Genomic DNA, 56,812 nt, shown 5'->3' with positions numbered 1-56,812 from the left:
GGACCCCGGAGACCGGGCACTCAGGCCGCCCACCAGGTCGGCGAGCACGGCCCCCGCCTCGACGCTGGCCAGCTGATCGGGGTCACCCACCAGCACCAGCCTGGCGTCGGGGCGCACCGCTTCGAGCAGGCGGGCCATCATCGTCAGCGAGACCATCGAGGTCTCGTCGACGACGATCACGTCGTGCGGAAGCTTGTTGGCGCGGTGGTGCCGGAACCGGGTGCGCGCCCCGGGGACCCAGCCCAGCAGCCGGTGCAGGGTCGAGGCGCCCAGCCCGGCGAGCCGGGACCGGTCGTCGACGGTGAACCGTGCCCCGTCGCTCGGCTCCCGGAGTGCCTCTTCGACGGCCTGCTGCATCCGGGCGGCGGCCTTGCCGGTCGGCGCGGTCAGCGCGATCCGCAGGCGCTGGCCCGTCCCGGCCGCCTGCTCGGCGAGGAGCGCGAGCAGTCCGGCCACCGTGGTGGTCTTGCCCGTGCCCGGCCCGCCGGTGAGAACGGTGGTGCCCTGTCTGGCCGCGGCCAGTGCGGCCCCACGCTGCTCGGCGTACCCGTCCCCGGGGAAGAGCCGCTCCGCAGCGGCGACCAGCCGTTCCTCGTCGAGGGCGGGCGCCGGCCGGGAGAGCCGGTCGAGCAGGTCATCACGCATCTGCCCCTCCTCGCGCCAGTAGCGATCGAGATAGAGCAGCGGGCCCTCCACCCGCAACAGCCCCGAGCGTACGGCGGTGCTCGCCCGGACCCGGTCGAGCCAGCCGTCCTCCGGACAGGGAAGGTCATCGGCGCCCTCGAGACCGGCGACCGCGTCGAGATCGATGCAGACCGAACCGTGCCGCAGAGCACGCACCGCCATGGCGACGGCCAATCTCACCTCGTCGGAATCCTCCCCGGCGACCGCACACACCCGGCTCGCAACCTGGATGTCGGCCGCGGTCAGCACCTTGGCGTCGTTGAAATCACGCAGCAGCCCGGTCGCTTCGCGGGCGAAGCGGACATCGTCCGGATCCTCGGTCTCCCACCGCTCCAACACTCCGCCGACGGGCTCGGTGCGGGCGTGCGAGCGGGTCGCGTCTTCGGTCATCGGGCCATCTCCTCGGCCGGCTCGGGCTGGTCCGGGTGCAGGCCGTCCAGCAGGTCTGAGAGATCGACGACGAACCCGGCCGGCGGCCGCCACGAGAACACCCCGGTCGGTTGCCCGTCGACGCGTGGGGTCTCCGGTCCGCACATCCCCCGGAGGTAGAGGTAGAGCACGCCGCCGAGGTGGCGTGCCGGCTCGTAGCCGGGCAGGCGCCAGCGGAGGTATCGGTGTGCCACCACCGAGTAGAGCATCGCCTGCAGCGGGTAGTGCGAGTGCAGCATCGCCTCCGCCAGCGCGTCCGGTCGGTAGTCGAGCGCGTGCTCGCCGAGGTTGTTGGTCTTGTAGTCGACGACCACGAAGCGCTCGCCCTCGGCGCCGGGCACTCGGAGCACCACGTCCACGGAGCCGGAGAGGTAGCCACGCAGGGGCTGATCGCCCAGGACGGGCGTCTCCAACCGATCGGCGTAATCAGCCAGTGGGTCGTCGGCGGGGAGATGGCGGCGGAGCAGCGGGCCCAGATCGCGCAGCCTCACCTCGTCGCCCGGCCACCGACGCGGCTCTCCGCGAGCGGCGTCTCCACCGGCCAGCGGGATCTCGAAGTCGAGCTCGCGCAGGCGGTCGGTGAGCGGGATCTGCGCCAGGGTGAGCTCGTCTGCGAGTGGTCCCAACGGCGTGTGGTGCAGGGGGTCCAGAGCCTCGGCGAGGTCGGCGGCCTCGGCCGGGACGGGCCACCAGCGCAACTGCTCCGCCACGTGCCGCCGCAGCTGTGCCTCCAGATCCGAGGGGTCGGTGTGCTCGAGGACGGCGTGCACCAGCGAGCCGAAGGTCGCCCCAGCGGGCAGATCGGCCATCGGCGAGCGCACGCCGGGGTCCTCGGGCTGCTCGATCACCGCCGCCGCGGCGTCCTCCTCGAACGGCTCGTCGTCCTTGCCGGTGCTCTCCGGCTCGCTGATCACGACGGTCTGCTCCTCGACCCGGACCAGTCCCGAGTAGGAGGTACGCCGCCAGCCGGTGTCGACCGACCGGTCGAACCGGCGCACCGAGAGCTCCGGCCCCGCGGACGGCGGGGGCACCACCGTCGCCTGCACGGGTGCGGCCAGCTCGGCCGCCGGACCGGAATAGTCGCGCTCCAGGCGGGTCAGGATCGAGGCGGTCGCATCGTCATCACGCACCAGGATGTCGTCGGGCACGTCGCGGTCACCGGGCAGTCGCCCGAAGACCAGCCGGTTGAGCGGTCCGGTCGGCGTGTTGGTGGTGGGGGCCCACCAGACCACCACCTGCGATTGGGCACGGGTGAGCGCGACGTAGAGCTTGCGGAGATCCTCGCCGGCCTCCTCGTGCCGGTAGGCCGCGACGCTGGCGCTCCAACTCCGCCCACTGCCGCTGACATCGAGCAGGCGGCGAAGCCGGCCGTGGGAGCGGTCGTGGAAGCGGGCCACCGAGATCGGTCGTTGGTACTCCTCGTAGAGGAACGGGGCGTAGACGACGGGGAACTGGAGCCCCTTGCTGCCGTGGATCGTCATGATCTGCACCGCGGCGGCGTCGCTGTCGAGCCGCAGCGGCCGCTCACCCGCGGCCGTACGTCGCCGCTCGTCGCGGAACCACTCCAGCAGTGCGGTGAGCCCGAGACCGCCGCGGGACGCGTGCCCGTGCAGGATCTGGCCGAGGTGGCGGATGTCGGTGAGCAACCGCTCGCCCTCCTCGCGGCGGAGCAGGCGCTCGGTGAGCTGACGGGTCTCGAAGGCCTCGACCAGGGCGGCGACGCCGGTACGACGGACCTGGAGCGCCCAGTCGCGAAGCAGGTCGGCCACCTCGGATTCGACCTCGTCGCCGCGGGCCGCGAGGTCGGCGACGGGGTGGCCGACGAAGCAGCCGACGGCCACCGCCCGCACGAGCGGGCTGCGGTGCGGCGCCTCGAGCGCCTTGAGCAACGCGAGCCACTCGTCGGCCGCGGGGGTGGCGAACACGTCGCCCCCGCCGTTGAGCACGGCCGGCACGCCCAGGGCCCGCAGCTGCCGCTCGACGTCCTCACCCTGGTAACGGCTGGAGATGAGCACCGCAACGTGCTCGGGCCGGATCTCCTCACCGCTCCAGGTCGCCCCGGAACCGAGCAGCTCGGCGATGTCGGCCGCGACATCACGAGCGATCCAGGATCGGGTGGGCGAGGCCCGGAGCAGGCCGTCCCGGCCGGTCGCTCCCACCCCCGGAGCGTCACGCCGGACCGCTCGGACACGGAACGGCGCCGTGTGCGGTGCCCCGTGAAGCCGGGTGCCCTCGTGGAAGGCGCTCGCGGGATGCGCGATGATCTCGCTGGATCCGAGCCCGGCACCGCCGAGGACGACGTTGAGCCGGGCGACCAGATCGGCGTCGGCACGGCGGTTGACCACCAGGGTCGCTCGCTGACCGGCCACACCGGCCGCGTCGAGGTAGGTGTCGACGTCGCCGCCGCGGAACCCGTAGATCGCCTGCTTCGGATCGCCGATCAGCACCAGGGTGGAGGCGCCGTGGAAGGCCCGCTCGAAGACGCTCCACTGGACCGGATCGGTGTCTTGGAACTCATCGACCAGCACGATCCGCCAGCGCTGCCGCATCCGGGCGCGCGCCGGGGCATCCGGTGCCTCCAGCGCCCGCGCCAACCTCGCCAGCAGGTCGTCGTAGGACTGGATGCCGAGCCGCTGCTTGCGACGTTCGACCTCGGCCCGGACGTCGCGGGCGAACCCGACCCGGGCGCGGGCCAGAGCGTCGTCGGGATCGGGGTCGGCCAGCGCGACGTTCTGGTGCTCGATGCTCTCCTTGCCGAGGGTGAGAGCCGCCTCGCGGTCGAAGGGCGGTCGCTCCTCCTCCCGCCCGAACCGGGCGAGGTAGAGGTCGTCGACCACCTCGGTCACCAGTTCGTCGAGCGACTCGACCAGGGTCGCCGAGGTGTCGCTCTCGCTCGCCACCCCGAGCGAGCGGAGCACGACCTGGCAGAACTGGTGGATGGTCGCGATGGTGGCGCCGTCGAAGGCCGCCAGGGCGTCGCGCAGCCGCCGCCGCCGCTGTGAGAGCTCGTCGGGGGATGCGGCGAGCAGATGCCGGAGCAGGTTGTTGTCGGTGGACTCGCCGGAGGAAGCGCCCCCGGCGACGGCGTCTGCGAGCACCCGCTCGGCCTGGACCAACTGGGCGCGCACCCGGGAACGGAGCTCCTGGGTGGCGGCCCGGCTGAAGGTGATGACCAGCAGTTCGTCGAGGGTGGCGACGCCCTCGGCGACGTAGCGGGTCACCAGGGCCGCGACGGTGAAGGTCTTGCCGGTGCCTGCGCCGGCCTCCAGCAGGGTGGTGCCGGTGGGCAGGTCACCGGTCAGGTCGAACGGAGCGGGATCGGTCATCGACTGCCCACCTCGGCCCTCAGCAGCGGACTCCACACCTGCATCGCCACCTCACCGAACCAACTCGTCTCATGGGTGCCCGGACGGTCGCGACCTGGAAGCGGGGCCCGCTCGCCCCACACCCGCACATGCTCGGCGTCCTCCCGCTCGCCGCCGCTCCGGCGCCACTCCCACATCGCCTTGTCCAACGCCGCCTCCGCATCGGCGCGGGTGCGCCGCTGCCGGGCGTATTGGAGGCTGCTCTTCAGCGGCAGCGGGACGGGCTCGCACAGCCCCTGATCGCGCAGCACGACCAGGTCCCGCAGCAGGACCGGTGCGGTCTCGTCCAGCGGGCCCAGCTGGGAGGCGTCGAACGACTTGTTCGCGCGGAAGTTCTCCGGCCGGCCGATGGTGTAGCTGCGCCAGGACCGGTCCTCGTCGGAGGCGGCGAGGGCGAGCAGACGCACCCAGGAGGCCAGCCGGTGCTTGGGCCCGAGCCGGCTGTAGCTGACCGGCACCAGGCGGTCGCCGTAGACCTCGCTCACGGTGCCGCGCAGCACCCTGCCGTCGCCGAGATCGACATCGACGTCGACCGAGCGGGCCGGGGTGCGGCGGTGCTGCAGTGCCTCCACCCCGAGGGGGTGCACCTGGCGCATGATGCGCTCCAGGACGCGGAGCCCGAGCTGCCCGGGCGGGAGCAGGCCGCGGTCGACCTCGCGCCGGATGCAGGCGTCGCGATCCAGGCCGCGCAGCATGTCGCCGAGCACCCGCTCCCCCACTCCCCACTGCTCCAGGCCGTCCAGCTCGACCGGGATCCGGTCCTCCAGCGGCTCATCCTCCCGGGCCGAGGTGAGCCCGAGGCGCTGACGCAGGAACGCCCGGACCGGCGAGGCGTAGAAGGAGACCAGATCGTCGAGCTCGACCACGTCGGTGTGCAAGGCCGGCAGCGGGCGCGGCAGGAAGACCGGGGCGGGCGAGCGATCCCGGCCCTGGGTGCGAGCGCCGGTCAGAGCGGCGGCGTCGAAGGAGAACGGGACGCCGGGCACCAGCGCGTCGGGCTCGTGGTTGCGTGGGTCGAAGGGCTGGAGGGGGTGTCGCACGGTCACCAGCTCGGCCACGCGCGTGCCCGGCCTCTCGGGAGTCGCGGTGAGGTCGAGCGTGTCGAGCAGCTCCCCGAGGGGAACGGCGGGCGGCTTCGGCTGGCCGGTCAACTCCCCGGCACCGGAGTAGGTGACCACCAGCGTCTCGGTCGCGGCCAGGATCGCGTCGAGGAGGAGCTGGCGGTCCTCGCTGCGGACGTCGCGCTCACCGGTCAGCGGCGTACGCACGAGGACGTCGTCGCCGTCGGTGCTGCCCGTGCGGGGGAACACTCCGTCGTCCAGGCCCAGCAGCGCGACGACCCGGTGCGGCACCGAGCGCATCGGCACCAGGGTGGCGACCGTGAGGGTGCCGGTACGGAAGTTGGCCCGCGTCGGCCGGCCGACGAGCTGGCCGGCGAGCATCTCGCGGACGTCGGGCAACCGGAGGTCGGGCCCCTCGCCCGCCTCGGCGGCCAGCTCGCGCAGAACCCGCTGCAGCTGGCCGAGCTGCCAGCCGTCGGCGGCGCTCACCGAGCAGAGCGAACCGACGCCCTCCTCGATCGCGGTGAGCCACTGCCCCAGCGGCCGGACCCCGGTGAGGCGGTCGGTGGCGATCCGGAGACGGTCGACCAGCTCGGCGAGCCGGCCGAGCAGATCGACGTCGCCACTGCCGACGTCGTCGACCGGCAGCACGCCCGGCAGCCCGGCCTCGCTGTCGTCGGAGAGGGCGACCCCGGTGAGTAGCCGGTCGAGGCCGAAGCGCCAGGTGTTGGCGGCGTAGTCAGCCAGCCCGAACGGCTCCCGGTGGGAGGCATCGAACCCCCAGCGCACCCCGGCCCGCTCGACCCAGGTGACCAGCTGCTCGAGGTCGTCCTCGCGGAACCGGAACCGGCGTCGCACCGGCGCCTCGTGAGCCAGGTCCAGCACCTCACCGGCACCGCCTCGGCCACCCGCGAGGTCGAGCAGCCGCAGCGCGAGGGCAAGGAGCGGATTGGTCTGGTCGAGGGCGCGGTCGGCCAGCCGCACCCGGAGCCGGTGACCGGGGTGCCCGTCCTCCTCGACCGCCTCACCCAGCCCGAAGCTCGCCTGGATCAGGGGCGCGTAGGTCTCGATGTCGGGGCACATCACCAAGACGTCGCGGGGCTCGAGGTCGGGGCGGTCGCTGAGCAGGCCGAGCAGGACCTCCCGCAACACCTCGACCTGGCGGGCCGGGCCGTGGCAGGCGTGCACCTGCACCGAGCGGTCGGCCCGGCGCAGCGGTCGCTCCGACGCCGGTCCCACCCGGTTGGCGCGCAGGTCGGCCTGGAGCCAACCGAGCAGGTGATCCGCGAGTGGCGGTGGTTCGCCGACGTGCTCATCGCTCCCCGGAAGTCCGGAGAGACCGCGCTGGAGCTCACGGGTGTCGCGACCGAGGGCGGCGAGAAGGGGGTGCTGGACCGACTCGTGGGTGCGGTCGGCCCGCCGCGCCACCACACCGGTCACACCGCGCAGCCGCTCCCACTGGTCCGCGGAAGGGTGCGGCAGCCACAGGTGCACGTCGCGATGCTCGGCCAGGCCGGCCAGCAGGCTGGTCTCGCCCTCGGCCAGCCGGGTGTGGCCGAACACCGACACCCGGGCCGGCAGGTCGAGCAGGTCGGGCTGCTCTGCGAGGCGGGTGAGCGTCCGGGCATGTCGCTCGGTCGGCGTCGGCCCGGCCACGAGCTCGGCCGCGCGGCGCCACAGCGGTGGCTGCCAGGCGAGGTCGGCCGGCACGTCGGAGCCCTGGCCGTCGGTGTCGCGACCAGCGGCCCAGTCGGCGATCAGCGCCGGCCGCTGGACGGCGTACGCCGCGAACAACCGGGCCAGCCGGCGGGCCACGGCGTAGCGCCGCCCCCGGCGCAGCTCGGCCTCGTCCTCGGCCACCCCGCCGGAGAGACCGTGGCCGAGGTGCCTTGCCAGGGTGCGCGCCCACGGCTGGTCGAGGGAGGAATCGAGTGCCGCGAGCACCGGCCACACCAGTGCCTGTGCCGACCAGGGATCGTGCTCATCGGTGCGCTCGAGACCTGCGAACAGGGCGCGGGGGGATCGGAAGGAGACCCCCGCGCAGATCCCGTCGCCCCCGCGCCCACCGACCCCGAGTCGATGGGAGAGCCGCTGCGAGAGCCACCTCTCGACCCCCCGCGCGGGCACCACCACGACCTCCTCGGCGAACGGGTCGTCCAGCGGCGAAGCAAGCAGCTCGCCGAGGGCGTCGGCGAGCAGATCGGTGCGCGAGGAGCGGTGGAGATGAAGCACGCCCCGAACCTATCGACCACCACCGACAGTCAGCAGGTGCGGCACCGACAACCGGCCCGGCCCGTCGCTGCTGCGACGGGCCGGGCGGCCAGAGGCCGGATCGACCTCCTCAGCTCACGCGTCCCGCCGCCGGACGAGCACCCAGGCGAGCAGCAGCACGACCAGCGTCTCGGCGGCGAAGACCGCGAGACCGGGCCAGGGGTCGAGCAACATCGGGTTGAAGGGCACCGGCGCCGCGATCGCCGAGCCGGCATTGCCCGGCATCAGCTTGGTGAGCCATTCGCCCACCTCACCGGGGATGATCATCACCAGATTGCCGAGGATCAGCATCAGCGCCAACGAGATGGAGATGGTGCCCGCGGTGTGGCGCAGCACGAATCCCAGCCCCAGGGTGAACAGCGCGATCCCGGCCAGGAAGAGCCCACTGCCGTACATGGCCCGCAGGACATCACCTTCGAGCGCCAGGCCGATGCCCTCGCGATCGAGGAAGTAGTTGCCGCCGTAGTAGCCGACCAGGGCGGTCGCCGTACCGAGCACGAGCATGACTCCCCCGACGAGCACGGCCTTGGCGAGCAGCACCTTCCCCCGGGCGGGTACGGCGGCGAAGCTGGTCCGGACCATGCCGGTGCCGTACTCGGTGGTGACCACCAGCGCACCGAGGATCACCGCGCAGATCTGGGCGATCATCATGCCCCAGGTGATGAAGGAGCCGGGCGACTCGTCGGCCTCGGGCGAGGCGAGCCACTCCGCGTTGCCCCAGCACATCAGGATGGTCAGTCCCGCGCCGAGGACGAAGGTGAGCAGCAGGGTCCACCACGTCGAGCGGACGCTGATCAGTTTGATCCACTCGGCCCGCAGGACCGCCCCGAACCCAGGGCTGCGGTCCACCGCGGGGAGAGTCGCGGTGGCTGCGATAGCGGTGCTCATCGGACCGCTCCTTCCAGGACGGCGTCGCGGGGACGCCCAGCGTGGGCGTGGTATTCGACGGCGTCGGCGGTCAGGGCCATGAACGCCTCCTCCAGGGAGGCGCTGACCAGGGTGAGCTCGTGCAGCACCAGGCCGCGGCCGCAGAGCAGGTCGCCGACCCGGCTGGCGTCCAGCCCGACGACGCGAAGCTCGTCGTCCACGGCGTTCACCTCGACCCCCTGACCGGTCAGCAGCCCCTTCGCCTCAGCGACGGTGGGCGTCTTGACCCGCACGTACGACGAGGCGTGCTCCCGCATGAACTCGCCCATCGAGGAGTCGGCCAGGATCCGACCCCGGCCGATCACGATCAGGTGGTCGGCCATCAGCGCCATCTCCGACATCAGGTGGCTGGAGATGAACACGGTCCGGCCCTCTGCGGCCAACTGCTTGGCGAACTCCCGCACCCAGCGGATGCCCTCGGGGTCGAGCCCGTTGACCGGCTCGTCGAGGATCACCACCGGCGGGTCGCCCAGCATCGCGGCCGCGATCCCGAGCCGCTGGCCCATCCCGAGGGAGAACTTGCCCGCCCGACGGGTGGCGACGCTGTCGAGCCCCACCATGTCGAGCACCTCGTCGACCCTGCCGACCGGGATGCCGTTGCTGGCCGCCAGCCAGCGTAGGTGGTTGCGAGCCGAGCGGCCGGGGTGGATGGCGTGGGCTTCGAGCAGCGCGCCGATCTCCCGCAGCGGCGCCGGTCCGGCGCCGTACGGATGGCCGTTGACGGTGACCCGTCCGGACGTGGGTGCGTCCAGACCGAGGATCATCCGCATCGTGGTGGACTTGCCGGCGCCGTTGGGTCCGAGGAAGCCGGTCACGCGTCCGGGTTCGACGGTGAAGTCGATCCCGTCGACGGCGATCTGATCGGCGCCGAAGCGCTTGGTGAGTGCCTGGGCGCGAATCATCGGGCCGCGCCTTCCCGGGTGGTCTTCATCATGCTGACCAGCCTTCCCGGCGGCGGTCCGCGGCGGCATCGGGAGCGACCCTGGACTCTCCCTGAGACAGCCCCCGACGGCGTGCCCGGAGGGTCAGGGTGCAGCCCCGAGTACGACGTGTCCGGGCCCTTGCGATCCGGACGCGGTGAGGGTGGCGGCCCGGGGCGCGCTCACTCAGAGCGTGACGCGCAGGATCCGGTCGTCGCCGTCGCGAGGGTCGCCGCGGCCGTCGCGGTTGGAGGTGCCGACCCAGAGACTTCCGTCGGGGGCGGTGGCGACCAGGCGGATCCGACCGTGGTCGGTCAGGTGTCGGCGCGATTCCCCGGTCGAGAGGTCGACCGACATCAGGCACTCCCCCTGGAGGGCGCCGAGCCAGGCGTGCCCGGCAGCGATCGCGATACCGGCGGGTGAGCACTCGTCGGTGGGCCACTGGGCGAGCGGGTCGCGGCCACCACCCTGGCCGTCGGATCCCTCGGACGCCGGCCAGCCGTAGTCGCCTCCGCGCACGATCCGGTTGACCTCGTCGAAAGCCTTGTCACCGAACTCGCTGGCCCACAGTTCACCATCGGGTGCGAAGGCCAGGCCCTCGACGTTGCGGTGCCCGAGGCTCCACACCTCGTTGCCGAACGGGTTGTCGGCGGGTACGCCGCCGGCCGGGCTGATCCGCAGGATCTTGCCGTTGAGCGAATCCCGGTCGGTTGCCAGCGAGCTGTCCCCGGCGTCCCCGGTCGAGACGTAGAGCATCCCGTCCGGGCCGAAGGCCAGCGCGCCACCGTTGTGGTAGGTGTTCTTGGCGATGCCCTCGAGTACCACCTCGTGGCCCGAATCGGGGTCGCGGGCCGGCCACGGCATCCGGATGACCCGGTTGTCCTCGGACGTCGTGAGGTAGGCGTAGAGCCAGCCGCCATCAGGATGCAGGGCGATCCCGAGCAGTCCGCCCTCACCGCCGAAGGTGCCGTTGAACTCGATCCCCGGCACCTGGCGCACGGTCTCGCTCCGGCCGCCGCCGGCGCGCACGAGCACGATCTCGCCCGTGTCGCGCATCGACACCAGGGCGTCCCCGCCGGGCAGGAACGCGATCCCCCACGGCACCTGCGCATCGGTGAGCAGCGTGCCCGCCACCTGCGGCCGCGGGCTGGGCGAACCGGACGGAGTGGCGGACGCGGACGGACTCGCCGCACTGGGAGACGGGGACCCGCCGGTCGGCGAGCTCGTCGGTGCGGGGGCGGGCTCGCCCTCCCCCGCGCAGGCGGCCAGAGCCGCGAGAGGAGCCGCCAGCCCCGCACGCAGCAGGCTGCGTCGTACGACCTGTGTCATCGAGGTTCCTCGTCCGGGCGCCGGTCGCGGGAAGCGCGCCGGCGCTCCCGCCACTCGGCGCCCTGACGCTCGCGCTCGTCGTGGAACTCGTGGTACTCCTCATCGGCCTCGTCGATCTCCTCCTCCAGCTCGGCCAGTTCCTCGGGGTGCCCGCGGAAGCGGCGGATGGCGTAGACGATCAGCGCGAGGGCGATCGCACCGGAGATGAGCAGGGTGACCCCGGTCCACGGCCCCCCCAGCAGCCAGTACGACGCGGCCAGCGGCCACCAGTGCGGTGCCGGCGGACTGAAGGTCCACAGCAGCCCGAAGCCGATGATGATGAGCGCACCGGAGACGGAGAAGGCGATGGTCCACCAGTTGGCGACGCTCTGCGCGGTGGTCCGCAGCGCCCGCAGGCGGATCGGCTCGAGGCGGCGTTCGGCCCACTCGTACTGCTGCGAGAGCAGCGCCAGCCCGCCGAAGACCATCAGCAGACCGGGCCCCGGTAGCACCAGCGCCCCGATGCCGGCCACGACCAGCACCCAGCCGAGGATCTCGAGCAGCAACCGCTTCATGGGGCGCCCCCGCGATCGTTCATGCCTTCGAGGTTCCCAGATGGGGGCAAACCTTCACACCGTACGCGGCTCCACGATCACCGGATCCGGCGCCGAGTCGAGCGGGTAGAAGCTCTGGAACAGCGCCACCCCCTGCGCACTCAGCCTCGCGGGGTACGACGCCCCGCCCCACCCGGCCGACCTGCATCGCCATCGAGTCCGCCGTGCGCCGGTGCCGAGAGGCCGGTTGCGGTCTACCGCAGCCGGAGGACGCCGAGATGCCGTCCCCGCCGGCCTCATTACGTGATCGGCGTGCTCCTGGCCCCCCGGGGCCAGGGCCGTCCGTCGCGACGCTCGATGGCGGCGTTGAACCGGTGCAGCATCTCGGCGAGCAACTCCACGTCCGCCGACGACCAGTCCGAGAGCACCTCGGCCAGGCCCGCCAGCTTGAGCTGTCGGTCTCCGTCGAGGTGCGCGTGCCCTTGCTCGGTCACCTCGAACTTGCGGGCCATCCCGCCCTCGGGGTCGGCGATCCGGCGCGCCAGGCCGTCCTTGACCAGCCTCGCCGTCTGCCGGTTGAGCGTGGAGGCGTCCAGGCCGAACGCATCGCTGAGCTGCCCGATCGTCATCGGGCCCGCGATCACCAGCCGGGTGAGCAGGGTGTACGCACTGCGGTCCAGCCGAAGCCCGCCTTCGCCCTGACCGAGGGGCGTGAGGTGGCGGCCCAACACGAGTCCCTCGAACTCGATACCGCTCAGGGCGGACTCGCTTGCCGTTGTCGTCCGGCTGTTCATGCCGCGGAGTGTAGCAACCATAGTTAGTGCATTCTGCAAGCGATATGTACGATGCACTTCCATGACCCAACTCGCCTCTCCGGCGCCGGATACCTCGCGGGCTCCGAACGTGCGCCCCGGCCAGATCGTGTTCGTGCTGGCCTTCGCCGGCATCACCGCGGCCATCACCCAGACCATGGTGGTGCCGCTCGTCGCCGAACTCCCTCAACTCCTCCACACCACCGCCTCGAACGCCTCCTGGGTCGTGACCGCGACCCTCCTGGCCGCCGCCGTGGCGACCCCGGTGAGCGGACGGCTGGGCGACCTGTACGGCAAGCGGAAGATCATGCTGATCTGCGCGCTGATCCTGACCGCCGGCTCCGCGGTGTGCGCTCTGTCCGACTCGGTCGTCCCGATGATCGTCGGTCGCGCGATGCAGGGTGTCGGCATGGGAATCATCCCCTTGGGCATCAGCGCGATGCGCGACCTCATCCCTGCCGAGAAGCTCGGCTCCTCGATCGCCCTGATGAGCGCCTCGATGGGCGTCGGCGGCGCCCTCGGCCTCCCGCTCTCCGCCGCGATCGCGCAGAGCGCCGACTGGACGGTCCTGTTCTGGGTCGCCACGGCGCTCTCGGTGGCCATCTTCGCCCTGATCCTCCTCCTGATCCCCGCCACCCCGGTCGCCAAGGCCGGCAGGTTCGACCTGGTCGGCGCGATCGGACTCGGCATCGGCCTGATCTGCCTGCTGCTCGGGGTCTCCAAGGGCGCAGACTGGGGCTGGACCAGCGGCACCACCCTCGGCTGCCTGATCGTGGCGGTCGTCGTGCTGGTGGCCTGGGGCGCCTATGAACTGCGCATCTCCGACCCGCTCGTCGATCTGCGAGTCACTGCTCGCCCGGTCGTCCTGCTGACCAACGTCGCCGCGATCGTGGTCGGCATGTCGATGTACGCCCAGTCGCTGATCATCCCGCAGCTGCTCCAGCTCCCCGAGGTCACCGGCTTCGGCCTGGGCCAGAGCATGCTCGAGATGGGCCTGTGGATGCTGCCCGGCGGCCTGATGATGATGCTGGCCTCCCCGGTCGGCGCGAAGATCTCGCACGCCCGCGGCCCCAGGATCACGCTCGCCATCGGCGCCGGCGTCATGGCCCTCGGCTACCTGGCCACCCTGTTCCTGATGGGGTCCACCTGGGGTCTGATGATCGCGGTGTGCATCATCACTGCCGGTGTCGGGCTCGCGTACGGCGCCATGCCCGCGCTGATCATGGGCAGCGTGCCCCGTTCGGAGACCGGGTCTGCGAACAGCTTCAACACCCTGATGCGCTCGATCGGCACCACCGTCTCGGCCGCGATCGTCGGCGTCGTCCTCTCCCAGATGACCCAGGACCTCGGCGGCTACACCCTCCCCACCGAATCGGGCTTCCAGATCGGCCTCGCCATCGGCGGCGGCGCGGCGGTGGTCGCCGCGCTGGTCGCGTTGGCGATCCCGGCCAAGGCCAGCGCCGAGGCCGAGGGCAACATCGAGCACGACCTCGATCACCAGTCGGCGGCGGCCACGGAGCGCTGAGCCCGTACGCAGACGAGCGGCCCGCGCCCACCTGGGCGCGGGCCGCTCGGTCTTGTGCGGACGAAGTCAGACCTGGGCCTGCGAGCGTTCCTCCGGCGCCTCGTCGCCATCACGCTCCTCATCGGCGATCCCGACCTCGGAACCCTCATGGACCCCCGACGGGACCGCGTCGCCCTCTCCGATTGACGGGTGTCAACTGCGGTCGTAGTGTGACGTGCGCCACGCTCGGCGACGACTCCCCCGCGAAGGAGATCCCACCGCATGACCATCCAGCGTCCTCGCACAGCCATCATCGGTGCCGGCATCAGCGGCCTCACCAGCTCCAAGATGCTGACCGACTACGGCATCCCGTTCACCTGCTTCGAGAGCTCGGACCGGGTCGGGGGCAATTGGGCCTTCGGCAATCCCAACGGACATTCCAGCGCCTACCGCTCCCTGCACATCGACACCTCCAAGGCCCGGCTCTCCTTCCGCGACTTCCCGATGCCGGAGAGCTACCCCGACTTCCCGCACCACACCCAGATCAAGTCCTACCTCGACGACTACGCCGACACCTTCGGGCTGCGCGCCAACATCGAGTTCGGCAACGGGGTGGAGCACGCCGAGCGCCTTCCGGACGGCGGGTGGGAGCTGACCACACAGCGCGGCGAGCGTCGCCGCTTCGACGCCCTGGTGGTGGCCAACGGGCATCACTGGGACCCGCGCACGCCGGAATTCCCGGGCGAGTTCGCCGGGGAGTCGATCCACTCCCATCGCTACATCGATCCGCGCACGCCGCTGGACCTGCAGGGCAAGCGGATCGTGGTGGTCGGCATCGGCAACAGCGCGGTCGACATCGCCAGCGAGCTGTCCCAGAAGAGCCAGCGCAACACCACCTTCCTCTCGACCCGGTCGGGCGCCTGGATCGTGCCCAAGTACGCCTTCGGCAAGCCCGTCGACCAGCTGACCAAGGGCAATCCGCGGATCCCGCTGAAGTGGCAGCGACGGATGGCGCGCAACCTCCCGATCCTGCTCTCCGGATCCCCGGAGAAGTACGGCCTTCCCCGCCCCGACCACCACTTCGGCGAGGCCCACCCGACCGTGTCCAGCGAACTCCTGCTGCGGTTGGGCTCCGGCGACCTCACCGCGAAGCCCAACATCGACCACTTCGACGGGTACGACGTCCACTTCGTCGACGGCAGCGTCGAGACCGTGGACGCCGTCATCTACGCAACGGGCTACAACATCACCTTCCCGTTCTTCGACCCCGGCTTCCTCTCCGCGCCGGAGAACCGACTCTCCCTCTACAAGCGGATGATGCGACCGGGGCTCGACGACCTGCTCTTCGTGGGTTTCGCCCAACCCACGCCCACCCTGTTCCCGTTCGTGGAGTTGCAGTCCCGGCTGGTCGCCGCCTACCTGGCCGGCACCTACCGGCCACCGTCGCCGGAGGTGATGGACGAGGTCACCCGCGCCGATGAGGTCCTCTACACCGGTCACTTCGCCGACCGGCCGCGGCACACGCAGCAGGTCGACTACTACCACTACGAGCACCAGTTGCTGACCGAGGAACTGCCCAAGGGTGCCGAGCGCGCCCGGCGTGACGGACCGGTGCTGCTTGCCGGACGGGCCGAGCAGGCTGCGTCTCCGGCCACGGCCTAGATGGCCGAGCCGATGGACACCAAGGTCCGGCCGCACGGTTACTCCCGGCAGGGGGAGGAACGCCGCCAGGCGATCCTGGACTCCCTCGAGACCCTGCTTCGCGATCGCCCGCTCGCGGCGATCAGCGTGGCCGACATCTCCCGCGCCTCCGGAGTGACCCGCTCGGGTTTCTACTTCTACTTCCCCCACAAGGGCGCAGCCGTGGCCGCGATCCTGGAGCAGGTGTCCGCGGAGATGCTCGCCGAGTCCTTCGACGCGCATCTCCGGCTCGCCGACCCGGTCGCCGCCGTCCGGGCAGGGCTGGAGAGCACCTTCCGGATGTGGCGCGAACACGAGTCGGTGATCCTGGCGATGGCGGACGCGCCGAGGTCGGACCCCGAACTCCAAGGGCTGTGGGAGCACTGGACCGAGCAGTTCTTCGACCCGCTGGTCGACGCTCTGGGCTCCACCTGGGGCCACGGGGACGACCCCACCCCCCGTGCCCTCATCGCCGTCCTCGTCGGCGCCAACGAGCGCGCCTTCGAGCGTCTCAGCCGCTCGGGCGCCGGCCCCGAGGAGGTCCGCGACACCATCGCCGCGCTCACCACGCTGTGGGCGAGCATCATCCCGAGGAGACAACCATGACCCGTACCGATCTCACCTTCACCTCCGCCGGAGTCATCTGCCGTGCCTGGCACCTGGAGGCCACCACCGATGCGCTCGCCGCCCCCGGCGGCCGACCCTGTGTGGTCATGGCCCACGGTCTGGGGGCCACCCGCGACTCGGGCCTGGAGGAGTTCGCCGCCGCCTTCGCCGAGGCGGGCTGCGACGCCGTGGTCTTCGACTACCGCGGCTTCGGTGCCTCGGACGGCGAGCCCCGCCAGTTCGTCGACATCCCCGGCCAGGTCGCCGACTACCACGCGGCGATCGACCTGGCCCGCTCTCTGCCCGGGGTCGACCCCGACCGCATCGTCGTATGGGGGGTCTCCCTGTCCGGCGGCCATGCCTTCACCCTGGCGGCACGGGACCACCGACTGGCGGCGGCCGTCGCGATGACCCCCGCCCCCGACGGGCGCGCCGCGGCGAAGCTCGCCCGGGAACAGGGCGGACTCCGGCCGCTGCTGCGGACGATGCCGACCGTGCTGCGCGACGTCCTCGCCGCTCGACGCGGCCGGGCACCGGTCACCATGCCCCTGGCCGGCCGCCCCGGGTCCAGCGCCGCGATGACCGCACCGGGGGTCTATGAGTCCTACACCTCGCTGGGCGGGCCGGGCTGGCGCAACGAGATCGTCGCCCGCTCGATCCTCAAGGTGGGGAGCTATCGCCCCGTGGAGGAGGCGGACCAGATCGGCTGTCCCGTGCTGGTCCAGATCGGCGACCTCGATCAGAGTGCACCCCCGCTCGCCGCTGCGGAGGCGGCGGAGCGGGTCGCCCGCGCGGAGGTTCGGCACTACCCGTGCGACCACTTCGACGTCTACCCGGGGCAGCCCTGGCACGACGCCGTCCTCAACCACCAGGTGGACTTCCTGCGGCGACACCTGGCTCCGGTGGCCACGGTGACGCACGCCCCGACACCCGGGGCGTGAGCCCCTGGCCCGGTGTCGGTCAGCCGTCCAGCAGAAGATCGGTGTACATGTCGAAGGTGCTGTAGGTCAGGTATTCGTCCGCGACGCTGTCCGGCACGGAGCTGTACGCCGTCACCCAGGCGAGCAGCACCTTGTTACCCACCACCTGCGCGCGCCACTTCCCGAAGCTCCACTCAGGTAGGTAGGTCGACTCGCGCATGGCGAAGTCTTCCTCGGCCATGTTGTTGCCGGCCTTGCGCGCCTGCTTCTTCGTGTCGAACACCAGCACCGCCCGCGTCATCTGGAGACGGTCGTCGCGGGCCTTGTAGGTCCACTCGACGGCGTAGTCGCAGCCCTGCGAGGTGAGGTTGCCGTCCTTCTCGATCGGCACGCAACTGTCGTGGTTCCACCAGTCGTCGATCTTCGCGCGCAGCTTGGTGTTGCCGTACTGCGTGGAGAAGTCGCCCCCGAAGTCCTTGGCCCGGATCTTCTCCGGCTGGGGCGGCGTCGTGGGGGTCGGAGTCGGAGTCGGAGTGGGGGTCGGAGTGGGGGTGGGGGTCGGCGTGGGAGTGGGGGTGGGCGTCGGGGCGGCGCTGCTGCTCCGACCGACCGGCCCCGCCACCGGGTCCTCGTCCTGGCCCGTCCACATCAGCACGGAGAGTGCCAGCGCGGCCACCAGGATCAGAGCGGAGGATCCGACCATGGCGAGGATCGCGCCGGTACGCCGTCGCGGGCCCGCGACCCGGGTCGACCCGGTCGCAGCCGGTCCAGGGATCGCGGAGTACGTCGGGACGGCGTACCCACCGCCGTGCCCGGGCCGCGTCGCCTGGGGCGCTGGGCTCTGCGGCCACCCCTGGTGGGGCGGACTCTGCGGCAGGCCCTGAGGCGGAGGACTCTGAGGCGGCGGGCTCTGTGGCGGAGGACCCTGGGGTGGTGGACCCTGGGGTGGTCTCCCGCCGGGAGCGCGGCCGACCGCCCGGGTGTGGTCCTGATCCGGGTCAGGGAACGGCGGCTGCTCACTCATGGCCGGTGCGGCTCCTCGATCATTCCGGCTGGGACACCGGCGGGCGGTACTCGTCGGGTCCTTCCCCCGAACGCGCGGGTTCAATCATCACCCATCCCTCCGCCCGCGCCACACCCAGCGCCACGCCTCAACGCCACGGCTCAACGGCGTGGTCAGCTCAGCGGCGTGGGGGCTCGGCGCCAAGGACCTGACCCCGGCGCCGGCACACGGCCGGCGCCGGGGTCAGCTCACCGGTTCAGATCACCGGTTGAGTTCACCGGGTCAGCCCCAGGCTCAGCGCTGGGACTCCTCGAGGGCGGATTCCTCCGCAGCACGCTCGGCCCGCTTGGAGGCGATCAGGCTGGTCGTCACCGTGATCGCCAGGATCCCGACGATCACGCCCAGGGAGAGCTGGGTGGAGATCTCCGGGACAGAGTCCCAGTGCATGTGCCCCCAGTGCAGGCCGAGCTTCGCGCCGATGAAGACCAGGATCGCGGCCAGGCCGTAGCTGAGGTGGACCAGCTTGGAGAGGGCACCCTCGAGCACGAAGTAGAGCGCCCGGAGGCCCAGCAGCGCGAACGCGTTGGTGACGAAGACGAGGTACGGGTCACCGGTGATTCCGTACACCGCCGGCACCGAGTCGATGGCGAAGACGATGTCGGTGGCGAAGACGGCCAGGACGACGATGGCGAACGGCTTCAGCCCGATCTTGCGGCCCCACCGGACCGCCCACATCTTCTCCGGGTCGACCTCCTGCTCATGCCCCTTCAGGGCGTCGCGGAGCAATTTCAGTCCGGTGATGAGCAGGATCGCGCCGAAGACCAGGAAGACGGCGTCCCACCGGGACAGGGCGGCAGCGCCGAGGGCGATGAAGACGCCTCGGAGGACCAGGGCGCCGATGATGCCGAAGAGCAGCACCTTCTGCTGCTGCGCGCGGGGTACGGCGAAGGCCGCCAGGAGCAGCATGAAGACGAACAGGTTGTCGACACTGAGCGACTTCTCGACCACGTAGCCGGTGTAGTACTGCGATCCGATCTCGCCGCCGTGTTGGGCGACCACCCAGACACCGAAGAGCAGCGGGAGTGCGATGTAGAACAGCGACCAACCGATCGCCTCCTTCATCGATACCTCGTGCGGTTTACGGGTGAGCAGGAAGTCGAGCGCCAGCAACGCCGCGACGGCGGCCAGCGTGATCGCCCAGAGGGTGGGCGTGCCGATGGTTTCCACAGGGTCTCCTCAGACAGAAAAGCGTCTGAGGTCTCCCTCACCCGCGATACGGGCGCCGCTCCGGGACGGCCATCGGGTCGTCGTACTGACCGGAGCGAACTTGATGAGGTACTCCCCTCTGGGCCGAACAGTACCTGACCATCGGTGCGCCTGTACATCTGCGCCGACCCGACCGCTTCGGTCGAGTCGGCGCAGAGGTACGGCGCCCGAGCCTCACCAGGAGGCGGAACGATCCTTCTCGGCACCGATGGTGGTGTCATCGCCGTGCCCGGTGTGTACGACGGTGTCGGGGGGCAGGTCGAACAGCCCGGCCCGGATGGAGCCCTCGAGAGTGGACCGGTCCGAGAACGAGCGCCCGGTGGCGCCGGGCCCGCCCTGGAACAGGGTGTCACCGGTGAACACGCAGCCCAGGTCGGGGGCGTAGAGGCACACCGCGCCAGGTGCGTGACCCGGGGTGTGCAGCACCCGCAGGGTCGTGCCCGCGACCGGGATCTCCTGACCGTCGGTGAGGTCGGCGTCCCACAGCTGACCCTCCTCGCCGGCGGGCCCCTCGGTGAGGTGGGTCAACGCCCACAACGGCCGCTCGTCGGGGTGGAGCAGGATCGGCGCGACCGTGCGTTCCCGCAGGTCGGGGGCGACCCGACAGTGGTCGTCGTGGGCATGGGTGAGCACGATCGCACTCACCTTCCGCCCGCCGACCACGGCGAGAATGTCCTCGACCGAGTGCGGGGCATCGATCACCACACACTCCGTGTCATCGCCGACCACCCAGATGTTGTTGTCGACCTGGTGTGTCTCCCCGTCCAGGGAGAAGGTGCCCGAGGTGACCGCATGGTCCACCCGCAGGGTGCCGGGCATCAGAGCACGACCACCGAGCGGAGGACGTCGCCGTGGTGCATCCGCTCGAAGGCCGCCTCGACCTCGTCGAGCGCGATCTCCTCAGTCACGAACGCGTCCAGGTCGAGCCGGCCCTGGCGGTAGAGGTCCACCAGCATCGGGAAGTCGCGGCTGGGCAGGCAGTCGCCGTACCAGCTGGACTTCAGCGACCCGCCGCGGCCGAACACGTCGATCAGCGGAAGCTCCGGCACCGTCATGTCGGGGGTGGGTACGCCGACCAGCACCAGGACGCCGGCGAGGTCGCGGGCGTAGAAGGCCTGCTTCCAGGTCTCCGGACGGCCGACCGCCTCGATCACCACGTCGGCGCCCTCGGCACCGTCGTAGGTCTGCGCGCAGATCTCCTTGATCGCCTCCACAGGGTCGACCTGGGAGGAGTCGACCACGTGGGTGGCACCGTTCGCCTTGGCGATCTCCAGCTTCTTCGCGTCGATGTCGACGGCGATGATCGGTGACGCCCCCGCCAGCGCCGAGCCGGCGATCGCAGCCACACCGACGCCGCCACACCCGATCACGGCCACCGACTTGCCGCGGGTGACCGCCCCGGTGTTGATCGCGGCACCCAGGCCGGCCATCACACCGCAGCCGAGCAGGCCCACCGCCGCCGGCCGCGCCTCGGGGTCGACCTTGGTGCACTGCCCCGCAGCGACCAGGGTCTTCTCCGCGAACGCACCGATCCCCAGCGCGGCCGAGAGCTCCGTGCCCGCATCCGGCCCGTCGGCCAGGGTCATCTTCTGGGTGGCGTTGTGGGTGTTGAAGCAGTACTGCGCCTCACCGCGCTTGCACGCCCGGCACTCGCCGCACACCGCGCGCCAGTTGAGGATCACGAAGTCGCCCGGGGCCACCTCGGTGACCCCCTCGCCCACCGCTTCCACGATCCCGGCGGCCTCATGCCCCAACAGGAACGGGAACTCGTCGTTGATCCCACCCTCGCGGTAGTGCAGGTCGGTATGGCACACGCCGCACGCCTGCACCTTCACCACGGCCTCACCCGCGCCCGGGTCGGGCACGTTGATGGTGGCGATCTCGACCGGCTTCCCCTTGGCGCGTGCGATGACGGCCTTCACCTGCTGCATGGTTCCCTCGTCTTCCTGAGTACGTCGTGCGACGGTGCCACCCTAGAAGCCGGAGGTTGGCCGCAGGTCGGCCGGCCCGTTCATCGGACGGAAAGACCGCACGGCCCCGGACCGAGGCGGTCCGGGGCCGTGCAGGGTCGCTCGTGCTGAGCGGGGAGGATCAGGCGTCGCCGGCCTCATCGAGGGCGGCGGCCACGCGGCGGTGGGCCTCCCAGATCGCCTCGGGGAGGCGCTCGAACTGCTCGAGGTGCTGCTTGCGGAAGCCCATCTCCTGCTTCCAGCGGGCGATGTCGATGGAGAGGATCCGCTCCAGGTCCGCGTCGGGGAGGTCGAGACCGGTGAGGTCGAGCTCCTCCTGGGTCGGGATCACGCCGACCGGGGTCTCCTGACCGGTGACCTCGCCCTCCTTGTAGCGCATCAGCCACATCAGGGCGCGCACGTTCTCGCGGTAACCGGGCCACAGGAAGTGGCCGTCCTCGGCATCGCGCTGGAACCAGTTGACGTGCGCGAAGATCGGCTGCTCGGTGGCAGCACCGATGATCTTGAGCCAGTGCGCGGCGTAGTCGCCCTCGCCGTAGGCCAGGAACGGCCGCATCGACATCGGGTCGTAGCGCAGCTGGCCCTCGACGCCCTCGGCGGCGAAGGTGGCCTCGGCACCCAGGGTGAGACCGTCGTACACGCCCTCGGCGAGGTCACCGATGGCCCGGACGAGGGGCTCACGGTCGCGGGTGCGACCGCCGAAGATGATCGCGTCGACCGGCACGCCCTCGGGGTTGTTGTAGCCCTCGGAGGCGTTGGGGACCTTGGCGATGGGGGTCGTGAAGCGGGAGTTGGGGTGCGCCCAGGCGTCGTCCCTCTGCTCCGCCGAGCGGTCGGCGATCCGCTCGCCCTTCCAGTCGATCCAGCCCTCGAGGTCCTCCGGCGGGAGCTTGGTCTTGCCCTCCCACCAGACGTCCTGGGTGAGCTCGTTGTAGGCGACGTTGGTGAAGATCGCGCCCGTGCCCGGGAGGATGGCGTCCATCGCGGTCGGGTTGGTCAGCTCGTTGGTGTCCTTGGCGACACCGAAGACGCCGTTCTCCGGGTTGAAGGCGCGGACCCGCCCGTCCTCGCCGACCCACAGCCAGGCGATGTCGTCGCCGAAGAACTCGACGTGGTAGCGGTCGCCGAGCGCGTCGGGAGAGAGCGTCATCGCCAGGTTGGTCTTGCCCGAGGCGCTCGGGAAACCACCCACGATGTTCCAGGTACGGCCGGACTGCTTATCCGTGATCCCCAGCAGAAGGAACTGCTCGGAGAGGAACTTGCCCGAGGCGCGGCCGTCGTAGCAGGCCTGCCGGAGACCGTGGGCGATCTTGCCGAGCAGGGCGTTGCCGCCGTAGGACGACCCGAAGTGCAGGATCGTGCGCTGGTCGGCGACGGTGGCGAAGAGCCGCTGGTCCTCCGGGGTGCCCTGACCCAGGTTGGGCAGGTCGCCGGTGACGTGCACGGCGCGGACGAAGGAGGACTGGTCGGCCAGATCGTTGATGTGGTCGATGCCGACGCGGGCCATCCGGATCATCTGCTGGACGACGGGGCGCGAGTCGGTCAGCTCCACGCCTGCGGCGTACGCCTCCAGCGGGCTGCCGGCGGGGGCCATCAGGTAGGGGATGACGTACATCGTCTTGCCCTTGGACTGACCGCGCATCCGCTCGGTCTGGGCCGCGACGATCTCCTCGGCGGGCTTCCAGTTGTTGTAGACGCCCTTGTCGTCGGGATTGGAGGTCGCGACGACGGTGCGCTCCTCCGAGCGCGCGGTGTCCTTGAAGTAGGAGCGACTGTAGTAGCGACCCCCGCTCACCGGGAGAAGCTCCCCTGCCTCCAATGACTCCTGCAGGAGGCGGTCGTCGTCGGACGCGCTGACGACCTCGATCCGCTCGGGCTGGGTCACCCCCGCCCAGTACGACACGTACTCACGGACGTGCTCGTTCTTCAGTCCCGCCTCGTCGAGGACGCGGTCCACGTCAACCATTCTGCAGCCCTTCAGTTGCGCGCCAGATGTGGCTGGCACGTTACCTGAATCGAAGAGTCCTACAACATGCGTGGACACCGCACTCCTGAGTCATATCTCACGAGTGACGTTATGGATCGATCAAATCAAGAATGGCCGACCGTGCCGGGTTTTACCGAATGCATTTGGAACGCTCATATGAGGTGTTGACAAGCTTCTCAAACGGTAATAAGAGCTCGACGGGTCCGGCCGTCCGGCCGGGCCCGTCGAGGTTCCGTCCCGCTCCTCGGCCGTCGAGCGCCGAACGCGGATACACACGCGGAAGGATCAGTAGGCGTAGAAGCCGTGCCCGCTCTTCTTGCCCAGCAGCCCGGCGTCGACCATCCGGTCGAGCAGCGGCGGCGGACTGTAGAGCGGCTCCTTGAACTCGTCGTACATCGAGATCCCGATCGCCCGGATGGTGTCCAGGCCGATCAGGTCGGAGAGGGCGAGCGGGCCCATCGGGTGCCCGCAGCCCAGCACCATGCCCCGGTCGATGTCCTTGGCCGACGCATAACCCGCCTCGTACATCCGGATGGCGCTGAGCAGGTACGGCACCAGCAGGCTGTTGACCACGAACCCGGCCCGGTCGGTGGCCTCGATCGGCTGCTTGCCGAGCGCCTTGGTCACGAAGGTCTGCATCCGCTCGAGCGTCGCCTCGCTGGTGGTGAGGCTGGGGATGAGCTCCACCAACTGCATCACCGGGGCGGGGTTGAAGAAGTGCACGCCCATCACCCGGTCGGCACGGCCCGAGATGGCACCGAGCTTCACGATCGGGATCGAACTCGTGTTGGACGTCAGGACCGCGTCGTCCTTCTCCAGGATGGCGCCGATCCGTTCGAACAGGGCGAGCTTGATGTCCTCCCGCTCACTGGCCGCCTCGACGACCAGGTCACGATCGGCGAGCAGGCCCAGGTCGGTGGTGAAGCGGATCCGCTCCATCACCTCGTTGACCTCCTGGCCGGTGATCTTGCCCCGGCTCTCCGCCTTGGCGAGCGAGTCCCGGACCCGCTTCTCGGCAGCCTCGGCGGCGTCCTGGGTGACCTCGACGACGACCGCGTCGAGGCCGGCGCGCGCCGCTACCTCGGTGATGCCCGAGCCCATCAGGCCGCCTCCGACGACGCCGACGGTGGCGATCTCGGGGGCGGTCGGGGTGGCGGGGGTGGTGTCTCCCATGATTCTCCTCTCGACGGTGCCATCATCCTCCCCTCGGGGACGGGCGCAGCATCGGGCGCCGACCCGGATGCCGAGAGGGATGGCCGCCGACGACCCACCTTGCCTCCGAGGCCGGCATCTTCTCGGGCAGGATGGGGCCTCGGGCACGGCCGTGTCCGATCGGCGAGGTAGGGAGGCTCACGTGGACGGATGGAAGCGACTCCTGCGTGGCGTCGTCCTGACCGGTCTGGTCGTGTGCCTCTACTTCGTGGTCCCGCTGCCCGGTGGCGAGGACGTGTCCCTCGCGGAGCGGGCAGTGACCGCCGTACTCATCCTGCTCGTCCTCACCGGCGTGGTGGTGTGGCAGGTGCTCGTCCACGTCGACGACGAGTCCCATCGACTGGACGGCCTGATCCTGGTCCTGGTCGTATCAGTACTGGCGTTCGCGCTCGGCTTCTACCAGTTGGAGCACTCCTACCCGGGCCAGATCCCCGGCATCGCGACCCGGGTGGACGCGCTCTACTTCACCGTGTCCACCCTCCTCACGGTCGGGTACGGCGACATCCACGCGGTCGGTCAGTACGCCCGCGGGCTCGTCCTGGTCCAGATGGTCTTCAACGTCGTGGTGCTGACGACCGCTGCGGGCACCGTGACCCAGCAGATCCGCGCGAACACCAGGCAGCGGGCCCAGGCCCGCCGCGAGCGCGAGACCCCGGAGGGTCGCGGCCCCGACCCGTCGTGAGGGTCGTGCCGTCGCCTGGGCACGGGCCGGACCTATCCGGACCGACACGGATGCGTCACCGGACCGGGAGGTCCACACTCGGACCATGACCACCGACGACCTGCTCAGCCGCCACCGGGCGGTGCTGCCCGAGTGGCTCACGCTCTACTACGACGAGCCCCTCGAGATCGTCCGGGGGCACGGCCGCCGGGTGACCGACGCGGACGGCCGGGAGTACCTCGACTTCTTCGCCGGCATCCTCACCAACGCGCTCGGGTACGACATCGCCGAGATCTCCGACGCCGTACGCGCCCAGATCGACACCGGCATCTGGCACACCTCGACGCTCTACCTGATCCGCCGCCAGGTGGAGCTGGCCGAGAGGATCGCCGAACTGTCCGGGATCCCGGATGCCCGCGTGTTCTTCACCAACTCGGGCAGCGAGGCGAACGAGACCGCGCTGATGCTCGCCAGCCAGGCCCGGCGGAGCACGCAGGTGCTGGCGATGCGGAACTCGTACCACGGCCGGGCCTTCGCCACGATCGGTGTCACCGGCAACCGCGGCTGGTCGGCCAGCGCCCTCTCCCCCCTCCAGGTGAGCTGGGTGCAGGGCGGCTACCGCTACCGCAGTCCGTTCCGCGACCTCCCCGACAAGGAGTACATCGCCACCTACGTCGCCGACCTGCGCGAGGTCATCGAGACCACCACCGCCGGGGACGTGGCCTGCCTGATCGTCGAGCCGGTCCAGGGGGTCGGCGGGTTCACGATGCCGCCCGACGGCTTCTACGCGGCGGTCAAGGAGGTGCTCGACGAGTACGGGATCCTGCTGATCTCCGACGAGGTGCAGACCGGGTGGGGCCGCACCGGCAGCCACTTCTGGGGCATCGCAGCGCACGACGTCGTCCCCGACGCGATGACCTTCGCCAAGGGGCTCGGCAACGGGCTGGCCATCGGCGGCGTGGTCGCCACGGCCCCGATGATGAACAGCCTCGGCGCCAAGTCGATCTCCACCTTCGGCGGCAATCCCCTGGCGACCGCCGGCGCCCATGCCGCGATCGACTTCCTGCTCTCCCACGACCTCCAGGCCAACGCCGCCCGGCTCGGTGAGCGTCTCCGTACCCGGCTCCGTGCCGCGGCCGAGCATTGCCCCGCGCTGGGCGATGTGCGGGGCAAGGGTCTGATGATCGGCCTGGAGTTCGTCTCCCGCGACGGCTCCCCCGACGCCTCCGCGGCCCGGCAGGTCCTCGAACGCACCCGCGAACTCGGTCTCCTCGTCGGCCAGGGCGGGCTGTACGGCAACGTCGTCCGCCTCGCCCCGCCGATGACCCTCACCGCCGACGAGTGCGACGAGGGTCTCGACATCCTGATCAGCGCGCTGGGCGAGCTCGCCGCCGACCGCTGAGTGGCCCGACGCCGGCCGAGACGGTCTCGGTCACGCCACCCGATCGGCCAGGCGGGTGACGGCGGCGACGACGGGGGCGCCGTACATCTGCGGGTCGTTGTGCCCGACCCCGGGGAGGACGACCTCCTCGACGAGGACGGGCACCGTCCGCGCCACCTCCGCGCTGAGCCCCGAGGGCACCACTGCGTCGGCGGTGCCATGGATCACCGTGACGGGCACCGACGAGCCACGCAGGTGCTCGGTCACCGGGAACCGGTCGCGGAGCAGCAGGCGCACCGGCAGCCACGGGTAGACGTGTGCGCCCACCGAGGCCAGGTCGGGGAACGGCGAGCGCAGCACGACCCCCGCGGGCGGCGTCCGTGCCTGCAGGGCGGCCACCACGCCGGTGCCGAGCGATTCGCCGAGGTAGAGGGTGCGTTCCGGCGGATAGCCCAGGCCGGTCAGCGCGGTCACCGCCGCATCGGCGTCCGCCGCCAGACCCTCCTCGGAGGGGCTGCCCGGGTTGCCGCCGTACCCGCGATAGTCCAGGAGCAGGACGGCGAACCCGACCGCGCGGAGGTCCTCGGCGATCCCCGCCCGCCCGAGCCGGTTGCCGCCGTTGCCCGGGGCGATGAGCACCGCCATCCCCCGAGCTCGCCCGTCCGTGGGCGGGGGCACGAACCAGGCCTCGAGGTCGAGCCCGTCCGCGGTCTCCAGCCCCACCGTCCGCGCGCCGTCGATTGCCTCACCGGCCGGCGGCACGGGACTCGCGTCGGGGAAGTAGATCAGCTGACGCTGGAGGTTCCAGAGCACGGCCACACCTCCCACCAGGATCGCCCCCACGACCAGGAGCGCGAGCAGGGGTCGTACGGCACGACGTCCGCGCTGCGTCCCCTGCCGGCCCGGCCCCATCGATCCACGGTAGGCGCCCTGCGATCGGGCTGCCCGGCCCGACGGTCCGGGCAGCCCGACCCCACGACCCGCGGGGCCGACTCCATCCGGAGGTCCGACCCAACGATTGGTTCCGGGCGTCGGGGAGGTGGGTCCGGGTCTCAGGCGTACGCGAGCAGGGTGTCGTCGACCGCCTCCCAGGCCGCTCGGAGCTCCGCGAGGTCGTCCGGTCGGCGCTGGGCGAGCTCGGCCTGCTCCCGTACGTCGGCCCCGAGGTCGAAGAGGTGATCCTGGCCGTCCACCTGGAGGTACTTGAGGTCGCCGCGACGCAGGGCACGCTGCCCGTTCATCCGGAAGAAGAGGTCGTGCTCGGGATACCGCTCTCCGCGCAGCAGGTAGCCGGCCAGGCTCACCCCGTCCAGCGGGTAGGCCGGGTCGGGGGCAGCGCCGGCGATCTCGAGCAGCGTCGCCGTCCAGTCGGGCGTGACCACGGGCGCGTCGCTCACTCGGCCCGACGGAAGGGCGTCGGGCCAGCTGAGCAGGGTGGGTACGCGGATCCCGCCCTCGCCCAGGCCGCCCTTCTGGTCGGTGAAGGGCCACACGTTGGAGAACCGCTCGCCGCCGTTGTCGCTGGCGAACAGGATCACGGTGTTGCCCAGTTGCCCGCTGCGCCGCAGCGCTTGGAGCACCCGACCGACGTTGTCGTCCAGGTCCTCGACCATGGTGCGGTAGACCTCCAACGATCCGCCGTCGGTGTGGAACAGGGGCGAGCGGCCCCCGCTCCCCTCCTTGATCCTGGCGGTGATCTCATCGCTGACGGCGCGGTCCTCGGGCCCCTCCCACGGCCAGTGCGGGGTGGTGTAGTTGAGGTTGATCAGCCAGGGCTGCTTCCGGTGCTGCCCGATGAAGTCGACGACGCGATCGGTGACCAGGTGGGTGTAGTACCCCAGTTCGTCGACCTCGACCTCCCCCTCGTACAGGTCGTGGTCGCCGTTGTTGTTGAGCTTGGAGAAGTAGTCGATGGCCCCGGCGAAGTTGCCGAAGAAGGTGTCCCAGCCGAGCCTGGTCGGGCTGAACCAGGGCAGGTAACCGCAGTGCCACTTCCCGAACAGCGCGGTCTCGTACCCCGCGCCCTTGAGCAGGGTGGCCAGGGTGGGGTGGTCCAACGGGATCCCGTTGGTCTCGGTTGCCTCACCGATCGGCTCCTGCAGCCCGCCCTCGAGTCGTCCCGGGTAGCGGCCGGTGTAGAGGGAGAACCGGGTGGGGCTGCACACCGAGGAGCCGGAGTAGCCGTCGGTGAAGCGGATGCCCGAACGGGCCAGCCGGTCCAGGTTCGGCGTGCGGATCTCCGGTGCGCCGTACGACGACAGGTCCGCCCAGCCGAGGTCGTCCCCCAGGATCACCAGGATGTTCGGCTTGCTGATCGGCCGCCTCGACCTGCCACCCTCGAAGGGTCGCTCCTGGGCCGCGTTGGCCGGCTGCGCGAGGCCGGTCCCGGTGGCCGTCGCGGTCGCTGTTGCGAGACCGGCCGCCAGGAATCCCCGACGTTGGATGTTCGCCATCAACTTCCTCACTTCCTCGAGTGTGTTGATGGACTTTCAACCAGGTGATCGGCCGGCGCGCCAGGGTTCTGATCCCCGCGAGCAGACGACTGGACCCGCGCGCCGCGCCCGCGAGAGTCGCCTGACCCCTCAGCCGCGGACCGGGTTCGCCAGCGCGGTGGTGGTGCAGAAGCCGATCGGACCGTGTCGGTCGTGCAGGGTCGCGTGACCGACCGCCACCCCCGACTCGTGCAGGTGACCGCCGCCCTCCATACCGATCTCCTCGGACCTCGGATTCCTGGTCAGGACCATGGTGATGTCGGCGTTGATGTACTCCAGCCCGCGCTGCCCGGCGTGCACCAGTGGGCTGGTGGTGTCGGCCGCCAGAGCCGCCCGCACGATCGGACTGAGGCACTCGCCCTCCACCAGCGGCCGGGATTCGAGCAGCCACGCCCGACGCCGTCGCTCGCCGGCCTCCTGCCAGTCGCGCAGCGGCCTGTTGTCCTCGTCGAGGATCCACATCGGGAATCCCTTGGCGCGGGGCGGTCCCAGTTCGGCCAGCGGCGGGGCGTCCCAAGCGGGCGTCTGCGGTACGTCGGCGAGCTCGTCCGCCGAATTGCGGAGGAAGACCGCGCTCGCCCGGGCGACGGCACCCACCCCGGGCGCCTCGAGTACGGCGTCGGCGACCCTGATCCGCCGCCCGTCCCGCACCCGGGTGGTGCTCACCGTGATCGGACCGAAGGGCGCGGCCCGGAACAGATCCACGGTCAGCCGGCTCAGCTGGAGTTCGTCCTCGCCGTGGTCGCGTTCGAGGTCACGGACCATCAGTCCGCCGAAGAGACGACCGTGCAGCGCGCCCTCGGTCCACCAGCTCTGGGCATGCTTGCTGGGCACGAACCGGTCCCCCTCGATCGCGAAGAAGGCCTCGTGCTCGGTCATGCGGAACTCCCGGTCTGTGTGGGGACGACGGCGCGGGTCACCCAGGTGGTAAGCGATTGCTTAGCGAATCTTGCTGAGTCCCGCTCGCTCCGTCAATGGCTGCGACCCCACGATGAGGGCGTCACGATCCCCGCCCCACGCCCTGCGGATGGCGGCGCCCGCGGTCCGTCGCGGGCGCCCTCGGAAATGACAACACCGCAGGTCAGCGGAGTGACCTGCGGCGTTGATCGAGCTGCGCGCCTGTAGGGATTCGAACCCCAAACCTTCTGATCCGTAGTCAGATGCTCTATCCGTTGAGCTACAGGCGCTCGTCCTAGCCTCACCGGCACGGACTCGAAGAGGTTAGCGCACCGGGGACCCGGAGCCGAAATCGAGGGTATTCGGACACCACGACCAGGGGCCAACCTCCGCCTCCTGTGCAAGGATGCCCGTCCTACGAGGCAGAGCTCAGGAGTGGTGTTGAGCGGATTCGGACCCGAGCGGCGGTCACTGTTCCAGTCGGCGTGTATCGCACTCTATGAAGAGGCCGCTCGGCGGGGCGGCCTGGACAACGACGACCCCGCCATCGCACCCGAGGGCGAGCAACGGCCGGCCTTCGACCTGCTCGTCGAACTCGGCCTGCTCCATCTCGACGAGGGGTCGGAGCAGTGGCGGCCCACCGATCCCGGCGACATCTCGGCCCAGGTCGTGACCCCGATGAGCCACGAGGCGACCCGGCTGCTGGAGGAGTCGAGCGAGTGGGCCCGCGCCTTCGGCCAACTCAGCCAGGTGTGGCGCCGCTCCCCGGAGAGCTCGAACCGCGGACCGTTCCAGTACCTGCACGGACTGGCGGCGATCGAGTCCTTCCTGGCGACGATCGTCCCCGAATGCCAGGAGGAGATCCTCACCGCGCAGCCACAGGCGGGGCGCGATACCGGCACCAGCTACGCGCGGGCGGTGCGTAGCGACAGCGCGGCGCTGGAGCGCGGGGTACGTCTGCGGACCCTGTACCAGCACAGCGCCCGGCGCAGCAGCGTCACCCGTGACTACGTCGCCCAGGTGAGCGCTCGTGGGGCCGAGGTGCGCACCCTGGATGAGTTCTTCAACCGGATGATCGTCATCGACCGGCAGATCGCGGTGGTGCCCAGCGCCGAGGGGCTGACCTCGGCCCTGGCGGTGCGGGAGCCTTCGATGGTGGCGTACCTGGTCGACGTCTTCGAGCGATCCTGGGAACGGGCCCGTCCGTTCTCCGGATCACCCGACCGATCGGTCAACCAGGACATCGCCGCCGAGCAACGCTCGATGACGATGCGCATGCTGATCGAGGGCCATCCGGATGCCGCCGCAGCGAAGCGTCTCGGGGTCAGCCCCCGCACGTACGCGGGATATGTGGCGGATCTGAAGGATGAGTTCGACGCCGAGACCCGGTTCCAGCTCGGTTACACGATCGGCACCTTGGGGATCGACGGCCGCGAGGACAACTTCGAGGGGTGAGGTCCTCGACGGATCAGGAAGGGATCACGTCCCCGAGATGGACCTGACCCACGATCACCGGTGGTGGCCGAGGATCACCCGAGCACCCCAGCTGGTGTCGGCGTTGGCGGGCGTGGCAGTGGCGGCGATGCCGATGCTGAGAGCAACGGTGGTCATCACGAGGGCGAGGGCTCGGCGGAGATTCATCATGCAGTCCTTGGGTCAGGGAGTGTCCGAAGGGGTCCCCCGATGGACCACCACCAACAGTGTGGCCTGTCCGGCCCGGGACCTCCAGAGCAGAGCCTGGTCATAAACATGCACTGCACAGAGTTGCAGCGGCCGGCGCCCCCGTCGCGGACGTCGCGACCCGGTGCCCGCGTCACCGCTCGGGAGGGCACGTGACGCTCACGGCGAAGGGGACCTCCGCCAGGTCCCGGTCGGCGCGCGAACGGCCGAGGTTCCACTCCAGCCAGTCGTCCTCGGACTGCTCCCTGCCCTGGAGCACGCACGCCCGGAGGTCCTCGGGGAGCTCGGCGAAGACCGGCACCGCGTCGTCGGAGAGGCCGCGCAGGTAGGTCCAGTCCACCCGCCCGACCTCGTCGTAGCGATCCAGGTTGCGCTGGGCCACCCAGGCGTCGGGGTTGATCGCCGCCAGGCCGAGCAACGCGACCACGCCGCTGATCAGCGCGAACCGCGGCAGCCACCCTCCGCGCAGCGCCACCCCGGCGACGAGCACGGCCACCACGAGCAGTCCGAGCCACGCCTCGAAGACGTCGACCAGCACCCGCAGACCGGTGAATCCGTAGGCCTCCTGGTAGACGTGCATCCGGTACAGCGCGGAGGCGACCACCACCAGAGTCTGGAGGCACAACACCCCGAGGGCACCCCGGAGCCAGAACCGGTCCGAGGACGTCGTGCGCGGCGCCTTCCGCGCGGCCGCCCACACGACCATCAGGGTGAGCGCGGTCGCCACGGTGAGCTGGGCGAAGCCCTGGTGGACGTACTCCGCGTAGGTGAGACCCGTGGTCCGCTGCAGGTAGTCGTGGCCCCCGAAGATCACCGTGGCCTGGGCGACGAGGAAGGCCGCGAAGACCCCGACCACGACCAGCACCGGGGCGAGCCACTCGAAGCGCCGCGACACCTCGCGCTGGGCACTCGGCTCGCGGTCGACCCGGGGCGGGTTGAGCGCGAGGTACGCCGCAGCCAGCACGATCCCTCCCACCGCGGCGGTGACGAAGGCTCGCAGCACCGCCGTGCCCGCCGTCAGGTCCGGCAGCAGGTCATCGACCCACTGGGCCAGCAGCGCGTCGGCCGAGACGAACAGGGCGCCGAAGACCAGCAGCCCCAGGACACACCACACCAGAGTGCGGAGCAGTGCCGCGCTGCGACCGAGTCCGGTGAGCCGGCCGAGGGTCCTGCCCAGCCACGGAAGTCCGCGGATCCCGGCCAGCGGCCAGGCCAGGCCGGAGACCACGAACCCGAACGCCGTCCGGGCCCGGGTCACCGTGCAGGCGCACAGCATCCCGCCGCCCAGCAGACAGAGCACCGCGATCCACTCGGCGTCGCGCAGCACGGTCACGGCCGCGAGCAGGACACACAGGGCCACCGAGGTGAGGGTGAACGGATCGCGCCGTCCGCGGATCGCCGCCACGATGACACCGCCGGCGGCCAACAGCACCAGGAAGGTGCCGAGGCCGAGATCCCGGAACGGCAGCACCGCCCCGGCCAGCACACCCACCCCGAGGGCGCCGAACAGCAGGCTGGTGCGCGCCGGCACGTCCCGCTCGGGCCAGAAGTCGCCCAGGATGTCATCGAGGATCGGCGGGGCGGGCACCTGCGCCGCCGTACGTTCGGGCCCTACCGGGGCAGGCGCCGGTCCGGGCGGGGTCGGTGCCGCCGGAGGCGGGTTGGGCGGAACGACGGACATGCTCGGCTCCTCAGGGTGGATCGGCTCGGTGGTGGGCTCGGTGGCGGCGGGAACCCTGTGCGGCGGCAGCAGCGGCAGGTCGACACGTACCCGGGCGCCGCGCACGTGCGGATGCGCCGCCGGGCTGCCGGGGCCGGTGCCGGTGGCGTCGTCCACCGGATCCACGAACAGGATCGAGCCACCGTGCAGGTCGGTGACCCAGCGAGCGATCGCCAGGCCCAATCCGGTGCCACCACCCTCGCCGGCCCCGCTCGGGTCGCTCATGTCGCGCGCGTTGCTCGGGGGCGCACTCAGGGTGCCGAACGGCTCGAAGACCCGATCCCGGGCCGCCGGCGGGACGCCGGGCCCCTGGTCCTGGACCTCCAGCCGATAGCGCTCCCCGACGGCGACCACCGTGACGGTGACCCGGCCCCCGGCCGGGCTGTGCCGGGACGCGTTGTCGAGCAGGTTGGCGACCAGTTGCCGCAGCCTGTCGGGGTCGGCACGCACCACCAGATCCGGCGGTGTGACACGCACGTCGTAGGTGACTTCCCGCCCGAGCGTGCGGGCCTCCGCGACGGCGTCACCGAGCAGGCCGGCCAGCGGCACCGGCCGGGGGTTCAGGGGCACCTTCCCGGCATCCGTCCGAGCCAGGTCGAGGAGGTCCTCGACCAGTCCGCTCATCCGTTCGGCCTGGGCCAACGCGGCCTCGAGGGACTCGCGCGGGGCCACGCCGTCGACCACGTTCTCCAGGACCGCACGCAGGCCGGTCAGCGGCGTACGCAGCTCGTGGCTCACGTTGGCCACCAGGTCCCGGCGCTGCCGATCGACCCCGGCGAGGTCGCGGGCCATCGTGTTGAAGGCCCGCGCCAGCTCGCCCACCTCGTCCCGGGAGGACTCCTCGACCCGGACGGCGTAGTCCCCGGTGGCCATCCGTCGCGCCGCCGCCGTCATCTGCCGCAGCGGGGCGGTCATCCCCACCGCCAGCAGCTGGGTCACAGCCAGCGCCAGCAGGACCGTGACCGGGATGCTCAGCCAGACCGGCACCCCGCTCGCGCTGCCGAGGGTGGCCACCACGACCGTGACCGCGACGCTGGCCGCGACGAGCAGGCCGAGCTTGACCTTGATCGAGGTGATCCCCGCGAGTGGTTCCGCACTCATCGGCGTCCCCGCCCCGAACGGCACCGGAGGCGAGAGCGCCCGGTCATGAGCCGACTCCCGTCTCCAGCGCGTAGCCCACCCCGTGCGCGGTCCGGACCCGCTCCGCGCCGACCTTGGCCCGCAGGCCCTTCACGTGGCTGTCGAGGGTGCGGGTGCCCGAGGCGTCGGACCAGCCCCACACCTGAGCCATCAGTCGTTCGCGGGGTACCACCGCACCCGGCTGCTCGGCCAGGCACAGCAGCAGGTCGAACTCTGTCGGCGTCAGCCTGACCTCCTCCCCCGCGCGCCACACCCTCCGGGCCGGGGCGTCGATCCGCAGGTCACCGAGGTCGACCTCGCGGCCCGGCGCAGCGAGTACGGCGGCCCGCTCCACGCGGCGCAACAGCGCCCCGATCCGCGCCACCAGTTCGCGCATCCGGAAGGGTTTGGTGAGGTAGTCGTCGGCCCCCACCCCCAGCCCCACCAGCACGTCGGACTCCTCGGCCCGTGCGGTGAGCATCAGCACCGGCACCGGCCGCTCGGCCTGGATCCGGCGACACACCTCGTGGCCGTCGAAGCCGGGCAACATCACGTCCAGCACGACCAGGTCCGGCTCGTGCTCGCCGTAGGCCTGCACGGCTCCGGGCCCGTCCCAGGCCCGCACCACGTCGTACCCCTCTGCGGTGAGGCGTTCGGAGACGGCCTGGTTGATGACCCGGTCGTCCTCCACCACGAGGATCCGGCGACTTGTCGATGTCATATGGGAAGGCTAGGAGCGCGAACCTGCCCAAGGCCGGGAGGAGGTGTGGAGGTTCCGTGTAGATCCGGGCGAGTGGCGCGCTACGTCGGGCGCCGCGAGGCCCGGACGCACGAAGACCCCGCCCGGATCGGGCGGGGTCTCGCGGTAGGTCCTGGGACCTCACGACTGGCGGAGGTGGAGGGATTTGAACCCTCGATGGGGTTGTAGCCCCAAACCCGCTTAGCAGGCGGGCGCCATAGACCAGACTAGGCGACACCTCCAGCGCGCGAACAGGCTACAAGGCCAAGCGGCTCACCCGCGAATCAGGGGGTGCGCGGACGCTTGCCGCGCGGTGGCATCCGCAGTCCGTTGCCCCGTTGCAGGTGCTCCTGCAGCTCCCGCACGAACCGTTCCCGATCGACCCCGAGGACCGAGACCGGGATGGTCGTGGTCGTGCCTTCCTTGAGCCGCAGCACGACACACGGGATCTCGTGCCGGGTCACCGTGACGGCATCCTCGACCTGGGTCCATCGGGCCTGCGTGACGCCGGCCGAGCGCACCATCCGCACGGTGTAGCCCTCCGGGGTGCAGCGCAGCACGTAGGCGCGCGACCGCAGCCACCACCCGAGGACGAGTACGCCGGCCAGGCCCAGCACCGCCGCGATCACCACCAGGTCCATCGACCAGCCGGCGACCGCGACCACGAGGGTGAGCGCGAACAGGAGCAGCGCGACGGCCACCAGGGCGAGCCCGACGAAGCGCACGCTCACGGCCGGGGCGAGTCGGTAATACACCGGCTCGTGCGCGCCCGGGACGGGTGCCACGGACTGGTCAGGGTGCTGGGTGGGGTCCTGCTCGGGCATACGGTCATTCTCCCCTGCTCAGCGCGCACGACCGAACCGGCAAGGCTTCACCGAGGGCACCTTGTCTGGTCAGATGAGCTGGGTCACACTCGATGGACAACACCGGGAGGCGCGATGACGACGACGACCCCGCTCGCCTCGGCACTGCACGCGCTGCAGGACGCCGTCGAGACCCCGCGCCGAAGCGGCACCTCGGTGGGCACGTGGCGCTGGCGGGTCCGGCAACGGCTCGGCTCGGTGCGCGACGCCCTGATGAGCGAGAGCTCCAGCGCCCAGGATGCCTGGCTCGCCGCCCGCGGCGGCGTCACCCTCAAGGAGCGCAACGGTCTCCTGATCCGGATCTCCACCCTGGCCCAACAGGTGTTGGAGGCGCCGGACCTGGAGCGGGTGCGGCACGACCTGCGCCGCCTGATCGTCGACGTCAACCATCACGCCCAGCGCATCCGGGATCTCGCCTACGACGACGTCGAACTCGAACTCGGCGGCTCGGAGTAGGGCGAACCTCTCACCGCTCGTTCGACCGTCCGCCGAGTGCCCTAGGCTTGGGTTCCGTGGCAGCGCCGTCCCCGGACGACGAGGCCCGGGAGGGGTGCCGGAGTGGCCTATCGGAACCGCCTTGAAAGCGGTCGTAGGGAGACCTACCGCGGGTTCGAATCCCGCCCCCTCTGCTGCCGCCTCGTCTCCCACGGGCTCCTTCGCCGCCTCCCGTGCCGCTACGCGAGCGGAGCGCCTGCACGCAGGGGCTGGGCGCATGGCCGACTGCCGAGTTCAGCGGCCCGAACTTCGGCTCGTGGGCGGCCCCGGCACGGCTCGTCAGGGTTCGCTCGACGTGCTCGGAGGGCGTAGGCGGGAGGAGCCGATCCGCCAACCGGCCCAGGCGAGCACGCCGACGGGGATCGGCAGCCAGAAGGAGAAGAGCCGGTAGAGCAGCGTCCCGATGACCGCGGTGTCGGTGGGGATGCCGATCACCACCAGGAGCGCGGTCAGTCCCGCGTCGACGAAACCCAGGCCGCCGGGGGTGATGGGGACGAAAGCGAGGGCCTGCGCCACGACGTAGGCGAGCAGCACCTCCGCGGGGCGGGCATGGGCTCCGAACGCCACCAGCGCGGCCACCAGCGCGGCGTAGTCGAACATCCGGTTGACCGCGGCGGCGAACACCGCCCGGTACCACTGCCCGGCGAACGCGGCCGCGATCCGGTCGCGCTGGGCCATCAGGCCCTCGGCCACCCGGTCCGCCGACCAGCTTCGTCGCACCAGATGCGCCGCCCGGCCGATCACCCGGCCGGTGGCGGCCACCGCGACCGGCCAGGTCAGGGCGATGACGCCGATCGCCACGATCACCACCGCGATCACCAGGGACACCACCAGACCCAGCTGCAGTTGCCGAGCCGGTGGAGGGCCGATGATCAGCGCCGGGATGGTGAGGACCGGCAGCAGGAGCAGCACCGCGGTGGTCAGCAGGTTGCTCGCGGTGAGAGCGGAGACCACCGCGCCGGTCTTCTGACCGGCGGTCACCAGCACCCGCCCCTGGACGACGCCACCGACCGCCGCACCACCGGGGATCACCTTGCTGGCGGCGTTGCCGGCCAACTGGGCGGTCGCGGCGGACCCCCATCCCACGCCGTCCCCTTCGCCCTCGCCCCCGTGACCGGGTGAGAGGGCGATCCGGGTGAGCCACCACAGCCCGGCCAGGCTGCCCGTCTCCAGAAGCGCCAGTACGACGAACCAGCGTGGTTCCACCCGAGCCAGTTGCGGCCAGGCACCGAGCATGGTGAGGAGGCTGGGCATCACGACGTACAGGCCCACGCCGGTGACCACCAGGCCCACCGTCCGCCAACCCCACCGGCGGACGAACGCGCGGAGGGAGTCCTTCACACCCATGTCCCGGCCCTCCCTCGTCGTCCCGTGGGTCCGTCCCGAAGTAGCGTCTCAGAGCAGGGCGGCTGTGCGGGCCGGCTCGGGTCGGACCGCGGGCGAGGCGTCGCCCACCGTCGCCGCGCGACGACCGGCGCTGCGTCCGCCCGGCTCCTGTCCACCTGTCAGGGAGATGTCGACGCGGATGACGATCCAGCCGATGATCAGCCCCAGCACGAGGCTGTAGGCGACCGACAGGGCGCACTCGACCACGGTGACGTCGGGGTTGACCAGCGCGGTGGCGGTGGTGGCGGTGGCCGCGACGCCGAACATGCAGACCCACCAGCCCTGGCGGCGGCGAGCTCGCATGTGGGTGCCCCAGGCCAGCGCGGGGATTCCCAGGATGGTCTCGATCGGCCGCGGGAAGGCGCCCAACTGGTCCCGGGACCAGCGCACGGTGTCCAGCAGGCTGTCGACGAGCCCGGGCGTGCCGTACCGGCGCAGGGTCTCGGCGTAGAGCAGCGAGACCGCGAGCAGCGCCCCACCCAGCAGCACGATCACGATCCCGCGGCGACCCAGTCCGTGGAGGCCGGCGCCGAGCCGGTAGACCACCAGGAAGGCCCCGACCCCGGCGACCACCAGCACGGCGTACTCGAAGGACACCAGTCGTACGTCGGGACGCAGTCCGAGCACCGCCATCGCGCCGATCCCGGCGATGACGGTGGCGATGAGGCACTCGCGTACGGCGTGCCGGAAGCTCGGCGCCGGCACCGTCGCCATCACCGCCAGGACGGCGGCCACGGCGGCGGTCATCACGGCGGCGCCGTTACGGAGCATCACCGGGTCGTCCCACGCGAGGTCGCTGAGCAGCACCACTGCTCCCACCGCCAGGGCCAGGCCGCCCCAGACGGGCACCCGCCCGCCGATCCGTTCGGCCAACCCGGCGGCGAAGGCGGTCGCCACCACCACCGCCCCGACCTCACCCAGCCAGCTCGGGCCGACCGGGACGATCGCGGCGGCGAGGGCGGCGACGCCACCCAGCACCGCCACCAACCAGACCAGGACGGCAGGCATCGGCGCGCGCCGAGCCCGATCCGGCTGGACCGATACGGGGTTGACCGGCCCCTCGAGCGCGAGCGCCGGCGGGCTCTGCTCATCGAGGGGCTCAGCGGCGGACGGGCCGGCCACGAGAGCGCCTGTCCTGCTGCCCCGGATCCGGTGCCCGGGTTCGGCGCGGCGACGGGGGGCTGCTCGACTCACCCGCCGAACCCTACAGTCGCCGGTTGTCCAGGCTGGGGTTGACGGACCTGGCCTTGGTCAGCACCGAACGGTCCAGCCTGGCCCGCACCAGGTCGCCCTCATCGCCGCCCTCCGCGACCACGTCGCCGAGCGGATCGACGATCAGCGAGTGGCCGGTGTAGCGCGGTGCGGGCTGGGCGGCGGCGAGGACGTACACGGTGTTCTCGATCGCCCGTGCCCGCACCAGGGTGCGCCAGTGGTCCAGCTTGCGCTTCCCGGCCACCCAGGCGGTCGGCAGCACCAGCACCTCGGCACCCAGGTCGACCAACCGCCGCGCCAGCTCGGGGAAGCGGAGGTCGTAGCAGGTCATCAGGCCCACCGGCACGCCGGCGACCTCGAGCACCACGGGACTCAACGGTCCGGGGCTGAGCCGGTCCGACTCGCGATAGCCGAAGGAGTCGTAGAGGTGGATCTTGCGGTACGCCGCCATCAACCCGTCCGGTCCGGTCGCCACCAGGGTGTTGTAGGGCCGGGCGGCGTCGTCCGAGGTCTCGAACATCCCGGCCACCACCGTGCTGGACCGGGCCCCGGCCAGGCGGGTCAGTTCGGTGACGAAGGGGCCCTCCAGCGGCTCCGCCGACCCGCTCACGTCGTCGCCGGCCGGCCCGAAGTCGCGGGCGAACGCCTCCGGGAACACCACCAGGTCCGCGCCGTCCGGGGTGAGCGACTCGAGCCGAGCCCGGTTGTCGGCGGGCTCCAACCCCGAGGCCTCCTGAACCAGTGCCACGTCCAGCGTCTCCCAAACCATGGGGCCAGCCTAGGGTGAGGCCATGAGTTCCGCCCCGGCCTCGTGGTCCGCGATCGTCCTCTCCGGCGGCCGCGGCGAGCGGCTGGGCGGCGTGGCCAAGGCCGAGGTCGAGTTCGAGGGACGCACGCTGCTGGACCGCGCCCTCGACGCGGTCACCGGGGCCGGCGAGGTCGTCGTCGTCGGGGACACCCCACCCACCTCGACACCGGTCCTGTCCACCCGCGAGGATCCCCCGTACGGCGGCCCCGTGGCCGGATTGGCGGCCGGACTCGAGACGCTCGCCCGCCCCTCGGCGTACGTCGTGATCCTGGCGGTCGACATGCCCCGCATCACCCGCGCCACCGTGGCCCGGTTGCTCGCCGCGGCCGAACCGGCCGAACCAGTCGAAGCGGACGCCCCGGACGGCGCGATCCTCACCGACCCCGAGGGTCGGCGACAGCTCGCCCTGGCCGTGCGCACCGACCGGCTCCGCGCCGTCCTGCCCGCCCCCGAGGAGCGGCACGGTCTCCCGCTGCGCCGGTTCCTGGCCCCGCTCGGCCTGGTCGAGATCGCCGGCCGTGGCCAGGAGTACCGCGACATCGACACCTGGGCGGACCTGCGCTCCTTGGGCTGAGGCCGCGGCGTACCGGTCCGACCCGGACCCGGGCCGCTTCTCGACGCCCGACCATATGAGGTATCCCACCGTCGGCGGACGGGAGGCCCCGGCGTCCCTACGCTGGTCGGCATGCGCGCCGTCCTCGCCCAGGAACCCTGTGACCCCGACGACCTGAGGGTCATCGAACTCCCCGATCCCGAGCCCGGCCCCGGCGAGGTGGTGCTGGCCGTGGCAGCGGCCGGCCTCAACCGGGCCGACGTGATGCAGCGCCGCGGCTTCTACCCGCCCCCGCCCGGCTCGGACGACGTCCTCGGCATGGAGTGCAGCGGCACGGTGGCCGCGGTCGGCGACGGTGTGGAGGGCTGGCAGGTCGGCGACGAGGCGTGCGCCCTGCTCGCCTCGGGCGGCTACGCCACCCGGGTGGCCGTACCGGCCGGCCAGCTGATGCCGGTGCCGGCCGGGGTTGGCCTCGTCGAGGCGGCGGCCCTTCCCGAGGTGGCCGCGACCGTGTGGAGCAACATCGTCATGGCCGGACGCCTGGGCCCGGGCGACCGGTTCCTGGTCCACGGCGGGTCGGGTGGCATCGGCACCTTCGCGATCCAGCTGGCCTCGGCGCTGGGGGCGCAGGTGCTCACCACCGTCGGGAGCCCCGAGAAGGCTGCGGCCGCCCTGGAACTCGGTGCCGACGTGGTGATCGACTACCGCGAGCAGGACTTCGTCGACGTAGTCCGCGAACGCACCGACGGCCACGGCGCCGACGTCATCCTCGACAACATGGGTGCCAAGTACCTCGCCCGCAACCTCGACGCCCTCGCCGACGGCGGCCGACTGGTCATCATCGGACTCCAGGGCGGCACCAAGGCAGAGCTCGACATCAACAAGCTGCTCCGCAAGCGCGGCTCGGTGATCGCCACCGCGCTGCGCTCGCGCCCCGTGGAGGGCAAGTCCGCCATCTGCGCCGAGGTCGTCGAACACGTCTGGCCACTGGTCACCTCCGGCGCGATCAAGCCGATCATCCACGAGATCATGCCGCTCGAGGACGCCGGCCGCGCGCACACCCTGATGGAGTCCGGCGAGCACCGCGGCAAGATCCTCCTGCGGGTCGACGGCTGAGGTCCACCCCCACGTGAGTACGACGCAAGATCGCCGGGCCGGTCCGGCGGCCACCCGGACGCGAGCCCGTCTGGTCGACCCGTTCACGCTCGCTCTCGTGGCGACCGTGCTGCTGGCCTCCCTGTGGCCGGCCAGCGGCGGGGCGCTCGACGTACTCGACCTGCTCAGCGGGCTGGCCGTGGCGGCGCTGTTCTTCCTCAACGGCGTCCGGCTCTCGCCCACCGCGATCTGGGACGGGCTGCGTTCCTGGCGCACCCAGGGGCTGATCCTGTCTGTGACCTTCCTGCTCTTCCCGTTGCTCGCGATCGCGCTGAGCCTCGCGCTGTCCGGCCTGCTTCCCCGCGAACTCATCCTCGGCCTGCTCTTCCTCAGCGCGGTGCCGTCGGTGGTGCAGACCTCGACGGCGTTCACCTCGCTGGCCGGCGGCAACGTCGCCACCTCGGTGTGCGCGGCCGCCGTGTCCAACCTGGTCGGCGTCCTGGTGGCGCCCGTGCTGGTCGCACTGCTCACCCACAGCCACGGCGGCCTGACCCTTGCGGCGTTCGGCCGGATCGTCGTGCAGGTCCTGGTGCCGTTCGCGATCGGTCAGCTGCTGCACCGCCGCTGGGGCGCCGCCGCGGCCCGGAACCGGCGCATGCTCGGCGTGCTCGACCGCGGAGCCATCCTGCTGATCGTCTACGCCGCCTTCGGGGCCGCCGTCACCGCCGGTGTCTGGACCCGGGTCGCCCCCGTCGAACTGATCCTCGTGACGGCCGGCTGCGGCGTACTGCTGGCGTCGGTGCTGACCCTCACCACCCTCTCCGGCCGGCTCTGGTGGGTCCGCCCCGACGAGGCCCCGGCGGTCGCGTTCTGCGGCACCCAGAAGAGCCTCACCAGCGGCGCGCCGCTCGCCTCGATCGTGTACGGCGGCGCGACCGCCGGCATCGTCATCATCCCGCTGGTCATCTACCACCAACTGCAACTGCTCGTGTGCGGCGTCCTGGCCCGCCGGATGGCCCTCCGCACCCCGGGCGCGCAGGACTGACCAGCGCCGCTCACCGCGTCGTTACGCTGGGGCCCATGCCCGAGAACCTCGAGGAGAACATCATCGTCATCGGTCCCGACGGCCAGCCCATGAGCGTGCCCCCGGCCGCGGCCGAGGGCACGCAGGGAGCTTCGGGTGCCGACGCGCCCGGCGACGGCGAGGCCGAGCGATCCCTGACCGACCTGGTGGAGCAGCCGGCCAAGGTGATGCGGATCGGCTCCATGATCCGCCAGCTGCTCGAGGAGGTGAAGGCCGCGCCGCTGGACGAGGCGTCCCGCACCAGGCTGCGCGAGATCCACCGCTCCTCCATCCAGGAGCTCGAGGCCGGCCTCGCACCCGAACTGGTCGAGGAGCTCGACCGTCTCTCGCTGCCCTTCACCGAGGACCGGGTGCCCTCGGAGAGCGAGCTCCGCATCGCCCAGGCGCAACTGGTCGGCTGGCTCGAGGGTCTCTTCCACGGCATCCAGACCGCGATCTACGCCCAGCAGGTCGCTGCCCGTGCCCAGTTCGAGCAGATCCGCCGCGGCCTTCCGGCAGGCATGTCCCCCGGCCAGCCGGGCGCGCCGGGTCAGCCCGGTCAGCCCGGTCACCCCGGTCACCCCGGTCAGCCGCCGTCCCGCCCGGGCGACTCGGGCGGCATGTACCTCTGATCGCCCTCCCACCCCGCACCGTTGAATCGGGCCAACTCAACGGTCCACGACGACCGAATCAACCGCCCACGACGCCCGACTCAACGGGAGGGGGTCAGGCGCGGCGGCGGAGGCTGCGGACGAGCACCAGCCCCAGGAATCCGACCAGGACCAGGGCCAGGCCGGGGGCGGCGACCCTCAGGAACGGGGTCGGTTCGTCGTCGGCCACCTGGGTGTAGGAGGCCTCCACCGGCTCGCTGGTGGCGGCGGTGGCCGACTCCCCCGGGCCGAGGAGGGCGGAGACCTGACCGACCAGCGCGTCGGTCGCCTCGCCGGTGCCACCGCGGGGTGCGGCGAGGAAGTAGGTGCCCTCGTCGCTGACCACGAAGACGTACCGCTCATCCACGGTCAGACGGCCGAGCGCGCAGGGCGTCCCCGTCGTGGTGCGCACCCGCACCTGGGGCTGGTCCAGGACGCCGCGATAGAGGCGGTCGGCGGTGACCGTCTGGTCGAAGGTGCGCTGCTGGGCGGTGCCGGTTCGTGCCACCCCGGTCACCACGCCGGTGAAGACCGCGTCGGCAGCAGCCAGACGGGCCGAGAGGTTGGTCGGCGTACACACCGGCGAGGGGATCGTCGGGCTCGCCGCGGACGCCACCGGCCGGCCGCCCAGGAGCAGGAGGCCGAGGAGTACGACGGCGACCAGCTTCGGCAGGGATTCGAGAGGGCGACGCATGCGCCCATCACAACAGATCACAGTTCGAGCACTCCAGCCAGCACCTGCGCCACGCCGTCCTCCTCGTGGGAGGGGGCCACGTGCTGGGCGCAGGCGAGCACGCTGGGATGGGCGTTGGCCATCGCGTAGGAGGTGCCGGCCCAGGTGAGCATCGGCAGGTCGTTGGGCATGTCGCCGAAGGCGAGCACCTCCTCGGCGCGGACGCCGAGCCGCTCGCACACGACCGCCAGAGTGGAGGCCTTGGTTACGTCGGCGGCGCTGATCTCGAGCAGGGTGCCGGTCGAGGACCAGGTGATGGTCACCCGCCCACCGACGGCCGCCTCGGCCCGGTCCCAGTACTCCTGCGGGGCGAGCTCCTCGTGGCGGGCCAGCAGTTTGTGGACGGGGCCGAGCCCGATCAGCTCCTCGATCGGCCCCCTCGGAGCCTCCGAGGGGAGGCGGTAGCGCTCCATGAAATGGGGTTCGAGGGCGATGCCCTCCGGGTTCTCCACGGCGAAGGACGACCCGGGCACGGCGACGCGGAGGGCCGAGCAGACCTCCCCGGCGACGTCGCCGGGGATCGGGCGGGAGAGCTCGAGCCGGTCGGCGGCGACGTCCCACACCACCGCGCCGTTCGACACGATCGCGAGGCCGTGGCTGCCGACGTGTTCGAAGACGTCGCGGGCCCAGCGCAGCGGCCGACCCGTCACGAAGACGACCGGAACCCCGCGGTCCTCGAGCGCGTCGAGCGCCTCCCGGGTGTACGCCGACACGCTGCCGTCCGAGCGGAGCAGGGTGCCGTCCAGATCGGTCGCGACCAGCCTGACCGGCGACCCGGGCCGCTGCGGTGCGGCGTGGTCGGGCAGCGCGCTCACGGCAGCGGCCTCGCCATCACCAGGTGACCGTCCTCGTCACTGCCGCGCAGCTGGGTGAACCCCACCTTGGCGAGGACGCGCAGGCTGCGGGCGTTCTCGGGGGCCACGGAGGCCCTGACCCGGACGCCGGCGGCGTCGGTGCACGCGAGCAGCGCCCGCAGTGCCTCGGTGGCGAAGCCCCACCCGCAGGCCTCCTGCACCAGCCCGAACCCGACCTCTGTCTCTGCGATGCCGTCCTCGGCCTCCTGCGGCGGACCGAAGAACCCGATCGAGCCCAGCGTGGTCACGCCCCGCACGATCGAGCGCGGCCCCCAGACGTCACCCTCGACCCACAGCGAGGCGGCGTCGACGTCGTCCCGGCGCGGGAAGTCGGGGTGCCAGCCGGCCGGTCGCGCGGTCTCCTCACCGCGGATCGCGGCCACCTCGGGGGCGCCCCACAGCGGCAGCAGCAGCCGCTCGGAGGCGACCAGCGTGGGCAGCGCGGTCGCGGTGCCGCCTGGCCCGGTGCTCATCCACGGGCCTCCTGGGACACCCGCGCCGGGGGGAACCAGCGGTCGAGCTCCTCGGCCGCCCCCTCCTCGTAGACCGAGGAGGTCACCGCGTCGGCGACGTCCTGCACCTCCGGCACCGCCTGGCCCATCGCCACCCCGCGGCGGGCCCACTGGAGCATCTCGATGTCGTTGCGCCCGTCGCCGATGGCCAGGACGTCCTCGCGGGACAGGCCGAGCCGGCCGGCGACATGGGCCAGGCCCGCCGACTTGTCCACACCCACCGGCGCCAGGTCGAGCCAGGCGGTCCAGCCCACGACGTAGGAGGTGCCCTGGAGGCCGAGCTCGCGGCCCAGCGCGACGAAGTCCTCGGGGGTGGACTGGGGGTCGCGGATGATCACGCGGCTCACCGGCTGCGCGACCAGCTCCTCGACCGGGGTGATGATCATGTCGCCGGTCAGCTCACCGGGCGGGAAGTGGTCGTTGAGGCGGTAGCCCACGCCGCGCTCCTCGACCGCGACCAGGGCGGTGGGATGCCGGTCCAGGATCTCGTGCACGGCCTCGCGCGCGTCGAAGGTCTCCTCGTGGACGACCTCCATCGGCGGGTAGCGGAAGACGACCGCACCGTTGGAGGCGACCACCCAGATCCGGTCGGCCCCCTCCCGCGGCAACCCCAGCAGGTCCGCGATCCGGGTCATCCCGTCCGGCGAGCGTCCGCTGGCCAGCACCACGTGAGCACCGGCGTCGAGGGCCCGCTGCACGGCGGCGTGGACCTCGGGCGAGATCTGCTCGTAGGAGGTGCCGCCGCCCTCGATCCACTTGAGCAGAGTGCCGTCGATGTCGAGCGCGACCAGTCGCGGACGCCAGCCGGGCACCGGGCCGACCTCAGTGCGGGTCACGGGTCAGGCCCCGGATCCGGTCACCGGCTCCAGGACCTCCCGGCCGAGGTACTTCTGCAGCGCGGCCGGCACCCGCACCGACCCGTCGGCCTGCTGGTGGGTCTCCAGGATCGCCACGATCGCCCGTGGAACGGCGCACAGGGTGCCGTTGAGGGTCGCCAGTGGGCGGGTCGTCGTGCTGCCGCTCTCGTGCGGGAACCGACCGCGGATGTCGAGCCGCCGGGTCTGGAACTCGGTGCAGTTGGAGGTCGAGGTGAGCTCGCGGTACTTGCCCTGGGTGGGGATCCACGCCTCGCAGTCGAACTTCCGGATCGCGGAGAGACCGAGGTCGCCGGTGGCGGTGTCGATCACCTGGTAGGCCAGTTCGAGCTTGTCCAGGAAGGACTTCTCGATCCCGAGCAGCCGCTCGTGCTCGGCGTAGGACTCCTCGAGGGTCGTGTAGGTGAACATCTCGACCTTGTCGAACCAGTGCACCCGGATGATGCCGCGGGTGTCCTTGCCGTGCGAGCCGGCCTCCTTGCGGAAGCACGGGCTGAAGGCGGCGTAGCGCAGCGGCAGGGTGTCGACGTCGAGGATCTCGTCGGAGTGGTACGCCGCCATCGGCACCTCGGAGGTGCCGACGAGGTACATGTCCTCCCCCTCGATCCGGTAGACGTCGTCGGCGGCCTGGCCGAGGAAGCCGGTGCCGGCCATCGCCTGCGGCCGAACCATCGAGGGAGCGATCACCTGGGTGAAGCCGTGCTCGCGAGCGGTCTCGTTGGCGAGGTTGATCAGGGCGAACTCCAACTCCGCGCCGACTCCGGTGAGGAAGTAGAACCGCGACCCCGACACCTTCGCGCCGCGGTCGAGGTCGATCGCCCCGAGCATCCGGCCGAGCTCGATGTGGTCGCGCGGGGCGAAGCCCTCCGCCTCGAAGTCACGCGGCGTACCGATCCGCTCGAGGACGACGAAGTCGTCCTCGCCACCCTCGGGCGCCTCCTCGGCGGCGAGGTTGGGGATCTCCAGCAGGCAGTCGCTCCACTCGGCGTCGGCGGCCTCACGGGCCGCCTCGGCCTGCTTGACCTCGGCGGCGAGCGCCTTCGTGCGCGCCAGCAGCTCGGCCTTCTCCTCGCCCTGGGCGCGGGCGACCAGCTTGCCCATCGACTTCTGCTCGCCCCGCTTGGCCTCGTACGTCGCGATCGCGCTGCGCCGGGCCGAGTCGGCGGACAGGGCACGGTCGACCACCTCGTCGGAGAGGCCGCGGCGGCGCTGGGCCACGCGGACGCGGTCGGGGTCTTCACGGAGGATGCGCGGGTCGATCACACCGCCGAGCCTATCCGGCCTCACGACTCGGGCTCACCCCGAATCCCCGGGCATACTGCCTCTGGGTCCGCCGCCCGCCTCGCCGAACCTCGAAGGAGACCCGTGCTCGACCGCTCCCGCGTCACGCTGCTGACCTGGTCCTTGGGCTGCCTGCTGCTCTGCGGGCTCCTCGGCTGGGGAATCACGGCGGGCTGGGCGCCCCTGGTCACCATCGACGACACCGGGGAGAACCTCAGCTACTGGGCCGAGGACCAGGCCTGGCTCACTCCGATACTGCGGATCGTCGAGGTCTGCTTCGGCTTCGTCGGGTCGACCATCATCACGCTCATCGTCGCCGCGTTCATGTGGTGGAAGAGCTACCGTCGGGCGGCGTACTTCACGGTGATGGTGATGCTGCTCAGCACCGTCCTCAACCGCGTGCTCAAGTGGGTCGTGGACCGCGACCGGCCGGAGTGGCAGGCGCTGGAGCACTTCCATGCCACGCCGAGTTACCCCTCCGGACACGCCACCGCCATCGCGGCACTGGGCGGCATCGCGGTGGTGTTGGCCATCATGTTGGTGCGCCGGCCCGTCCTACGACGCCTCATCCATGCGGGCGTGGTCCTGATCGGCCTCGCGGTCGGCCTGGACCGGGTGCTGCTCGGCCGGCACTACCCGCTCGATGTGCTCGGCGGCTACCTGCTCGGTGCCGGCGTGGTGCTGCTGTGCCTGGTGCTCTTCAGCCCGCAGCCGGAGCGCTACACGGTGCGCCCCCAGGCCGTCGTACTCCCCGAGCCCGAACCCGAAGCGGGACGCCGGCTCGGCGTCGTCCTCAACCCGATCAAGGTCGAGGACGTGGGGCAGTTCCGCCACATCGTCGGCGGGATGGCCAGGGAGGCCGGCTGGTCCGAGCCCTCCTGGTACTACACCACCGTCGAGGACCCCGGCACCGGCATGGCCGAGCAGGCCGCCGTCGACGGTGCCGACCTGGTCATCGTGTGCGGTGGGGACGGCACCGTGCGCGAGGTGTGCGCCGAACTCGCCGGCACCGGCATCCCGGTCGGCATCATCCCGGCGGGCACCGGCAACCTGCTCGCCCGCAACCTGGAGATCCCGCTCTACATCCGGGCCGCCATCGACGTCGCCCTCAACGGCCAGGACCGGGCCATCGACATGGTCGAGGTCGAGGGCGACGACACCGAGCCCGCCCACTTCCTGGTGATGGCGGGGATGGGCTTCGACGCCGCGATCATGGACGGCGTCAACGAGGACATCAAGAAGCGGGTCGGATGGCTCGCCTACGTGCTCTCGGGCACGAAGGCGTTGATGTTCCCCGCGGTCAGGCTCGAGATCTCGATGGACGACGGGCCGTTCACCAAGCACCGCGCCCGCACCGTCGTGGTGGGCAACGTCGGCACCCTCACCGCCGGCATGCCGCTGATCCCCGACGCCGAGATCGACGACGGGCAACTCGATGTGGTGCTGCTCTATCCGCAGCGGTTCCTGTCCTGGGTGCCGCTGGCCTGGCGGATCCTCAGCAGGCGACCCCACACCGACGACCTGGTCAACCGGATGACCGGCCAGAAGGTCGTCATCCGCGCCGACCGGGACACCCCGCGGCAGCTCGACGGCGACTCGATCGGCCCGGGCCGCGAACTGACCATGACCACCATCCACGGCCGGCTCCTGGTCCGCGTCCCGCAGTAGGACTCGCCCGGTGATGCCGTACGACGGCGTCGGCGGGCCCCGAGCCCGACACGGGGGCGCGCACGCTCAGGCGGCGGGCCTGGCGGCGGAGAGGGCCTCCTCCTCCTCGGGCGAGACCTGCTGGTCACAGCTCCAGTCCAGGACGGTCTTGGCGTAGGTGCGGGTCTCGCCGCGGCCGTGGATGCTGGTCAGCAGCAGACCGGAGCCGCGGTCGTCGAGGAGGGCGAGCGACCAGGACAGGTGGCCGCCCATGTCGCCGAAGGCGTCGTAGCGCACCACCGCGAGATGGCGCATCGCCTGAGCGCCCTCGGCCCGCAGGGCGGCGACCTCCTGCCTCAGCCCCAGCACATCACTGGGCAGCCCCTCCTCGGAGGGACGCACCCTGCCCTCCGAGCGTCTGACCCGGCCGAGGAGCGAGACCGCGACGACTAACGCGAGCACCCCGAACACGACTCCGACCGTTCCGACCACCAGCGCCATCGTCTCCACGGGCGCGAGAATAGGCCCCGCGCCCGGCGGGGACGGCTCCGGCGCGCGGCGTCCGTGCGCAGACATCGACGCGGAGCTCACCGCCGACCGCCCGTAGACTCCCGGGCGTGACCGAACCGCTGAGGATCGCCTACCAGGGCGAACCGGGATCCAACTCCGACCAGGTGTGCCAGCAGCACTACCCCGATCTGGAGCGGGTGCCGTGTGCCTCCTTCGAGGACGTCTTCGCCGCGGTCGAAGGGGCGGACGCCGACCTGGCGATGATCCCGATCGACAACTCTCTGGCGGGTCGGGTCTCCGACATCCACCACTTCCTGCCCGGCACCCGGCTGCACATCGTGGCCGAGCACTTCCTGCGGATCCGGTTCCACCTGCTGGGGCTCCCCGGCAGCCGGATCGAGGACATCCGCACGGTGCACAGCCACGTCCACGCTCTGGGGCAGTGCCGCAAGCTGATCCGCCGGCACGGGTTCACCCCGGTCATCTCGGGTGACACGGCCGGCGCCGCCCGCGAGGTCGCAGAGGCGGGCGACCCGACGATGGGGGCGCTGAGCCCGCCGCTCGCCGCGGGGGTGTACGGCCTCGACGTACTGGCCGAGGACGTCGAGGACGAGGAGCACAACACCACCCGGTTCGTGGTCCTCTCCCCCGAGCCGGTACGCCCGCCGACCGGGAACGGACCGGTCGTGACGTCGTTCGTCTTCAACGTGCGCAACCTCCCCGCGGCGCTGTACAAGGCCCTGGGGGGCTTCGCCACCAACGGCATCAACATGACCAAGCTCGAGTCGTACATGGTGGGCGGGGAGTTCACCGCGACCCAGTTCCTCGCCGAGATCGACGGGCACCCGGACGACCCCGGCGTACGCAACGCGATGGAGGAGCTCGCCTTCTACACCCACGAGATCAAGATCCTCGGGGTCTATCCGGCGGCGTCCTTCCGCTCGGATACCGCCCAGGACTGACCGGCTGAGAGGATCGGGCCGTGGACCCCGCCATCATCGCTCTGGCCTTCGGCGCGATCTTCGTCGTCGAACTGCCGGACAAGACGTTCCTCGCCACCCTCGTCCTGGCCACCAAGTACCGCCCGATCCTGGTCTGGATCGGCGTGTGCGCGGCCTTCTTCGTGCAGACGGTCGTGGCGGTGGCACTCGGGCACGCCGCCTCCTTCCTCCCCGCGACGCTGGTCGGCTGGCTGGCGGCCGCGCTCTTCCTCTTCGGCGCCATCGTGCTCTTCCGGGAGGGCCGCTCCCACCAGCAGGACGACGGCGAGGAGTTCGCCGAGAAGGCCAAGCCGGCGACCGGGTTCAAGGCGGTGCTCGCGTCGTTCCTGGTTCTCTTCGTCGCGGAGTGGGGCGACCTGTCCCAGCTGCTCACCATGTCGCTGGTGGCCAAGTACGAGGAGCCGATCGCGGTCTTCATCGGCGCCTTCGCAGCCCTCGCCACGGTCAGCGGGCTCGCCGTCCTCGCCGGCCGGGCCCTGATGAAGCGGGTCAGCCTGCACATCCTCCACTACGTCGGCGCCGCCATCTGCGCCCTGCTGTTCGCCCTCACCGTCTGGGAGCTCGTCGCCTGAACCCGACCGGCCCGAGCACGACCTGCCCGAGTGCGGTCGGCCCGTGCCCATCTCGTGGCCCCGGTCGCCGCACCATCACCAACCAGCCCCCTGGGAAGCGCTGATCCATGCCGGCGTACCGCTCTCGGCGCGCAGCAGGCGGGATCGATCGGCGGTTCCCTACAGTTCCGGTATGACGCAGCAGGGCACGGACAGCGAGGTGGGCCGGTTGCGCACGGTGCTGCTGCACCGGCCCGGCCCGGAGCTCCAGCGGTTGACGCCGCGCAACAACGACGCGCTGCTCTTCGACGCCATCCCGTGGGTGGCCCGGGCACAGGAGGAGCACGACGCGTTCGCGGCGGCGCTGCGCGAGCACGGCGTGGAGGTGCTCTACCTGACCGACCTGCTCATCGAGACGCTCGCCGAGGAGGAGGCGCGGGACCGGGCGATCGACACCGCCCTGACCGGGCTCGGCCTGGGCGAGACCCTGCGCCACCACCTGGCGCGGGCCCTGCGGGACGCGTCGCCCGACCAGCTGGCGGGCCACCTCACCGCGGGGATCCGCAACGACGAGGTGCGCAACGGCGCCGGGCTGGTCAGCTCCCTGCTCGCACCCGACGACTTCCTCATCGCGCCGCTCCCGAACCTGCTCTTCACCCGCGACTCCAGCTTCTGGATCGGCGATCGGGTGGCGGTGACGTCCCTGGCGATGCCCGCGCGCCGACGCGAATCCCAGCTGACCGAGCTCATCTACACCTCCCACCCCCGCTTCGCCGGCACCCCGCGACTGCTGGGGGCCGGCACCGGCGACCCGATGGACGGGCACGTCGAGGGCGGCGACGTCCTCCTGCTCGCACCGGGCGTCATCGCCCTGGGTGTCGGCGAGCGCACCACGCCCGCCGGGGCCGAGCATCTGGCCAGGCAGGCGTTCGAGGCCGGGCTCGCGCACACAGTCCTCGCGGTGCCGATCGCCCAGCAGCGGGCGACCATGCACCTCGACACCATCTGCACGCTGGTCGACGTGGACCGGATGGTGGTCTACCCCAATGTGGTCGACCAACTCCAGGCGTACGTCGTCACCCCGGGCGAGCCGATCCCCGGCCGCCCGCTCCCGCTCGAGGTCGCCCCGCCGCGCCCGTTCCTCGAGGCCGCGGCCGCCGCGATGGGCATCGACCGGCTGCACCACATCGACACCGGCCTGGACCCGGTCCAGGCCGAGCGGGAGCAGTGGGACGACGGCAACAACACCCTCGCCCTCGCGCCGCGCCTGGTGGTCGGCTACGAGCGCAACGACGCCACCAACGCCGCCCTCGAATCGGCCGGCATCGAGGTGGTTGCGATCGCCGGTTCCGAGCTCGGGTCGGGCCGTGGCGGTCCCCGCTGCATGAGCTGCCCGATCGACCGCGACCCGGTCACCGGCCATCCGGTCACCGGCGACGCGGCAGGATGACGGCGTACCTCCGTCGTCGCGCACTCGCGGGCAACCCAACATCCCGGAAGGAGCAGGTGTGGCCGAGTCGTTCTTCGCCAGGTTCAGCCCCGAGGAGATCGCGCGGATCAGTGCCGCGGGCACGCGGGTGACCATGCCCGAGGGCTGGTCCCCGATCTGGGAGGACACCCCTGCCGAGGCGGCCTACATCATCCTGGAGGGCCGGGTCTCGGTGCTCCAGCACGGCACCGAGATCGCGCGGCTCGGACCGGGTGACATCGTCGGCGAGGCCGCGCTCGCCCACCACTCACTGCGCACCGCCAGCATCGTCGCGCTGACCTCACTCGACCTGATCCACCTCGGTTACGACGCACTGGAGCGGCTGGACCAGGAGATGCCCAGTTTCCACGACGCCCTCGACCAGGTGGCCTCCGAGCGGTTCGGCACGCCCGGCTGACCGCTCCGTCCGGTCGTCGCCGGCTCGCCCGGCCGGGAGTGCGTCTCCCGGCCGAGAAGGGTGCCCCTGGGGGCGGGTGTCACTGCCGGATGGTGACCTGCCGGTTGGCCAGCCCGGCACGCGCGGAGCGCTCCTCGGCGGTGAGCTCGGCTCCACCGGCGAGCTCGGCCAGGGTCGCATCCAGCCTCGCCCGGAACTCGGTGGCGGGGTCCTCCAACGCCTCCACGCCGGTGCCGACCGGGAGGTCCCAGACCGGCGCCAGCAGCCCGTGCGCGCGGAACATCCCGACCAGCCGGGCGTCCTCGACGATCACGTCGTCGCCGGAGACGTGCAACCGGGCCAGGGCGCTGAGCAGCTCCTCCTCGGGCTCCGGCATCACCCAGCGGAGGTGCTCCTTGGTGCCGACCGAGGTCCAGTACGCAGCCTCGACCTGGGTGAGCCGCTCAGTGGGTACGGCGGCCTCGTTGGCCTGCTCGAGCATCGCGTCGGCGCCCTCGACATCGTCCACGTCGGCCAGCCACCAGTCGAAGCCCTCGTGCACGGTGACGCTCAGGCTCTCGTCGGCGATGAGGTCCTGGAGCCGGGGTCCGGGACCGGGTTCGCCACCGCCGCCGTACACACCCGAGACGTCGGCCTCGAGCGCGGTCAGCAGGGCTGCGGCGAGGTCACGGGAGGCGTCGCCGGAGTGGTGCAGGACCTGTAGGCCGAGCCAGACCTGGCCGGAGTCGCGGCGCATCGCCGGCGCGATCATCGGCAGCAGCGTGCCGAGCTGGACGGTGGTGTCCTCGTAACCCTTGATGGTCACGGGCGCGGTGGCGCTGGGCACCAGTTCACGCAGCGCCACCAGGTCGCACTCGTTCGGCAGGCCCTCGAAGGGACGCTTCACGAAGACCGGTGCGGCTCCGCCGGGAGCCCCGTGACAGGCCTTGTAGCGCTTACCGGAGCCGCACGGGCACGGCTCCCTCGGACCGACGACCTTGCCGTCGTACAGGGGAAGGGGTGCTGCCTCGGACTTGGTGCGGGACTTCTTGGCCACCCGGCGAGCCTACTGGGTGTCGGTCGTCCCACTGGACGCCGCGGTCGCCGCCCTAGGCTGCTGGTGGGACTTCCCCACACCCACGACGTCGCGCGGCGCGACGTACGGGCGGGGAGGGGCTCGTCCGTCCCCACCCGTGATGCGCTGTTCCGCACGGTCAGCGCTGGTCCAGCAACCCCCGCACGTACGTCGGCCGATCGGTGATCACCGAACGCACGCCGAGCTCGAGGCACAGGTCGAGCTCCTCGGGCCGGTTGACCGTCCATACGTGCAGATCGTGGCCGGCCTCGGAGATCCTGGGCCCGAGTTCGGGGTGGGCGAGGAGCTCCTTGATGCCGGGGCCGAAGGCCCAGTCCGGCCCGATCGCCCGGCGCAGCAGCGGCCAGTACGCCGCCCGGTCCAGCAGCTGCACGAGTGGGAGCTCGGGGGCGAGCCGCTGGGTGCGCTGCAGGGCGGTGAAGCTGAAGCTCATCACCCGGACCGGACTGTCCGCCCCGGTCCAGCCGTACTCTCCGAGCAGTCTGACCAGCCGATGCTCCACCAGTCCGCCGTACCGGGTGGGGTGCTTGGTCTCGATGGCCAACTGCACCGGTCGCGGGGAGGCGCGCACCAACTCCAGCAGCATCCGCAACGTCAGGACGGTGCCGAGCGGCGCCTCGCGGAGGGGGAGGTCGTCGTCGAGGCCGCGCCACTGCTGCGGCCCGCGGGTGACGTCGAGGTCGGTGAGGTCGGCGAGGTCCATTGTGGAGACCAGCCCGGGATGGCCGGCGACTCGGCGCAGGGTGCGGTCGTGCACACAGACCAGGTGACCGTCCGCGGTCAGCCGCACGTCGCACTCCAGCGCGTCCGCCCCGGCGTCCAACGCGGCGGCGTAGGCGGCGAGGGTGTGTTCGGCCTCGTGTGCTCCTCCTCCGCCGCGGTGTGCGACGACCTGGGGCGTCATGGCTCCATTGTGTCCCCGCGCGGTGTGGTTCCCGCGACATTCCCGCCGGTCGGGCACAACTGGGCGTCCCCGTGCGTTGGACGGGTCGTGAGACGGGTGCACGGTGAACGCAAGGTCCGGGGCGGCAAGCTGGTGGTCGTCGATGCGACGACCGACGACGAGCGGCTGAGCGAGGTCGTCCTCTCCGGTGACTTCTTCCTCGAACCGGACGAGGCCCTGGGCTGGCTGACCGCCGCGCTCGAGGGCGCTCCGGTCGACCTGCCCTTCGCCGAGCTGGTCGACCGCTTGGAGGCGGCCCGCGGCGAGGCCGTCATGCTGGGCTTCGCGCCGCGCGACATCGCGTTGACCGCCTTCCGTGCCCTGGGCCGGGCGACCACCTGGGATGACCACGAGTTCGACCTGTTGGAGGACGAGGTGTTCTCCCCGGCTATGCAGCTCGCCCTGGACGAGGTGCTGACCCGGCAGGTCGCCGAGGGACGTCGGCCACCCCTGCTGCGCTGGTGGGAGTGGGCCTCCCCCGCCGTCATCATCGGCTCCTACCAGTCGGTCCGCAACGAGGTCGACATGACCGCCGCCGACGAGCTCGGCGTCACCGTCGTACGCCGGGTGTCCGGCGGGGGCGCGATGTTCGTCGAACCGGGCAACACCATCACCTACTCGCTCTACGTGCCCGACACCCTGGTGGCCGGGCAGAGCTTCGCGGAGTCCTACGCCTACCTCGACGACTGGATCCTGCGCGGGCTGCGCTCGGTCGGCATCGACGCCTCCTACGCCGGGCTCAACGACATCGCCTCACCCGCCGGCAAGATCGGTGGGGCCGCGCAGAAGCGGGTCTCGGGCGGCGTACTCCACCACGTGACGATGTCCTACGACATCGACACCGACAAGATGCTGCGGGTCCTGCGGATCGGCCGGGAGAAGCTCTCGGACAAGGGCACCAAGAGCGCCGCCAAGCGGGTGGACCCGGTGCGCTCCCAGACCGGGATGCCACGCGCGGAGGTGATCGCCGCACTCGAGGGCGAGTTCACCACCAGCTACCGCGTCCGCCGGGTGCCCCTGGACGACCCGACCCGCGCCGAGGCGGAAGCTCTGGCCGCGGCCAAGTTCTCCGATGCGGAATGGACCAACCGGGTGCCCTGACACCGTGCCCACCGTGCCCTCGGCCGGCCGGCCCTCTCTCCCCCCCGTTGAGTTGGTCCTCCCGGACCGTCGAGTTGGCCCTCCCGGACCGTCGAGTTGGCCCTCCCGGACCATCGAGTTGGCCCTCCCGGACCGTCGAGTCGGTCCTCCCGGACCATCGAGTCGGCCCTCCCGGACCATCGAGTGGACCTTACGGAACGTCGAGATGGACCTTACGGACTCGGATACCGGCGGGTCAGGGAAGCGTGATGACCGCATCGACGATCTCGGGCCTCTCCTCCATCATCCGCTCCAGATCGCGCAGCCTCGAGGCCGCCACGTGCTCGGGGTCATCACCGGTGAGGTCCACCCGGGCGACGAGGTAGATCTGCCGCGGCCCGACGAACTCGAGCCGCAGCGCGGTCACCCGGTCGATCCCGGGCAGTTGCTCCAGTTGTTCCCGCGCGGCCCGGTGGACGGCTCCGTCGGCGGGTTCCCCGGTGAGGAAGCGGCGGTTGCGATCGAAGAGGATCACGGCGATCACGCTCAGCAGCACTCCGACCAGGATCGA

General features: G+C 71.4%; 51 protein-coding genes and 3 tRNA genes (2 of these 54 running past the window's edge). 19 read left to right on the top strand and 35 right to left on the bottom strand.

All coding sequences use genetic code 11. The features are described from left to right. The 8 genes from recD to G515_RS0110945 form a co-directional block, all read right to left on the bottom strand. A protein-coding gene (gene recD, locus G515_RS0110980; RefSeq protein WP_084653454.1) for an exodeoxyribonuclease V subunit alpha crosses the window boundary here: on the bottom strand, positions 1-1,074 show its 5' portion. 759 nt of this gene lie to the left of the window's left edge; 1,074 of the gene's 1,833 nt are visible here — the first part of the coding sequence; it begins with the start codon at positions 1,072-1,074; its stop codon lies beyond the left edge, outside the window. After that, a complete protein-coding gene (locus G515_RS20870; RefSeq protein ID WP_051218250.1) occupies positions 1,071-4,439 on the bottom strand; it encodes a UvrD-helicase domain-containing protein in 3,369 nt (1,122 codons plus the stop codon). The genes recD and G515_RS20870 overlap by 4 nt, the downstream gene beginning before the upstream one ends. Then, positions 4,436-7,771 carry an exodeoxyribonuclease V subunit gamma gene (gene recC, locus G515_RS0110970; protein WP_028660174.1) on the bottom strand — a complete coding sequence of 1,112 codons (3,336 nt, stop codon included), beginning with the start codon at positions 7,769-7,771 and terminating at the stop codon, positions 4,436-4,438. Before recC ends, G515_RS20870 begins: the two co-directional genes overlap by 4 nt. 114 nt (positions 7,772-7,885) lie before the next feature. Continuing rightward, a complete protein-coding gene (locus G515_RS0110965; RefSeq protein WP_028660173.1) occupies positions 7,886-8,698 on the bottom strand; it encodes an ABC-2 transporter permease in 813 nt (270 codons plus the stop codon). Next, a complete protein-coding gene (locus G515_RS0110960; RefSeq protein ID WP_028660172.1) occupies positions 8,695-9,639 on the bottom strand; it encodes an ABC transporter ATP-binding protein in 945 nt (314 codons plus the stop codon). Before G515_RS0110960 ends, G515_RS0110965 begins: the two co-directional genes overlap by 4 nt. A 204-nt stretch (positions 9,640-9,843) precedes the next feature. Further along, positions 9,844-10,986, bottom strand: coding sequence for a PQQ-dependent sugar dehydrogenase (locus tag G515_RS0110955; RefSeq protein ID WP_028660171.1), 1,143 nt, complete (start codon positions 10,984-10,986; stop codon positions 9,844-9,846). Next, on the bottom strand, positions 10,983-11,540 hold the full coding sequence (locus G515_RS20865; protein WP_051218248.1) for a PGPGW domain-containing protein: 558 nt from the start codon (positions 11,538-11,540) through the stop codon (positions 10,983-10,985). The genes G515_RS0110955 and G515_RS20865 overlap by 4 nt, the downstream gene beginning before the upstream one ends. 278 nt (positions 11,541-11,818) lie before the next feature. Next, positions 11,819-12,313 carry a MarR family winged helix-turn-helix transcriptional regulator gene (locus G515_RS0110945; RefSeq protein WP_051218246.1) on the bottom strand — a complete coding sequence of 165 codons (495 nt, stop codon included), beginning with the start codon at positions 12,311-12,313 and terminating at the stop codon, positions 11,819-11,821. A gap of 61 nt (positions 12,314-12,374) precedes the next feature. Between G515_RS0110945 and G515_RS20860 the strand changes: the two genes are divergently transcribed. The 4 genes from G515_RS20860 to G515_RS0110920 all read left to right on the top strand — a co-directional run bounded on the left by G515_RS20860 (position 12,375) and on the right by G515_RS0110920 (position 17,062). Beyond that, positions 12,375-13,856, top strand: coding sequence for an MFS transporter (locus G515_RS20860; RefSeq protein ID WP_051218244.1), 1,482 nt, complete (start codon positions 12,375-12,377; stop codon positions 13,854-13,856). A gap of 261 nt (positions 13,857-14,117) precedes the next feature. Then, positions 14,118-15,497, top strand: coding sequence for a flavin-containing monooxygenase (locus G515_RS0110930; RefSeq protein ID WP_036555405.1), 1,380 nt, complete (start codon positions 14,118-14,120; stop codon positions 15,495-15,497). 12 nt (positions 15,498-15,509) lie between these two features. After that, a complete protein-coding gene (locus G515_RS0110925) occupies positions 15,510-16,121 on the top strand; it encodes a TetR/AcrR family transcriptional regulator (protein WP_169570551.1) in 612 nt (203 codons plus the stop codon). After that, entirely contained in the window at positions 16,118-17,062 is a 945-nt protein-coding gene (locus tag G515_RS0110920) for an alpha/beta hydrolase (protein WP_028660167.1), read from the top strand. The genes G515_RS0110925 and G515_RS0110920 overlap by 4 nt, the downstream gene beginning before the upstream one ends. A 19-nt stretch (positions 17,063-17,081) precedes the next feature. Here G515_RS0110920 and G515_RS23330 read toward each other — a convergent pair whose 3' ends face one another. The 6 genes from G515_RS23330 to G515_RS0110890 form a co-directional block, all read right to left on the bottom strand. After that, a complete protein-coding gene (locus tag G515_RS23330; RefSeq protein ID WP_028660166.1) occupies positions 17,082-17,744 on the bottom strand; it encodes a hypothetical protein in 663 nt (220 codons plus the stop codon). 594 nt (positions 17,745-18,338) lie between these two features. Next, entirely contained in the window at positions 18,339-19,271 is a 933-nt protein-coding gene (locus G515_RS20855) for a TerC/Alx family metal homeostasis membrane protein (protein WP_036555402.1), read from the bottom strand. 213 nt (positions 19,272-19,484) lie between these two features. Further along, complete coding sequence (locus tag G515_RS0110905) at positions 19,485-20,129, bottom strand: MBL fold metallo-hydrolase (RefSeq protein WP_036555399.1); 645 nt, start codon at positions 20,127-20,129, stop codon at positions 19,485-19,487. Next, positions 20,129-21,241: an S-(hydroxymethyl)mycothiol dehydrogenase gene (locus tag G515_RS0110900; protein ID WP_028660164.1), complete on the bottom strand. Its 1,113-nt coding sequence runs from the start codon at positions 21,239-21,241 to the stop codon at positions 20,129-20,131. Before G515_RS0110900 ends, G515_RS0110905 begins: the two co-directional genes overlap by 1 nt. A gap of 160 nt (positions 21,242-21,401) precedes the next feature. Beyond that, complete coding sequence (locus G515_RS0110895; protein ID WP_028660163.1) at positions 21,402-23,246, bottom strand: phosphoenolpyruvate carboxykinase (GTP); 1,845 nt, start codon at positions 23,244-23,246, stop codon at positions 21,402-21,404. Positions 23,247-23,552: 306 nt separating this feature from the next. Then, positions 23,553-24,440, bottom strand: a complete 888-nt coding sequence (locus G515_RS0110890) for a 3-hydroxybutyryl-CoA dehydrogenase (RefSeq protein WP_036555395.1) — start codon at positions 24,438-24,440, stop codon at positions 23,553-23,555. A gap of 181 nt (positions 24,441-24,621) precedes the next feature. Between G515_RS0110890 and G515_RS20850 the strand changes: the two genes are divergently transcribed. Together G515_RS20850 and G515_RS0110880 are read left to right on the top strand one after the other, a co-directional pair. Further along, on the top strand, positions 24,622-25,161 hold the full coding sequence (locus tag G515_RS20850) for a potassium channel family protein (RefSeq protein WP_051218242.1): 540 nt from the start codon (positions 24,622-24,624) through the stop codon (positions 25,159-25,161). An 85-nt stretch (positions 25,162-25,246) separates the two neighbouring features. Beyond that, on the top strand, positions 25,247-26,542 hold the full coding sequence (locus G515_RS0110880; protein WP_028660161.1) for an aspartate aminotransferase family protein: 1,296 nt from the start codon (positions 25,247-25,249) through the stop codon (positions 26,540-26,542). Positions 26,543-26,572: 30 nt separating this feature from the next. Here G515_RS0110880 and G515_RS0110875 read toward each other — a convergent pair whose 3' ends face one another. The 4 genes from G515_RS0110875 to G515_RS0110860 form a co-directional block, all read right to left on the bottom strand. Then, positions 26,573-27,433, bottom strand: coding sequence for an alpha/beta hydrolase (locus G515_RS0110875; protein ID WP_051218240.1), 861 nt, complete (start codon positions 27,431-27,433; stop codon positions 26,573-26,575). Positions 27,434-27,573: 140 nt separating this feature from the next. After that, the gene (locus tag G515_RS0110870) at positions 27,574-28,986 is read right to left on the bottom strand and encodes a sulfatase-like hydrolase/transferase (protein WP_245565350.1); all 1,413 of its coding nucleotides are present in this window, start codon (positions 28,984-28,986) and stop codon (positions 27,574-27,576) included. Positions 28,987-29,103: 117 nt separating this feature from the next. Continuing rightward, positions 29,104-29,892, bottom strand: a complete 789-nt coding sequence (locus G515_RS0110865) for an acyl-CoA thioesterase domain-containing protein (RefSeq protein WP_028660158.1) — start codon at positions 29,890-29,892, stop codon at positions 29,104-29,106. Between the two features lie 235 nt (positions 29,893-30,127). Beyond that, positions 30,128-30,200 (bottom strand) — tRNA-Arg (locus tag G515_RS0110860). A gap of 151 nt (positions 30,201-30,351) precedes the next feature. Here G515_RS0110860 and G515_RS0110855 point away from each other — a divergent pair. Continuing rightward, on the top strand, positions 30,352-31,365 hold the full coding sequence (locus G515_RS0110855; protein WP_036555616.1) for a phospholipase D-like domain-containing protein: 1,014 nt from the start codon (positions 30,352-30,354) through the stop codon (positions 31,363-31,365). Between the two features lie 54 nt (positions 31,366-31,419). Here the strand turns inward: G515_RS0110855 and G515_RS23920 are convergent, their stop codons facing one another. The 5 genes from G515_RS23920 to G515_RS20840 all read right to left on the bottom strand — a co-directional run bounded on the left by G515_RS23920 (position 31,420) and on the right by G515_RS20840 (position 35,992). Continuing rightward, entirely contained in the window at positions 31,420-31,551 is a 132-nt protein-coding gene (locus tag G515_RS23920) for a hypothetical protein (protein ID WP_281168302.1), read from the bottom strand. Positions 31,552-31,723: 172 nt separating this feature from the next. After that, on the bottom strand, positions 31,724-34,411 hold the full coding sequence (locus tag G515_RS20845) for a DUF4153 domain-containing protein (RefSeq protein ID WP_051218238.1): 2,688 nt from the start codon (positions 34,409-34,411) through the stop codon (positions 31,724-31,726). A gap of 43 nt (positions 34,412-34,454) precedes the next feature. Continuing rightward, positions 34,455-35,150, bottom strand: coding sequence for a response regulator transcription factor (locus tag G515_RS0110840; protein ID WP_028660156.1), 696 nt, complete (start codon positions 35,148-35,150; stop codon positions 34,455-34,457). A 166-nt stretch (positions 35,151-35,316) separates the two neighbouring features. After that, a tRNA-Ser gene (locus tag G515_RS0110835) sits at positions 35,317-35,410 on the bottom strand. Positions 35,411-35,452: 42 nt separating this feature from the next. After that, the gene (locus tag G515_RS20840) at positions 35,453-35,992 is read right to left on the bottom strand and encodes a hypothetical protein (protein WP_245565349.1); all 540 of its coding nucleotides are present in this window, start codon (positions 35,990-35,992) and stop codon (positions 35,453-35,455) included. A 114-nt stretch (positions 35,993-36,106) separates the two neighbouring features. On the opposite strand from G515_RS20840, the gene G515_RS0110825 reads away from it, so the two are divergent. Next, positions 36,107-36,487 (top strand): hypothetical protein, encoded by a 381-nt coding sequence (locus tag G515_RS0110825; RefSeq protein WP_028660155.1) that lies wholly within the window; start codon positions 36,107-36,109, stop codon positions 36,485-36,487. An 88-nt stretch (positions 36,488-36,575) separates the two neighbouring features. Further along, positions 36,576-36,660: transfer RNA gene (locus tag G515_RS0110820), tRNA-Ser, on the top strand. A gap of 145 nt (positions 36,661-36,805) precedes the next feature. On the opposite strand, the gene G515_RS20835 is transcribed toward G515_RS0110820, so the two are convergent. Genes G515_RS20835 through G515_RS0110805 form a run of 3 tightly spaced genes read right to left on the bottom strand, consistent with a single transcriptional unit; the run spans position 36,806 to position 39,893 of the window. Further along, entirely contained in the window at positions 36,806-37,873 is a 1,068-nt protein-coding gene (locus tag G515_RS20835) for a lysylphosphatidylglycerol synthase transmembrane domain-containing protein (RefSeq protein WP_051218236.1), read from the bottom strand. A 48-nt stretch (positions 37,874-37,921) separates the two neighbouring features. Beyond that, on the bottom strand, positions 37,922-39,106 hold the full coding sequence (locus G515_RS20830; RefSeq protein WP_169570548.1) for a hypothetical protein: 1,185 nt from the start codon (positions 39,104-39,106) through the stop codon (positions 37,922-37,924). Between the two features lie 10 nt (positions 39,107-39,116). Beyond that, positions 39,117-39,893: a carbon-nitrogen hydrolase family protein gene (locus G515_RS0110805; RefSeq protein ID WP_036555390.1), complete on the bottom strand. Its 777-nt coding sequence runs from the start codon at positions 39,891-39,893 to the stop codon at positions 39,117-39,119. Between the two features lie 22 nt (positions 39,894-39,915). Between G515_RS0110805 and mobA the strand changes: the two genes are divergently transcribed. The 4 genes from mobA (at position 39,916) to G515_RS0110785 (ending at position 43,275) form a co-directional block, all read left to right on the top strand. Then, positions 39,916-40,506 (top strand): molybdenum cofactor guanylyltransferase, encoded by a 591-nt coding sequence (gene mobA / locus G515_RS0110800; protein WP_028660153.1) that lies wholly within the window; start codon positions 39,916-39,918, stop codon positions 40,504-40,506. A gap of 111 nt (positions 40,507-40,617) precedes the next feature. Then, positions 40,618-41,601, top strand: a complete 984-nt coding sequence (locus G515_RS0110795; RefSeq protein WP_028660152.1) for an NAD(P)H-quinone oxidoreductase — start codon at positions 40,618-40,620, stop codon at positions 41,599-41,601. Between the two features lie 13 nt (positions 41,602-41,614). Then, positions 41,615-42,625: a bile acid:sodium symporter family protein gene (locus G515_RS0110790; protein ID WP_084653448.1), complete on the top strand. Its 1,011-nt coding sequence runs from the start codon at positions 41,615-41,617 to the stop codon at positions 42,623-42,625. Positions 42,626-42,660: 35 nt separating this feature from the next. Beyond that, positions 42,661-43,275 carry a bacterial proteasome activator family protein gene (locus tag G515_RS0110785; RefSeq protein WP_028660150.1) on the top strand — a complete coding sequence of 205 codons (615 nt, stop codon included), beginning with the start codon at positions 42,661-42,663 and terminating at the stop codon, positions 43,273-43,275. A 94-nt stretch (positions 43,276-43,369) separates the two neighbouring features. On the opposite strand, the gene G515_RS0110780 is transcribed toward G515_RS0110785, so the two are convergent. The 5 genes from G515_RS0110780 to serS are packed head-to-tail and all read right to left on the bottom strand — an operon-like array spanning position 43,370 to position 47,530. Next, on the bottom strand, positions 43,370-43,987 hold the full coding sequence (locus G515_RS0110780; RefSeq protein ID WP_028660149.1) for a hypothetical protein: 618 nt from the start codon (positions 43,985-43,987) through the stop codon (positions 43,370-43,372). Positions 43,988-44,004: 17 nt separating this feature from the next. Then, the gene (locus G515_RS0110775) at positions 44,005-44,841 is read right to left on the bottom strand and encodes an HAD family hydrolase (protein WP_028660148.1); all 837 of its coding nucleotides are present in this window, start codon (positions 44,839-44,841) and stop codon (positions 44,005-44,007) included. Continuing rightward, positions 44,838-45,353, bottom strand: a complete 516-nt coding sequence (locus tag G515_RS0110770) for a GNAT family N-acetyltransferase (RefSeq protein WP_051218233.1) — start codon at positions 45,351-45,353, stop codon at positions 44,838-44,840. Before G515_RS0110770 ends, G515_RS0110775 begins: the two co-directional genes overlap by 4 nt. Then, positions 45,350-46,228, bottom strand: a complete 879-nt coding sequence (locus G515_RS20825; RefSeq protein ID WP_036555387.1) for an HAD family hydrolase — start codon at positions 46,226-46,228, stop codon at positions 45,350-45,352. Before G515_RS20825 ends, G515_RS0110770 begins: the two co-directional genes overlap by 4 nt. 3 nt (positions 46,229-46,231) lie before the next feature. Continuing rightward, the gene (gene serS / locus G515_RS0110760; RefSeq protein WP_028660146.1) at positions 46,232-47,530 is read right to left on the bottom strand and encodes a serine--tRNA ligase; all 1,299 of its coding nucleotides are present in this window, start codon (positions 47,528-47,530) and stop codon (positions 46,232-46,234) included. Between the two features lie 102 nt (positions 47,531-47,632). On the opposite strand from serS, the gene G515_RS0110755 reads away from it, so the two are divergent. After that, complete coding sequence (locus G515_RS0110755) at positions 47,633-49,216, top strand: bifunctional phosphatase PAP2/diacylglycerol kinase family protein (protein ID WP_028660145.1); 1,584 nt, start codon at positions 47,633-47,635, stop codon at positions 49,214-49,216. 66 nt (positions 49,217-49,282) lie between these two features. Here G515_RS0110755 and G515_RS0110750 read toward each other — a convergent pair whose 3' ends face one another. Then, positions 49,283-49,696 carry a DUF4446 family protein gene (locus G515_RS0110750; RefSeq protein ID WP_051218231.1) on the bottom strand — a complete coding sequence of 138 codons (414 nt, stop codon included), beginning with the start codon at positions 49,694-49,696 and terminating at the stop codon, positions 49,283-49,285. A gap of 116 nt (positions 49,697-49,812) precedes the next feature. On the opposite strand from G515_RS0110750, the gene G515_RS0110745 reads away from it, so the two are divergent. The 4 genes from G515_RS0110745 (at position 49,813) to G515_RS0110730 (ending at position 53,143) form a co-directional block, all read left to right on the top strand. Further along, positions 49,813-50,667, top strand: a complete 855-nt coding sequence (locus tag G515_RS0110745) for a prephenate dehydratase (protein WP_028660143.1) — start codon at positions 49,813-49,815, stop codon at positions 50,665-50,667. A 20-nt stretch (positions 50,668-50,687) separates the two neighbouring features. Next, positions 50,688-51,278, top strand: a complete 591-nt coding sequence (locus tag G515_RS0110740; RefSeq protein WP_028660142.1) for a TMEM165/GDT1 family protein — start codon at positions 50,688-50,690, stop codon at positions 51,276-51,278. Between the two features lie 172 nt (positions 51,279-51,450). Further along, positions 51,451-52,707: an arginine deiminase gene (locus G515_RS0110735; RefSeq protein WP_028660141.1), complete on the top strand. Its 1,257-nt coding sequence runs from the start codon at positions 51,451-51,453 to the stop codon at positions 52,705-52,707. A 58-nt stretch (positions 52,708-52,765) separates the two neighbouring features. After that, a complete protein-coding gene (locus G515_RS0110730) occupies positions 52,766-53,143 on the top strand; it encodes a Crp/Fnr family transcriptional regulator (RefSeq protein WP_028660140.1) in 378 nt (125 codons plus the stop codon). A 79-nt stretch (positions 53,144-53,222) separates the two neighbouring features. Here the strand turns inward: G515_RS0110730 and G515_RS0110725 are convergent, their stop codons facing one another. Further along, positions 53,223-54,179: a DUF5926 family protein gene (locus G515_RS0110725; RefSeq protein WP_028660139.1), complete on the bottom strand. Its 957-nt coding sequence runs from the start codon at positions 54,177-54,179 to the stop codon at positions 53,223-53,225. A 157-nt stretch (positions 54,180-54,336) separates the two neighbouring features. Next, positions 54,337-55,122: a glycerophosphodiester phosphodiesterase gene (locus tag G515_RS0110720; RefSeq protein ID WP_028660138.1), complete on the bottom strand. Its 786-nt coding sequence runs from the start codon at positions 55,120-55,122 to the stop codon at positions 54,337-54,339. An 87-nt stretch (positions 55,123-55,209) separates the two neighbouring features. Here G515_RS0110720 and lplB point away from each other — a divergent pair, with 87 nt between their 5' ends. Continuing rightward, positions 55,210-56,262, top strand: a complete 1,053-nt coding sequence (lplB, locus tag G515_RS0110715; RefSeq protein WP_245565348.1) for a lipoate-protein ligase small subunit — start codon at positions 55,210-55,212, stop codon at positions 56,260-56,262. A 235-nt stretch (positions 56,263-56,497) separates the two neighbouring features. Here the strand turns inward: lplB and G515_RS0110710 are convergent, their stop codons facing one another. Beyond that, a protein-coding gene (locus tag G515_RS0110710; protein ID WP_028660136.1) for a cation diffusion facilitator family transporter crosses the window boundary here: on the bottom strand, positions 56,498-56,812 show its 3' portion. It continues 603 nt past the right edge of the window; 315 of the gene's 918 nt are visible here — the last part of the coding sequence; its start codon lies beyond the right edge, outside the window — the gene reads right to left on this strand; it ends in the stop codon at positions 56,498-56,500.

The organism is Nocardioides insulae DSM 17944 (assembly GCF_000422825.1).
GTDB classification, from domain to species: domain Bacteria; phylum Actinomycetota; class Actinomycetes; order Propionibacteriales; family Nocardioidaceae; genus Nocardioides; species Nocardioides insulae.
The sequence above is the reverse complement of the archived record's forward strand: the minus strand, read 5'-3'. Positions and strand labels throughout refer to the sequence as shown.

What these genes read in the sequence shown, in the direction of transcription:
- G515_RS20870 (WP_051218250.1), bottom strand. Translation starts at nt 4,439, where the DNA reads ATGACCGATCCCGCTCCGTTCGACCTGACCGGTGACCTGCCCACCGGC.
- G515_RS0110965 (WP_028660173.1), bottom strand. Translation starts at nt 8,698, where the DNA reads ATGAGCACCGCTATCGCAGCCACCGCGACTCTCCCCGCGGTGGACCGC.
- G515_RS0110960 (WP_028660172.1), bottom strand. Translation starts at nt 9,639, where the DNA reads ATGATTCGCGCCCAGGCACTCACCAAGCGCTTCGGCGCCGATCAGATC.
- G515_RS0110955 (WP_028660171.1), bottom strand. Translation starts at nt 10,986, where the DNA reads ATGACACAGGTCGTACGACGCAGCCTGCTGCGTGCGGGGCTGGCGGCT.
- G515_RS20865 (WP_051218248.1), bottom strand. Translation starts at nt 11,540, where the DNA reads ATGAAGCGGTTGCTGCTCGAGATCCTCGGCTGGGTGCTGGTCGTGGCC.
- G515_RS0110945 (WP_051218246.1), bottom strand. Translation starts at nt 12,313, where the DNA reads ATGAACAGCCGGACGACAACGGCAAGCGAGTCCGCCCTGAGCGGTATC.
- G515_RS20860 (WP_051218244.1), top strand. Translation starts at nt 12,375, where the DNA reads ATGACCCAACTCGCCTCTCCGGCGCCGGATACCTCGCGGGCTCCGAAC.
- G515_RS0110930 (WP_036555405.1), top strand. Translation starts at nt 14,118, where the DNA reads ATGACCATCCAGCGTCCTCGCACAGCCATCATCGGTGCCGGCATCAGC.
- G515_RS0110925 (WP_169570551.1), top strand. Translation starts at nt 15,510, where the DNA reads ATGGACACCAAGGTCCGGCCGCACGGTTACTCCCGGCAGGGGGAGGAA.
- G515_RS0110920 (WP_028660167.1), top strand. Translation starts at nt 16,118, where the DNA reads ATGACCCGTACCGATCTCACCTTCACCTCCGCCGGAGTCATCTGCCGT.
- G515_RS23330 (WP_028660166.1), bottom strand. Translation starts at nt 17,744, where the DNA reads ATGGTCGGATCCTCCGCTCTGATCCTGGTGGCCGCGCTGGCACTCTCC.
- G515_RS0110905 (WP_036555399.1), bottom strand. Translation starts at nt 20,129, where the DNA reads ATGCCCGGCACCCTGCGGGTGGACCATGCGGTCACCTCGGGCACCTTC.
- G515_RS0110900 (WP_028660164.1), bottom strand. Translation starts at nt 21,241, where the DNA reads ATGCAGCAGGTGAAGGCCGTCATCGCACGCGCCAAGGGGAAGCCGGTC.
- G515_RS0110895 (WP_028660163.1), bottom strand. Translation starts at nt 23,246, where the DNA reads ATGGTTGACGTGGACCGCGTCCTCGACGAGGCGGGACTGAAGAACGAG.
- G515_RS0110890 (WP_036555395.1), bottom strand. Translation starts at nt 24,440, where the DNA reads ATGGGAGACACCACCCCCGCCACCCCGACCGCCCCCGAGATCGCCACC.
- G515_RS0110880 (WP_028660161.1), top strand. Translation starts at nt 25,247, where the DNA reads ATGACCACCGACGACCTGCTCAGCCGCCACCGGGCGGTGCTGCCCGAG.
- G515_RS0110875 (WP_051218240.1), bottom strand. Translation starts at nt 27,433, where the DNA reads ATGGGGCCGGGCCGGCAGGGGACGCAGCGCGGACGTCGTGCCGTACGA.
- G515_RS0110865 (WP_028660158.1), bottom strand. Translation starts at nt 29,892, where the DNA reads ATGACCGAGCACGAGGCCTTCTTCGCGATCGAGGGGGACCGGTTCGTG.
- G515_RS23920 (WP_281168302.1), bottom strand. Translation starts at nt 31,551, where the DNA reads ATGAATCTCCGCCGAGCCCTCGCCCTCGTGATGACCACCGTTGCTCTC.
- G515_RS20845 (WP_051218238.1), bottom strand. Translation starts at nt 34,411, where the DNA reads ATGAGTGCGGAACCACTCGCGGGGATCACCTCGATCAAGGTCAAGCTC.
- G515_RS0110840 (WP_028660156.1), bottom strand. Translation starts at nt 35,150, where the DNA reads ATGACATCGACAAGTCGCCGGATCCTCGTGGTGGAGGACGACCGGGTC.
- G515_RS20840 (WP_245565349.1), bottom strand. Translation starts at nt 35,992, where the DNA reads ATGCCCGAGCAGGACCCCACCCAGCACCCTGACCAGTCCGTGGCACCC.
- G515_RS0110825 (WP_028660155.1), top strand. Translation starts at nt 36,107, where the DNA reads ATGACGACGACGACCCCGCTCGCCTCGGCACTGCACGCGCTGCAGGAC.
- G515_RS20835 (WP_051218236.1), bottom strand. Translation starts at nt 37,873, where the DNA reads ATGGGTGTGAAGGACTCCCTCCGCGCGTTCGTCCGCCGGTGGGGTTGG.
- G515_RS0110805 (WP_036555390.1), bottom strand. Translation starts at nt 39,893, where the DNA reads ATGGTTTGGGAGACGCTGGACGTGGCACTGGTTCAGGAGGCCTCGGGG.
- mobA (WP_028660153.1), top strand. Translation starts at nt 39,916, where the DNA reads ATGAGTTCCGCCCCGGCCTCGTGGTCCGCGATCGTCCTCTCCGGCGGC.
- G515_RS0110795 (WP_028660152.1), top strand. Translation starts at nt 40,618, where the DNA reads ATGCGCGCCGTCCTCGCCCAGGAACCCTGTGACCCCGACGACCTGAGG.
- G515_RS0110785 (WP_028660150.1), top strand. Translation starts at nt 42,661, where the DNA reads ATGCCCGAGAACCTCGAGGAGAACATCATCGTCATCGGTCCCGACGGC.
- G515_RS0110780 (WP_028660149.1), bottom strand. Translation starts at nt 43,987, where the DNA reads ATGCGTCGCCCTCTCGAATCCCTGCCGAAGCTGGTCGCCGTCGTACTC.
- G515_RS0110770 (WP_051218233.1), bottom strand. Translation starts at nt 45,353, where the DNA reads ATGAGCACCGGGCCAGGCGGCACCGCGACCGCGCTGCCCACGCTGGTC.
- G515_RS0110750 (WP_051218231.1), bottom strand. Translation starts at nt 49,696, where the DNA reads ATGGCGCTGGTGGTCGGAACGGTCGGAGTCGTGTTCGGGGTGCTCGCG.
- G515_RS0110735 (WP_028660141.1), top strand. Translation starts at nt 51,451, where the DNA reads ATGACGCAGCAGGGCACGGACAGCGAGGTGGGCCGGTTGCGCACGGTG.
- G515_RS0110720 (WP_028660138.1), bottom strand. Translation starts at nt 55,122, where the DNA reads ATGACGCCCCAGGTCGTCGCACACCGCGGCGGAGGAGGAGCACACGAG.